The following is a 54273-nucleotide window of genomic DNA, read 5'->3' on the forward strand; positions in this document are numbered from 1 at the left end:
AGTGCGGCGGCGATGTCGGCCGCGCCCTGGCGCAGGGCCGTCTCGCGCGCCTGCGGCCCCATGGCCACGCCCTCGGCGCGCACGAAGCGCACGTCGGTGATGCCGAAGAAGCCAAACACCGTCTGCAGGTAGCTTTCCTGGTGCTCCAGCGCGCGGCCCTGCTCGCTGGTGGAATACACGCCGCCGCGGCCCGACACCACGATCACCGTCTTGCCCGCGGCCAGGCCCTCGGGGCCGTTGGCGGTGTAGCGGAACGCGCGGCCCGGCACGGCCAGGCGGTCGATCCAGGCCTTGAGCTGGCTGGGGATGGAGAAGTTGTACAGCGGCGCGCCGACCACGATCACGTCGCTGGCCAGGAACTGCTCCAGGTAGCGCTCGGTCACGGCGTTCTCACGCTGTTGTGCCTCGGTCAGCGCAGCATCGGCCAGGCCGAGCTTGAAGCCCAGCGCGTCTGCGCCGAAGTGCGCCGGTGCTTCGGCGGCCAGGTCCAGGTACTGCACCTGGGTACCGGGATGGGCGGCGCGCCAGGCCTGGACCGTGCTGGCCGTCAATTGGCGCGTGATGGAGGCGTCGCCCAGGACGCTGGAATCGATGTGGAGCAGTTGCATGGCAGGCCTTTGAGAGGGTGAAAAACGATGGATTGATTGTGGCAGCCATCACATTGACCGATAAGACGGCAAAATTGCGCCGCATCGTCCTGCCAGCGAGACAATCCAACCATGCAAGACCTCAACGACATGCTGTATTTCGCCGAAGTGGCCGAGCGCGGCAGCTTTGCCGAGGCCGGCCGTGTGCTGGGCCTGCCCAAGTCGCGGCTGTCGCGCCGCGTGGCCGAGCTGGAGGAGCGCCTGGGCGTGCGCCTGCTGCACCGCAGCACGCGCAAGCTGTCGCTCACCGAGGTCGGCACGCTGTACCTGCGCCACTGCATGGCCATGCGCAGCGAGGCCGTGGCCGCTGGCGAGGTGGTGCAGCGCCTGTCGGCCGCGCCCCGCGGCACGGTGCGCGTGACCTGCCCGGTCACGCTGGCGCAGTCGGTGGTGGGCGAGCTGGTGCCGCGCTTTTTGCTGGCGCACCCGCAGGTGCGCGTGGAGATGGAGGTCAGCAACCGCGTGGTCGACCCGGTGGAGGAGGGCGTGGACGTGGCGCTGCGCGTGCGCATGACGCTGCAGGACAGCGCCAGCCTGGTCGTCAAGCGCCTGGGCATGTCGCAGACGCTGCTGGTGGCCAGCCCCGCGCAGCTCGCGCGCCAGGGCACGCCCACGCAGCCGGCCGACCTGGCGCTGCTGGACACGGTCGCCATGTCGGCCAACGACGGCCGCGCGCCGGTCACGCTGTACGGCCCGGGCGGCGCCGAGTTCATCTGGCAGCGCCAGCCGCGCTATGTGGCAGACGACATGGAAACGCTGCTGCGCGCCACGCTGCTGGGCGTGGGCGCGGCCATGCTGCCCGACTACATGTGCCGCGACGCGCTGGCAGCCGGCACGCTGGTGCCGCTGGTGCACGGCTGGGCGCCGCCGACCGGCATCGTGCATGCGGTGTTCCCCTCGCGCCGCGGGCTGGTGCCGGCGGTGCGGGCGTTCCTGGACCACCTGGGCAGCGCGCAGTTCTACTGAGCGCCGTCAGATGCGGATGTTGTTGAGCTCGATGAGGCGCCGCCAGTACTGGTCCAGCGCCTTGACGGACGCCAGGAAGGTCGCGCCGCGCTCGCGGCCGGGCGCCATCATGTTGGCCTCCAGGAATTGCTGGTAGCCCGCGCCCTGCATGGCGGTGGTGAGCTCGCTGCCCAGCAGCTCGGCCACGTCCGCCGGCACGCTGGCCGGCGCGAAGAAGCCGAACCAGCCGATCACGTCGAATCCCTCCATGCCGGCCTGCTGCAAGGTCGGCACTTCGGCCATGCCCGGCACGCGCCGCACGCCGTTCACGGCCAGCAGCCGGATCTTGCCCTGGCTGGCCAGCTTGGCCAGCAGCACCGGCGTGCCCAGCGTCCATTGCACGCGGTTGGCCATGAGGTCGATCACCATGCCGGCGTCGCCCTGGTAGGGCACGTGCACCGAGTCCAGGCCGTAGCGGCGCTTGAGTTCCTCGCCGATCACATGGGCCGAGCTGCCCAGGCCCGAACTGGCATAGCTGGTGCTGCCGGGGTGGGCGCGCAGGTAGCGGATGAATTCGTCGACCGTGCGCACCTCGAGCGCCGCCGGCACGGCCAGCGCCACCGGCACTTCGCAGGCGGCGGCCAGCGGCGTGAAGTCGCGCAGCGCGCTGTAGCCGGCGTCGGTGCGCAGCAGTGGCTGCTGCACGAGCGAGGTGTTGGTCAGCAGGATCGTGTAGCCGTCGTGTGGCGCCGCCAGCACGGCACGCGTGGCCAGCAGGGTGCTGCCACCGGGCTTGTTGTCCACGATGACCGGCTGGCCCAGCCGCGCGCCCAGGTCGCGCGCCACGGCCCTGGCGATCGCGTCGCCCGTGCCGCCGGCCGGAAAGGGCACGACGATGCGCACCACGCGGTCGGGGTATCGGGCGGCGCGGGCCCATGGGCCGGTCAGCAGGGCACCGCTGGCGGCGGCGAGTTGCACCATCGCGTGGCGACGTTTCATGGGTCAAGTCTCCTCACAATAAATCGGTGGCAGCCCGGCGAGCGAGATGCCCAGCACCTCGCGCGCCCGGCCAGCGGCCCAGGTGCCGCGGTCGTGCACGGTGGCGCGGTTGTCCCAGACGTAGACATCGCCAGGGCGAAAGCGGCTCTCGAACCGCGGCGCGTGGTGCAGCACGTGCTGCCATAGCGCCTGCAGCAGTGACCGGCTCTGGTCATCGTCCAGGCCGTCGATCGGGCAGTCGTCGCGCACGGGCAGGAACAGGTGCAGCCGGCCGCTGGCCGGGTGGCGCTGCACCAGCGGATGCGGCTGGCCTTGCGCGCGCAGCGCGCGTGGCGTGGGCGCACGCAGGGCGGCCGACGTGGCCAGCACCTGGGTGCGGTCGTGCTGGTGCACCGCGCGCAGGCCGCGCAACCTGGCTTGCAGCGCGGGCGGCAGGCTGGCCAGCGCCGCCGCGGTGTCGAACCAGACGCCGGCCGGCGCCGGCGATGGAACGTCGACCATCTGGAGCAGGATGTGCGCAGGCGGCACGGCGCTGTCGGCCTGGTCGTGGTGGAAGATCTGGGCCACGTCCAGCGCCGGTGGATGGTCGGCGGGCGCGCCGAAGATGCTGATGCCGGCAAAGCCGTCCAGGGCCAGCCCCGGCTCGGCCGGCAGCGGCGTGCCCAGGCCCAGCGCACATTGCCAGAGCTGCGCCGGCGTCCAGTACGCGCTGCGCAGCACGACCACGCCGTGCCGCGCCAGCAGGCCGGCCATGGCGCTGGCCCCGGGGACTTGCGGGCCGCCGACGGTGCCGGCCGCCACTTCGATTCCGAACATCGGCTCCGCTCCGTGGTGGTGAGGCCGCGGATTGTGGGCGCCCCCATGCACGCAGCGGCGTAGCATGCGGATATGCGAACAAGATGTGTGACGGTGCGCTCGCGGGCCCTGCTGCCGCGGCGCGGAAACCTGGGGCCCATGTCGGTCGCGCGCGTGCTGGGCATCGTGCAGGCGGTGTCGGGCGGCCTGGCGCCACTGTCGCTCTCGGCGCTGAGCCGCTTGCTGCAGATCCCCAAGTCCAGCCTGCTCACGCTGCTGACCGAGATGGAGCAACTCGGCCTGGTGCGCCGCGACGAGGACGGGCAATACCACCAGGGTGGGCAGGCGAGCCGGCTCGGCCTGCAACTGGTGTCGCCGCATTCGCTGGCGGCCCTGGTGCGCCGTGCACTCGCCGGCCTGGGCCAGCAGCTGGGCATGACGGCCACCTTCGCCCGCCTGGACAGCAGCACGCATGCGCTGATCTACAGCGACCGCTGGGAGATCCCCGACCCGGTGCGCTTCGCCGTGACGCTGGGCCAGCCGCTGGACCTGCACTGCCGCTCGGCCGGCAAGCTGCTGCTGGCCCACGAGCCGCTGGCCAGCCTGCCGCAGTGGCTGGGGCCGGAGCCCTACCGTGCCATGACGGCGGGTACCAAGACCCGCCTGCGCCAGCTGGTGCCCGAGCTGCAGGCCATCGCGGCCGCGGGCATCGCCTGGTCGCACGGCGAGAGCTTTCCCGGCGTGGGCAGCTGCAACGTGGCGGTGCATGGGGCCGACCAGCAGGTGCTGGCGGCGCTTGGCATCGAGGCGCCGTTGGGCCGTCTCGGCGAAACGGCCGCCGCCGACGTGGCGGACGTGCTGCGCGCTGCAGCGCAGGCGCTGTCGCGCGACATGCGCGCCTTCGGCATCACGCGCCTCACGCTGGCCCAGCACCTCTGAGCCGCGCGGGGACAGCGCGACAGCAGCCGTTACCAACGGTTGCTTATACGGATTTCAATGGAAGTAAACAAGAAAACAGTTGTTTGTGCATAACGACGGTTTCCTGACAATGCGCCCTCTGCTCAGGGACCTGTCATGACTTCTTTCTTCTCCGGCCGCACGGCCCGCTCCGCTCTGGCCGCCGCTTTGCTGGCCGCCGCCACCGCCGCGTCGGCCCAGACCACGCTGCTCAACGCGTCCTACGACGTGGCGCGCGAGTTCTACAAGGACATCAACGCCGCCTTCGTGCCGGCCTACAAGAAAGCCACCGGCAAGGACATCAAGATCGACCAGGCCCACGGCGGCTCCAGCGCCCAGGCGCGCGCCGTCAACGACGGGCTGGACGCCGACGTGGTGACCTTCAACACCACCACCGACATCGACTTTTTGGCCTCCACCGGGGTCGTGGCCAAGGACTGGGCCAAGCGCTTCCCCAATGACGCATCGCCCACCAGCTCGACGATGCTGTTCCTGGTGCGCAACGGCAACCCCAAGGGCATCAAGGACTGGGACGACCTGGTCAAGCCCGGCGTGCAGGTCATCGTGGTCAACCCCAAGACCGGCGGCAACGGCCGCTACGCCTACCTGGCGGCCTGGGGCTATGTGCGCGCCAACGGTGGCACCGACGCGCAGGCGGCCGAGTTCGTGAGCAAGCTCTACAAGAACGTGCCCGTGCTGGGCAAGGGCGGCCGCGACGCGACCAGCATCTTCCTGCAGCGCAACACCGGTGACGTGCTGATCACGTTCGAGTCCGAAGTCATCTCGGTGGACCGCGAATTCGGCAAGGGCAAGGTCGATGCCGTGCACCCGTCCGTCAGCATCGTGGCCGAGAACCCGGTCGCCATCGTCGAGCGCACGGTGGCCAAGAAGGGCTCGGGCGAAGCCGCCAAGGCCTACCTGGACTTCCTGTACAGCGAGCCCGCGCAGGAGATCGCGGCCCAGCATGCGCTGCGCCCGCGTTCGCAGGCCGTGCTCAAGAAGCACGCAGACCTGTTCAAGCCGATCAAGCTGTTCACGGTGAACCAGTACTTCGGCTCGCTGGCTGAAGCGCAGAAGGTGCACTTCAACGACGGCGGCCAGTTCGACAAGCTCTACACCGTCAAGTAACCCATGAGTGCGGCAAGCATCGCCGCCCCGGTGCCAGGCCTGGCACCCGGGCGGCGCCGTGGCAGCAAACGCGTGCTGCCCGGCTTCAACATCACGCTGGGCTACACGGTCCTCTACCTGAGCCTGATCGTGCTGATCCCGCTGTCGGCACTGGTGTTCAAGACCTTCACGCTGAGCTGGGACCAGTTCTGGGCCGCCATCAGCTCGCCACGTGTGATGGCGTCCTACCGGCTCACCTTCGGCGCCTCGTTCATCGCGGCCGTCGTCAACACCGTGTTCGGCCTGCTCGTGGCCTGGGTGCTGGTGCGCTACGAATTCCCGGGCAAGAAGATCGTGGACGCGCTGGTCGATTTGCCGTTCGCACTGCCCACCGCCGTGGCCGGCATCTCGCTCACCGCGCTCCTGGCCGGCAACGGCTGGGTCGGCCAGTACCTGGAGCCCCTGGGCATCAAGCTCGCATTCACGCCCAACGGCGTGGTCATCGCGCTGATCTTCATCGGCCTGCCCTTCGTGGTGCGCACCGTGCAGCCTGTGCTGGAAGACAACGAGAAGGAACTCGAGGAAGCCGCGATGTGCCTGGGCGCCACGCGCCTGCAGACCTTCACCAAGGTGATCTTCCCCGCCATCGCGCCGGCCCTGCTCACGGGCTTTGCCATGGCCTTCGCGCGGGCCGTGGGCGAGTACGGCTCGGTCATCTTCATCGCCGGCAACATGCCCATGGTCTCCGAAATCACGCCGCTCATCATCATCGGCAAGCTGGAGCAGTACGACTACGCCGGTGCCACCGCCGTGGCCGTGGTCATGCTGGTCATCTCCTTCGTCCTGCTGCTGGTCATCAACGGCCTGCAATCGTGGCAGCGCAAGCGCTCCGGGGGAACGTGATGGCTGGCAGCAACCTCACGCACAAGCGCATCCGCACCACCGAGGCACCCTGGGTGCGCTACACGCTGCTGGGCATCGCGCTGGTGTTTCTGTTCCTGTTCCTGGTGCTGCCGCTGGCGGCGGTGTTCACCGAGGCGCTGCGCAAGGGCCTGGGCGCCTACCTGGAAGCCTTGCAGGAGCCCGACGCCTGGTCCGCCATCCGCCTCACGCTGATCACGGCTGCGATCACGGTGCCGCTGAACCTGGTGTTCGGCATCTGCGCAGCCTGGTGCATTGCCAAGTACGAGTTCCGCGGCAAGGCCTTTCTGACGACGCTGGTCGACCTGCCGTTCTCGGTGTCGCCCGTCGTGGCCGGCCTGATCTACGTGCTGATGTTCGGTGCCCACGGCTGGTTCGGCCCCTGGCTGGCCGCGCACGACATCAAGATCATCTTCGCCATCCCCGGCATCGTGCTGGCCACCGTGTTCGTGACCTTCCCGTTCATCGCGCGCGAGCTGATCCCGCTGATGCAGGCGCAGGGCAACGAAGAAGAGCAGGCCGCCATCGTGCTGGGCGCCAGCGGCTGGCAGACCTTCTGGTACGTGACGCTGCCCAACATCAAGTGGGGCCTGATCTACGGCGTGATCCTGTGCAATGCGCGGGCCATGGGCGAGTTCGGCGCGGTGTCGGTGGTCTCGGGCCACATCCGCGGCCAGACCAACACCATGCCGCTGCACGTGGAGATCCTCTACAACGAATACCAGTCCGTGGCCGCCTTCGCCGTGGCCTCGCTGCTGGCGCTGCTGGCCCTGGTCACGCTGGTGATCAAGAGCTGGGTCGAATGGCGCCACGAGCGCGAGATGAAGGCCGCGGCCGACACGCCGCCCGAACGCCCGCCGGCCCTGGCCAAGGCCGCCTGAAAGAACACTTATGAGCATCGAAATCCGCAACGTCAGCAAGCAGTTCGGCGACTTCCGCGCGCTCGACAACGTCAGCCTGGACATCGAGTCCGGCGAGCTCGTCGCGCTGCTGGGCCCCTCGGGCTGTGGCAAGACCACGCTCTTGCGCATCATCGCGGGGCTGGAGAGCGGCGACGCCGGCAACATCCTGTTCGCGGGCGAGGACACGACCGACGTGCACGTGCGCGAGCGCCAGGTCGGCTTCGTGTTCCAGCACTACGCGCTGTTCCGCCACATGACCGTGTTCGAGAACGTGGCCTTCGGCCTGCGCATGAAGCCGCGCGCCACGCGGCCGAGCGACGCGCAGATCAAGCAGAAGGTGCACGACCTGCTGGGCCTGGTGCAGCTGGACTGGCTGGCCGACCGCTTCCCCTCGCAGCTCTCGGGTGGCCAGCGCCAGCGCATCGCGCTGGCCCGCGCGCTGGCGGTGGAGCCCAAGGTGCTGTTGCTCGACGAGCCTTTCGGCGCGCTGGACGCCAAGGTGCGCAAGGAGCTGCGCCGCTGGCTGCGCCGCCTGCACGACGACCTGCACGTGACCAGCATCTTCGTGACGCACGACCAGGAGGAGGCACTCGAAGTGGCCGACCGCGTGGTGGTCATGAACAAGGGCCGGATCGAGCAGATCGGCACGCCGCAGCAGGTCTGGGACCACCCGGCCAGCCCCTTCGTCTACGGCTTCCTGGGCGACGTGAACCTGTTCCATGGCCGCGCGCACGAGGGCGCGCTGCACGGCGAGGGCTTCAGCATCGCCGCGCCCGAGCACCATGGCGCGCAGGACGCCAAGGGCTTCGCCTACGTGCGCCCGCACGACCTGGAGGTGGAGCGCTACTCGCCCGGCGCCACGGGCATCGTGGCGCAGCTGTCGCGCGCCATCGTGGTCGGGCCGGTCGCGCGGCTGGAGCTCACGCCGCAGCAGGGCGCGGCCTCCGACCAGATCATCGAGGCGCAGATGAGCTCGGCCGAGTTCGCCGCGCGTGGCTACCGCGAAGGCGAGACGCTGGTCGTCACGCCGCGGCGGGCCAAGGTGTTCGTGGACCACGGCGCGGGCGTGTGAGGCCGCGCCCGGCAGCGTAGGGCGTCAGAACTTCTTGGTGACGTAGACGAAGGGCACGAGCGGGTCCAGCCGCAAGCTGGTGCGCGACTCGGCGACCTTCTGGCCGCCGGCCGTCGTGGTCAGCACGGCCTGGGTCTTCATGCGCACATACGACAGCGAGGCCGTGAGCCCCAGCGTCTCGCTGAACGCATAGGTGAAGCCCGCCGCGAACACCGGGCCGAAGCGGCTGTCGATCTTGGCCGAGGTGCTCGATGCCCCTGGCGGCACGCCGATCGCAGCGCCCAGCGCGTTCTGCAGGCCATCGGTCAGGTGCACGCTGCCAAAGCGTGCGTAGGTGATGCCCAGGCCCACGCCCACACGCCACTTGTCGTTGGGCTGGCCGAAGAAATACTTGCCCAGCAGCGAGGGGCCGTACGGCCGCGCCGAGCCCAGCTGGCCGATGCCCTGCAGGCTGCCTTCGCCGCTGAGCTTCAGGCGCGGCGGATAGCCGAACACGCCCTCGACGGCCCAGTGGTCGGTCAGGAAGTAGTGCGCGTTGAGCCCCAGCGTGGTGGCGCTGTGCACGTCCGAGCCCGAACCCGGGATCTCGCGCTGCACCGGCTGCGTGAAGCGCAGCGGCGTGCTCTTGTCGTTCGGCGCATAGGTCAGGACTCCCGCGCCGAGCACGATGTCGCCGGCTTTCTGCGCCCAGGCCTGCCCGCAGGCCGCCGCGGCCAGGGCGGTGGCGATGCACAGCCGGGAACATCTGGTGGGAGCTTGCATGCGGGGCCTCCTCGCAGTCGATCGGGTCGCCAGCATAAGCACGCGGGGCGCGGGTGTCGACCGGGCGGTGCATGGCGCAACGAAAAAGGGGCCCGTGGCGCCCCTTGCCTTGCACGCTGGCTGGCTTACTTCTGGTAGATCTGGTCGAAGCTGCCACCGTCCGCGAAATGGTCCTTGTCGGCCTTGGCCCAGCCGCCGAAGGACTGGTCGATGGTGAACAGGTTCAGCTTGGGGAACTGCGCGGCGTACTTGGCCTTGGCCTTGTCCGACACCGCCGGACGGTAGAAGTGCTTGCCGGCGATGTCCTGGCCTTCCTCGGAGTACAGGAACTTGAGGTATTCCTCGGCCACGGCGCGCGTGCCCTTCTTGTCGACGTTCTTGTCGACCACGGCCACGGCGGGCTCGGCCAGGATGCTCAGCGAGGGGGCGACGATGTCGAACTTGGCGCCGAATTCCTTGTCGAGCAGATAGGCCTCGTTCTCCCAGGCGATCAGCACGTCGCCCTGGGCGCGCTGCGCGAAGGTGATGGTGGAGCCGCGCGCGCCCGTGTCCAGCACCGGCACGTTGGCGTACAGCTTGGCCACGAACTCCTTGGCCTTGGCATCGCTGCCGCCGTTCTTGCGCTTGGCGAATTCCCAGGCCGCCAGGTAGTTCCAGCGGGCGCCGCCCGAGGTCTTGGGGTTGGGCGTGATCACGCTGACGCCGGGCTTGACGAGGTCGTCCCAGTCCTTGATGCCCTTGGGGTTGCCCTTGCGCACGGCGAACACGATGGTCGAGGTGTAGGGCGAGGCGTTGTGCGGCAGGCGCTTTTGCCAGTCGGCGGCGAGCCAGCCGCCGTTCTTGAACAGCGCGTCCGTGTCGCCGGCCAGGGCCAGCGTGGCCACGTCGGCTTCCAGTCCGTCGATGATGGAGCGGGCCTGCTTGCCCGAGCCGCCGTGCGATTGCTTGATCGTCACGTCCTGCTTCGTCTTGGCCTTCCAGTAGGCGGCGAAGGCCTTGTTGAACTCCACGTAGAACTCGCGCGTGGGGTCGTACGAGACGTTGAGCAGCGTGACCGGGGCCGGCTGGGCCTGGGCCAGGGGCGCGACGCCGGCGGCCAGCGCCAGGACGGCGCCGCTGAGGGTGGTGATGACGTGGCGGCGGGTACGCATGGGGAAGCTTTCGGAAAGTGATCGAGACCCGGCGATTCTGAAAGCCGCACGCCCAAACGCGAACGATTGATTCCGATGGAACTTATGCCCGGCGCGTCTAAGGCGCTCGCCGCGCGCGCCTGGCGCGGCTCAGGCCTGGGCCTTGCGCGCCGCGGCGGCCTCGCGCAATTCCTGGCCGACCTGCTCCAGCATGGCTTGCGGCAGGTTGCGTCGCAGCGCGCGCAGGTCCTCGCCTTCGTCGTGCAGGGGCTCGTAGCGCGACAGGTCGGGCAGCTGCCCGCGCACCAGGCGTTCGGCCAGGCTGGCGCCCAGCGCGCACAACGCGGCGCGCGCGGCCGCAGCGCGCGCCGCGGCGGGCTCGGCCGCGAACAGGATGCGCGCGATGCCGCGGCTCTCGCCGACCATGCTGTCGGGCAGGCCCCAATCCTGCATCAGCAGAAGGCCGATCTCGCCGCTGGCCAGGCCAAGGCGCGCCTGCTCGGCCAGCGCGCGCGGCACCAGGCCGGCGGCCGATTCCACCGGGGCCGCGCCCTCGGCCTGGCGCTTGTGCAGCAGCAAGGCCGCGGCGAATCGGCCCAGGTAGGACAGCACCAGCTGCGTGGACAGTGCCGCCGCATCGGGCAATTGCAGGCGCTTGGCCATCTGCAGCACGAGCTCGCTGGCCACCATGCTGGTCTGGCCCAGGGTGTCGAACTCGGCGCGCAAGGCCTGGCCGTGCTGCTGGGCGAGCGTCTCGACCATCAGGTACTGCAGGCACAGGTTGCGCACGCTGTTCAGGCCCAGGAAGGTGATGGCCTGGCCCAGGCTGGTCACCGGCTTGCGCAGGCCGTACAGCGGCGAATTGACGGCGCCCATCACGCGCGCGGCGACCACGGGCTCGGTCATCACCAGCTCGGCCAGCTCGGTGGACGAGGCGCGCGTGCGGAACTCGGGCGACAGCAGCTGGTGCAGCGCGCGCGGCGGGCGCGGGATGTCGCGCAGCTGCGCGAGCAGAGCCTGCCGGGCCGGTGCGTCCAGGGTTTCGAGCAGGGTCAGGCGCGAGACGTCGAAGCGCAGGGCCTGCACCGGCTCGGCCACGGGGCCGGCCACCTGGGCCGTAGGCGGCGCGGCCCGCGGATGGGGCCGGGTGTTCTCGAACACGGGGCGCCGGGCACGCGCGGCCGGGCGGCTGCGGCGCATCCACCAGAACACAAGAACACCCAACAACACGACCAGCCCGATCAGCGCCGCCAACATGATTTCTTGTCTTTCTTGGTTCCGGCGCGTCTTGTCGACCCCCGCAAGACGACTGCCTTCGATAGATCACTGTAACCAATGAATGCAAAAATTGGCACATAGGCCGGCCAAATGCCGGAGGCTGCCCGGCCGTGGCCTTTGCGTTATCGTGTCCCGATGAAGACCGTACCACCCAAGACGCCGAGTGACCGGCAAGTGCAGGCGTTCCAGCACGCCAGCCCCAAGTCCAGGTTCAAGCTGGCCGGCATCGACCCGGCGGCCAAGCCGTTTTCCAGCGGCGACAAGGCCAGCGACAAGGCCGCGGTCGAGGCGCTGGCGGTCGAGCTGGACGGCCTGCAGAACCTGTTCTATGCCGATAAGCGCTTCAAGCTGCTGGTGGTGCTGCAGGGCATCGACACCAGCGGCAAGGACGGCACGCTGCGTGGCGTGTTCGGCCGCATGAGCCCGCTGGGCGTGCGCACGGTGGGCTGGAAGGCGCCCACCGAAGAGGAGAAGGCGCACGACGTGCTGTGGCGCATCCACCGCGAGGTGCCGCGCGCCGGCGACATCGTGGTGTTCAACCGCAGCCACTACGAAGACGTGCTGGTGCCCGTGGTGCACGGCTGGATCACACCGGAACAGCGCGCGCAGCGCTATGCCCACATCAACGACTTCGAGCGCATGCTGGCGGAGAGCGGCACCGTGGTCTGCAAGTTCATGCTGCACATCGGCAAGGACGAGCAGCGCGAGCGCCTGCAGGCGCGGCTGGACGACCCGGCCAAGCGCTGGAAATTCCAGCCCGAAGACCTGACCGTGCGCGCGCAGTGGGACGCCTACCAGGCCGCCTACCAGGACGCCATCGCCGCCACCGGCACGCCCTGGGCGCCGTGGACCATCGTGCCGGCCGATTCCAAGACGCACCGCAACCTGATGATCGCCACGCTGCTGCGCCGGACCCTGCAGGGCCTGAAGCTGGCCTACCCGGCGGGCGACCCGGCGCTGGTCGGCCAGAAGATCTCCTGAGCGGCACGCCCAGCCGCATGGACTGGACCCGCCTGCGCGCGCAGCTGGTGCCCGTGGTGGTCGCCTGCCCGCTGTTCCTGCAGAATCTGGACACGTCCGTCATGACCACGGCGCTGCCCAGCATGGCGCGCGCGCTGGCGGTGGAGCCGCTGCGGCTGAACCTGGCCATCACGGCCTACCTGCTGAGCCTGGCCGTCTTCCTGCCGCTGTCAGGCTGGTGCGCCGAGCGCTTCGGCGCGCGCCGCGTGTTCTGCTGCGCCATCGCGTTCTTCACCATGGGCTCGGCGCTGTGCGGGCTGGCCGACTCGCTCTACGAGCTGGTGCTCTACCGCATCGTGCAGGGCCTGGGCGGCGCCATGATGGTGCCGGTGGGCCGCTTGATCCTGCTGCGCAGCGTGCCGGCGGCGCTCATGGTGAGCGCCATGGTCTGGTTCACGGTGCCGCCCACCATCGGCCGCATGCTGGGGCCGGTGGTCGGCGGGGCCATCGTGAGCTTCACGTCCTGGCGCTGGATCTTCCTGATCAACGTGCCGTTCGGGCTGCTCGCCATTGCGCTGGCGCTGGTGTTCCTGGACAAGGAGAGCGGCCAGCGCGAGCCGCAGCCCTTCGATGCCGGCGGCTTCGTGCTGCTGGCCGTCGGCCTCACGGCGCTGCTGGGCGCGGTGGAGACGGCCGGCAAGGCGCTGGTGGCCGAGGGGATCGGCTGGCTGGCCGGCGCCGTCGGCGTGGCCGCGCTGGCGCTGTACGTGTGGCGCAGCCGGCGCATCGCGCATCCGCTGATCGACCTCACCATCCTGCGGCACCGCAGCTACCGCGCGTCCATCGTCGGCGGCACGCCTCTGCGCATCGCCATCGGCGCCTCGCCGTTCTTGCTGCCGCTGATGCTGCAGCTGGGCTTCGGGCTGTCGCCTCTGGAGTCGGGCCTGCTGACCGTGGCCACCGCCATCGGCTCGCTGGCCACGCGCGTGGTGATGACGCGCGTGATCCGCAACTTCGGCTTTCGCCAGCTGCTCACGGGCACGACGGTGCTGACCAGCCTGTGCTACGCCAGCTACAGCCTGTTCACGCCGGCCACGCCGCACCCGCTGATCTTCGCCACGCTGATGCTGGGCGGGCTCGTTAACTCCATGGGCATGGTGGCGCTGCAGACGCTGGGCTTTTCCGAGATCCCCAAGCCGCGCATGAGCCATGCGACGACGCTCAACAGCACGGCGCAGCAGCTGTCGCTGTCCATGGGCGTGCTGCTGGGCGCCAGCCTGGTGAGCCTGGCGGCCTGGTGGCATGGCGGCGATGCCGCGCACCTGGCGGCACGCGACTTCTCGCCGGCCTTTCTGTGCGTGGGCGCCGTCACCATGCTGTCGCTGCTGTGGTTCACGCGGCTGGACGCGGACGCCGGGGCCGAGCTGCGCGCGCCCGCGCCGCGCTGACGCCCGGGCTACGGGTAGCGCGCCAGCCCCTGCCGGTCCATCACCACCAGGTAGCCGTAGCCGCGCCGGATCAGGCCTGCGGCCTCGAGCTCGGTCAGCGCCGTGTTGACACGCTGGCGCGAGACGCCGACCAGCCAGCCCAGTTCCTCCTGGTTGATGCGCAGCGTGGCATCGGTGTTCGGATACAGCACGGGATGGAACAAGCCAGAGATGCCGCGTGCCACGCGCGCGGTGGGCTCCAGCATCCGGTCGAACTTCACCATCGCGATGAACTGCCCGAGCCGCTCGTTCAGGTGCGACAGCATGAAGTGGTTGAACGCGATGCTGCGCTCCAGCAGCCAGCCGAAGGTCTTGCGCGGCAGGTGCACGGTCACCGTGGGGCGCGTGGCCGCGATCTCGTACTTGCGATGCTCCGGCTTGAGCAGCGAGCCCTCGCCGACCCAGCCGCCGGGGGCCACGCCGGTGTACATGATCAGCTTGCCTTCGGGCGTCGTGTCCTGCACGCTCAGGAAGCCCTCCATCACGCCGATCCAGCTGTCCGCGATCTCGTCGCGCTGGCAGACATAGGAATGGGCGTCGTGGCAGCGCACGGTCAAGGCCTCGAAGGCCGTGTGGCGCTCGGCCTGCGTCAGCGCGCGCGGCCAGCTGCAGCGCTCGAAGAAGGCGGCGAGCTCTGCGGGCGTGGGCATTTGCCGCGGATGCTGGCGTGCCGGTGCCTCTGGCCCCGCAGGGCCGGGCATGGCACCGGCCGTGCCCGTCAAGGTGCCGTGCAGGTGTAGTTGCTGGCCAGCGCCGCCGCGGCGGCGTTGTTGGCCGGACCGGTGTAGCGCGGGTACTGCGGGTATTGGCACAGCGGGCGCGTGAACTGCGTCGCGCCGCCTGCGACCTTCGTGGCCGTGAGCGTGCCCGGCGCGGTGCCCTGGCTGGCCCAGGCGTCCAATGCACTGAGCAGGTCAGTGTCGTCGGCACCCGGCCCCCCGGAGCAATGGTTCACGCCCGGCGCGATGTAGTAGCGCGCAAAGCCGTCCATCGCGGCCTGGCCGCCCACCGCCGCGGTGGCGGCCTGGTAGTAGGCAGTGGTGGCCTTGTAGCTCAGCGCCGAATCATTCCCGCCGTGCCACAGGATGAGCTTGGCGCTGCTGTTCATGAGGGGCCGCAGGTCGGAGTTGGTGGCGTCGTTGAGGGCAGCCAGCGCGTACATGGCGTTGAGGTTGGAATCCCAGGTGTAGGCCAGCGAGTCCTGTGCCCGGTTGCGCGCCAGGTAGTTCTTGACCGTCGTGTCCTGGAACAGGTATTGCAGCGCGCCCTGCACGTTGCCCCCGGGGCCGCTGACCCAGGTCGCCCAGGCGCCGGGATCGTCCTCGTTGCCGGTGAGAGCCCAGCCGGTGTTGGTGTAGGCGCCGCCGGCCCAGGAGGCCGTGCCGGTCCACGACGCGACGGCCGCCAGCTGCGGGTCGGACAGGCAGGCGTTGCCCGTGTCGGCGCCGCCCGCGCAGCGCAGCACGGCCGGGTCGAAGGTGCAGGCCTGCGGGTTGGCCACCACGCCGTCGACGATGCCGTCGCCCGCGTCGCAGGCTGCGCGCACGGCCGCGGCCAGCGTGGCCACCTTGGCGGCGCTGAAGCTGCCGCCCGGCGCGGCCAGCGCCTTGGCCGTGCGGTTGAACTGGCCCATGAAGCCCACCCAGTTGTAGGCCGGTGCGCGCGCGATGATGCCGTCGAACAGATTCGGGTTGCGTTGCGCGGCCATGAGGCCTTCGCGGCCACCGTTGGAGCAGCCTTCGAAGTACGCCTTGTCGGGCAGCTTGCCGTAGGCGGCCTGCACCATCTCGCGGGCGGACGACAGCACGGTCGGCACCGACAGCGAGCCGAACAGGTTGGCCGCGTAGGTGTCGTTCAGCGCGAAGTCGGCCGACAGCACGTTGCCGGTGTGGCCGGAGTCGCTGGTGACCGTGGCATAGCCCATCTTGAGCGCGCTCAGGGGGGCGCCGGCCAGCGGGTTGATGGCGCCGTTGTAGCCGCCACCACCGGCGTAGTGCAGCTTGCCATTCCAGGCCTGTGGCAACCGCAGTTCCAGGTTCAGCTGCGGTGCGATGGTGGCGTTGACCTTGCAGTACAGCGGTACGGCACCGCTGGCCGCCACGGTGGCGGCCGTGGCCACCGTGGCGCCTGCCACGGTCTTGCCCGCCAGGGCGCCGCAGGCCTGCTCGGCCGTGGCCGATGCGCCGGCTGCGCCACCGTTGTCGTTGTCGTCGCTGCCGCCGCAGCCGATCAGGGCCGCTGCAGACAGCGCCGTGACCGTGAACCGAAAGACATGAAATCCCGCATGACGTCGCATGGTGTCTCCTCTCGTTGGTGTGGACTGGCCCGGCCAGTGTGGCACGCAGCGCGGTTTGACAATGTCTGCAGGCGAACAATTCGCACGCGAAAAAGCAGCGGGTTTTCCCGCGATCGCCTCACCGCGGCGCGAGCCCCTCGCGCACGCGCAGCGACAAGGCGGGCTCCACGCCCGCTGAGAAGGCACGCGGGCCTGCGGTGCCCGCGGGCGTCCAGCGCAGGCTGCGGCTGCCCAGCTCCAGCCGGCCCAGCGGCAGGCCGTTGCCTTGCAGCAGCACGATCTGCAGCAGCACGGGGTCGTCCGCCGGCACGCCCGTGGGGCCGGTGTCCAGCATCGCGGCGATGGCCTGCGTGATCTCGGCGGGCAGGCCGCTGCGGGGGCGCGCCGGCCCGGTGGCAGGCAGCACCTGCAGGGCCGCCCAGCCGTCCGTGGGCGCGGCGGCGGGGGCCATGCGCGAAGACCGCAGCTCGCGGCTCGGCGCGGGGCCGGTCGCGCGCGGCGCCGTGGCGGCACTGGGGGGCGCGGCGTCCGCGGTCATCTGGTCCTGCGCGACGGACGCGCTTTCCTCTTTGCGGCTGCGTTCCTGCGGCGCGGCCGGTGGCGGCTGCGGCGGCATGGCCTGCGGCAGCGCCAGTTCGGATGGCGCGCGGCGCGCGGGCGCAGGCGATGGAGGGCGGGGAACGGGCCGCGAAGGTTCCCGCGCCTCGGGCGGCACCGGCGCAGGACTGGCCGCGGGCACGGCCACGGAGGAGGGGGCGGGCGCGGGCGGCGTCAGCGGTGGGGCGGGTGCCTCGGCGGCCGGCGGCGGCGCAGCCATGGGCAGGTCGCGCGTGTGCGCGTCGGGCCGCGGGCCCGGCACTTCGCGGTCCCACCACAGGCCCACGACCACACCGGCCAGCAGCACGGAGGCCAAGGCAGCATTCCATGGCCGGCGCGTGCCCAGGAGCGACGCAGGCAGGCGTTTCCACCACGGCGCTGGCGGCGCCGCGGCAGGCGCTGCCGCGGTCGGCGCGGTGGCCTGGCGGGCCTGGCGCAGGATGGCCGCGCGCACGGCCGCGGGCGCGGCGGCCTGCGCATCGGGCGCATGCTCCAGCGCCTTGCGCAGCCGGGCATCGCGCAGGTGGGTCGGGTCGTTCGTGCGCGTCGTCACCATGGGGCTCCCGGTGGCGCCAGGTAGTGCTGCATGCAGCCGCGCAGCTTGGCCAGGGCGTAGCGCAAGCGGCTCTTGGCGGTCTCGAAGCCCAGGCCCAGGCGCTCGGCCAGGTCTTCGACGCTGCTGCCGTCTTCGTGGTGCAGCAGGAACACGGCGCGCTGGGCTGCGGGCAGCGCGTCCAGGCATTGCAGCAGCTGCCGGCCGGCGGCGCGCCAGTGGGCCAGGTCGTGCGTGGCAGGGTGGGCCAGGTCCAGCGCCCCCTGCAGCCATTCCAGAGGGTCGCTGTCCGTCTCGCCGGGCGGCGCCATGTCGTCCATGCTGTGTTCGCGCCCGCTCGTGCGCAGCCGGTCCATGGCCAGGTTGTGCGCGATGGTGAAGGCCCAGCTGCGCCAGGGCGCGCGCGTGGCGTCGAACGAGGCACGGGCCGCAATGATGCGCACCCAGGTGTCCTGGAACACCTCGTCCGCCTGCGCGGCCAGCTGTGTGCCGAGCAGCCGCCGCACGAAGCGCAGCAGCCCTGCCTCATGGCGCGCGTACAGCCGTTCGAACGCGGCGCCGTCGCCGCCGGCGTAGGCCTGCATCAAGGCCTCGTCGGGCATGTCGTCATGCATGTCGTCGGGGGTGCGCTGCGGCATCGATGGATTCTCACACCACGTTCTACGGCGACCGGGCGCGCCTGGGGTTAACGCCGGCCGACTTTTTCAACCCTGCCGGCGGGGGCGGGCCGTACAGCCATTTACCTGTCACCAACGGAGCCCTCGATGCCCATGCCTTTCCCCCTCGTCCTGCAACGCCGCGTGGCGGCCATGTTGTGCGCGCAGCTTGCGCTGTCGGCCTGCGCCGCGCAACCTGGCGCCGGCCTGTGGCCCGAGCCGGCGCCGCAGCCCGTGGCAACCGCGGCGCCACAGGAATTCGCACCGCCCGGGCACTTCGCGCCGCTGCGGCAGCGGCCGGACTTCCAGGCGCCAAGCGCCGCGCATTGCGCCCGGCCCCCGCACACGCGCGAGGTGCCGGGCCGTGCGGCCGGGCAGCAGGACGCGCTGCGCAGGGACCTGCGTGGAGCCCTGTCGCATGGGGCGTCGCCACGCGCGGCCGCGGTGGCCGAGGCGGCACCGGCAGCGCCAGCGCCCTTGACGGCCGACCGCGCGCTGTCTGCACGCGAGGCGGCCTCTGCCGACAAGCAGGCACCTGCCATGGCCAGCGCAGCGCCACCACGCCAGGGCGCGCCTGCGCCCGTGCCCGGGCCGGTGACGGCCGGCGTGGTCGACGACAACGCCGGCTTCGCCGAATACATGGCCTTTCGGGAGCGCACGCAGGTGCCGCACCGTGCGCGCGACATCCGCGAGCGCGCGCTGCTGCAGGTGCGCGACGCGCAGGGCCGCGGCGTGGCCGATGCCGAGGTGCTGGTGCGCTCGCCGCAGGGGCAGGCGGCCTGGGCGCGCACCGATGCCGCCGGCCAGGTGTGGCTGCATCCGGATGCGTTCGACACCCAGCACGCGCGCGTCTACGAGGTGACGGTGCGCCAGCACGGGCAGCAGGCCCGCGGCTACCTGCAGCGGGGACAAAAGAGCGCTCTGGAGCTGCGGCTGGACGGCGCTGCGCGATCGGCCCGTGCCCGGCTGGACCTGGTCTTCCTGGTCGACGCCACCGGCTCGATGGCGGACGAGATCGACAAGCTCAAGTCCAGCCTGCGCAGCATCGCCGACGAGGTGGCCGGCCTGCCCGGCCAGCCCGACCTGTGCTTGGCGCTGGTGGCCTACCGCGACCACGGCGACGCCTTCGTGCTGCGCAGCCATGACTTCACGAACGACCTGGCCGCCTTCCAGGGCGTGCTGAACCGGCTGCAGGCGGCCGGCGGCGGCGACTACCCCGAGGCCATGAACGAGGCCCTGCACGAGACCGTCCACCAACTCAGCTGGCGCGGCGATGGTGCCACCCGCATGGTGCTGCTGCTGGCCGATGCGCCGCCGCACCTGGACCGCGGCGGCCCGCAGTACGACGAGGACATGCAGGCCGCGCTGGGCAAGGGCATCAAGGTGTTCGGCGTGGGCGCCAGCGGCCTGGACCAGCAGGGCGAGTACATCCAGCGCCAGATCGCCCAGTACACCGGCGGTCGCTTCGTGTTCCTGACCTATGCCGATGCGCGGCGCCCGTCCAGCGGCCCGGGCCGCGAGACGGTGCACGACGTGCGCAACTACTCGGTGGACACGCTGGACCGCCTCATCGTGCGCCTGGTGCGCGAGGAACTGGCGCGCTAGGAGCGTGCCTTGCGCAGCCGGTAGCTGAACTGCCGCACCGTGAGCCCCAGCGCCTGTGCGGCGCGCGACTGGACGCCATCGTGCAGGGCCAGCACGCGCTCCAGATCCTGCGCGCTGTGCAGGCGCGCGGGCAGGTAGGCGCGCACCAGGGGCGGGCCCAGGGTGCGCGTGAGCTGCTGCAGCAGCAACTCGTGGCGCTGCAGGGCCTGGCCGGCCAGCGTCGCCAGGATCTGCAGCAGGCCCAGGTCGTGCTCCAGCAGGCGTTCGCAGGGCGCGCCGCGGTGGCAGGCCAGCACACCGACGATGCGCAGGCCGCACTCGATCGGCACGGCCAGGAAGGCCAGCGGCCCGGCCGGCAACTGTGCGCGGGCGACGGCGCGGGCCAGGAACTGCGGCTCGGCGTCGATGTCCTGCACCACCATGGCGCGACCGGTCGCCAGCACGCGGCCCGTGACGCCTTCACCCCAGGCGTAGATGCCGCGGGCCACCTCCTCGCGCGTCAGGCCATACGCCAGGCGGATGCGCGCCGTGGGCATGTGCGGGTCAAGCGCGCCGCCGTCGGCCAGCACCACACGGCCATGGTGCAGGCCCAGCAGCTCACTCATCAGGTGCAGCATCTCGCGCATCAGCAGCTCGGGCGCGCCACCCCGGGCGACATGGCGCATCACCTCGTGCATCAGCAGCAGCGTGAGCGTGCAGCGCGGCGGGACGGGGGTGCTGGCGGGCGGGGGCAGGGAGGCCATTCCCGCCGCCTGCAAGGACTGTGCCCCCTATGGCCTGGCCCTGGCAGTGTTGCCAGGGGTGGCAGCCTCGCGCATGCGCAAGGTCAGGCGAACGTGACCCAGCCTGCGTGGTCCGGATGGTCCAGGTGCGGCAATGTGTTGTAGGTCAGCAGCACATGGCGGCTCGGGGTGTAGACGAACTCCGTGACCGCGCTGTTGCGGATGCGCATGTTCAGGTCGATGGTGGTCTCGGGCGCCGTGCCCAGCACCTGGCCCACGGCCGTGGAGATCGGCCCGCCGCTGGAGACCAGCAGCACGTTGCCCGTGTGGCGTGTGCGCACATGCTCCAGCGCAGCCGCGATGCCGGCGCTGAACTCGGCATAGCTGGGCATGCCCACCGGCTGCGCATCGCCGGCCATCCAGCGCGCCAGGCCCTGGCGCAGCAGCCGGAAGTGGTGCTTGTACAGCTCGGGCGTGCTGGGCTTTTGCAGCGCCTCGGGGTGCACGGCGGCGATCACGGCCACGCTGTCGTACTCGTTCAGGCCAGGCCAGGCCGAGGGCTCGGGCAGCGCGGGCGCGCCGGCCGCCTCCATGCCGCTCCTGATGCCGGCGAAGGTCTGCGCATGGCGCTTGAGCGTGCCGGTCAGCACGGCCTCGAAGGCGAGACCCTTGAACGCGAAGTACTCGCCCAGGCGCTGGCTCTGGCGCTGGCCCTGCTCGCTGAGCTGGTCGTAGTCGTCGGCGCCAAACGAGGCCTGGCCGTGGCGCACGAGGTAGAGGGTTCCCATGGCGGCGCACTGTACGGCAGCAGGCCCGGCCGGCGCGTCACGCCAGCGACGGCGCCGGTCAGCGCCGGGCCGCGCGGTGCCGGTGCGACAGCGGGTGGACCTTGTGGATCGGTGCCTTGGCGATGTCCACGCGCGCCACCTCGCGCACCTCGTCCATCAGCGCGCGCGCGTCCCAGTCCACCGGCCAGCCCCGCCACAGCCGTAGCTGGCCGGCCACCAGCACGGCCTCGATCTGGTCGCGCGCGGCCAGGCGCACGAGTTCCCAGCCCAGGTCCCAGGACGGGCAGAGCTCGGGCACGTCCAGGTCCAGCAGCAGCAGGTCGGCGGCCTGGCCGGGCGCGATGCGGCCCGTGACGGCTTGCAGGCCCGCGGCATCGGCACCGCCCCAGGTCGCGTGCTCGGGCCACAGCCAGCCGGCGCCGCAGGACGAGTCGCCGTTGGCCAGGCCCTGCGTGAGGCGCTGGGCGGTCTCGGCCGCGTCCATGAGACGGAAGCCGTCGCTGCGCGTGCCGTCGGTGCCCAGGCCGAAGCGGATGCCCAGCGCGGCCATCAGCGGCGCGTTGGCGACGGCGTTGCCCTTCCAGCTGCTGGCCACGGGGTTGTAGGCCACGGCGGTGTCGGAGTCGCGCATCAGCACCAGCTCGTGCGGCGTGACCAGCGTGGCGTGGGCCACCAGCGTCTGCGGGCCCAGCGCGCCGACCGATGCCAGGTGCTCCATCGGCCGCAGGCCGCGCGCGACCAGCGAGCGTTCGACCGAGGCCAGGTGCTCGTTCACATGGATCTGGAACACCACGCCGGCCTCGGCCGATAGCCTGGCGATGGCGTGCAGCTGCGCGTCGCTGGCGGCCTCGGGCGTGGAGATGGCCAGCGATGGATGCACCAGCGGGTAAGGCGCGAACGCGCCCAGGTGGCGTTCGGCCGCGGCCACGCGCGCCAGGCGGGCGGCTTCGTCCTCGCCGGCGTCGTTGCAGGTCAGCGCCAGCACGCAGCGGATGCCGGCGTCGCGCGTGGCGTCGGCGATCGCGTCCAGGCCCTCCCTGGCGCGCGTGCCGGCGTCGCAGACGGTGGTGAAGCCGCCGCGCAGCGCCTCCAGCGACGCGAGCTTGGCTGCCAGGTACAGGCTGCGCGCGTCCAGGCTGCCTTCCAGCGGCACCCAGATGCGGCGGAAGATCTCCGAGGGCTCGCCGAACGCCAGCGCCTTGCCGAAGGACTGCGTCAGGTGGTGGTGCGCGTCGACGAAGCCGGGCATCACGAGCCGGCGCGGCAAGTCCACGGGCGCCAGGTGCGGATGGCGCTGGCGCAGCGGCTCCAGCGGCGCCACGTCGGTGATGCGGCCGGCCGCGATGTGCAGCGCCAGGCCCTGCACGGGGCCCTCTTCCATCAGCAGCCAGTCGGGGGCCAGCAGCAGTTCGTCGGCGCTGAGCGCTTCGCGCAATGGCTCGGGATGCATGGTGTGCTCCTATGTCGTCAGAGTGTGGAATCCGTACCAGAGGCCCAGCACCACCAGCACGCCGCCCAGCAGCCGGCGCAGCCGCGCCGTGGGCGTGCGCGCGGCGAGCCGGTCGCCCAGCGCCCAGCCCAGCACCAGCACGGCGCCCAGCGCCAGGCCCAGCGCCCAGTCGAGCTGGCCGGCCCACCAGTTCACGGCCGTGGCCGCCAGCGCGATCGGCAGCTGGATCGCCTGCGCCATGGCGATCGCCGCGCGGGTCGGCTGGGCCAGCGCCATCAGCACTGGCAGCAGCAGGATGGGCCCGCCCGTGCCCGACCAGGCCGAGCCCAGGCCCACGGCCAGCCCGATGGCGGCCAGCGTGGCGCGGCGCGGCATGGCGGCGGCGTGCTCGGGCGCGGCGCGCGCCAGCAGCGTCTGCAGGCCGCTGCCAAGCGCCAGCAACGCCAGCGCCAGGTGCATGCCGGTGGCGGGCAGCCAGCGCAGGCTGAACGCGCCCAACGCGGCGCCCAGCAGAGCAGCCAGCTGCAGGGCCAGCAGTGCATGGCGGCCGGCCGGCGGCGCGGCCGCCGGGGCCGTGCGCCGCTGCCACTGCAGCTTGAGCGTGGCCACGATGCCGGTGAACAGGAAGGCCAGCGTCGAGGCCGGCACCGCGCGCGTCAGCGGCATGCCCTCCAGTGCGCTGAGGCCGGGCACGACCAGCACGCCACCGATGCCGGTCATGCCGATGCCCAGGCCGGCGCACAGGACGAGTGCGAGGACCGCTGCGCTCATGCCATCAATCGAGCTTGATGCCGGCGGCGGAGATCACCGGGCTCAGTGCCTGCTTCTCTTTGGCCAGGTAGTCGGCGAACTGCGCGGGCGTCATGGCCAGGGGCTTCAGGCCCGCGTCGGCCAGCTTGCGCTGGATCTCGGGCTCGGCCAGCACGGCCGCCATCTCGGTGGCCAGGCGCGCGACGATGGCCGGGTCGGTCCTGGCGGGCGCCAGCAGGCCGTACCAGGACTCGATCTCCACGCTCTTGAGGTCCGGCGTCTCGGCCAGGGCCGGCGTGTCCGGCAGCGAAGGCCAGCGCTGGCGCGAGCTCACGCCATAGGCCTTGATCTTGCCGTCCTTGATGAACGGCTGGGCCAGCGTCACGGGCAGCACGGCCAGCTCGATCTGGTTGCCGGCCAGCTCGGTCAGCACCTGCGGGCCGGCCTTGTACGGCACGTGCACCAGGTCCAGCTTCGCCGCCTGCTTGATCAGCTCGGCCGTCACGTGCATGGAGGTGCCCACGCCGTCGGTGCCGTAGTTCAGCTTGCCGGGCTGAGCGCGGACCAGCGCCAGCAGCTCGGCCGTGGTCCTGGGCGCCAGGCCCGGCTGGCCGACCAGCACGAACGGCGCCACCGCCACCGGCGTGATGGGCACCAGGTCCTTCAGCGCGTCGTATTTGATGGTGTTCGGCGAGACCAGCGGTGCCACGCTGATCGGGCTGGCCACGGCGAACAGCAGCGTCTGGCCGTCGGGTTTGGCGCGCACGGCGCGCTGCGTGCCGATGGTGCCGGCCGCGCCGGCGGTGTTCTCGATGACCACCGGCTGCTTGAGCTTTTCGGCCAGGCGCGGCAGCACCACGCGGGCCGCCACGTCCACGCTGCCGCCGGCCGGGAACGGCACGACCACGGTGACGGGGCCGGACGGCCAGGGGGCCTGCGCGATACTCGCCGACGCCGCCGTGGCGGCCAGCAGGGCGGCGGTGGCCGCCTTCATCCAGTAAGCAGTTTGTTTCATGATCGACTCCAGCAACGTTGAACCAGGAACGCACCAGCACGATGCGTATTTAACTTGTTATGACAAGTTAGAACAAGTGATGCAAACACCATGCCTGCGCTGAAAGCCGGTTCCACCCCCCGTTCATCCCCCCGATCGGCCGTTTTGCGCGCCGGACTGGTGCATTCCGCACAGTCCTTGTACGCGCAGCTGCGCGACCAGCTGAAGGCCGAGATCCTGCAGGGCCGCCGCGCGCCGGGCGAGCGCCTGCCGTCCGAGGCCGAGCTGACGGCGCACTACGGCGTGAGCCGCATCACGGTGCGCCAGGCGCTGAACGACCTGCAGAAGGAGGGCCTGCTGGTCAAGGCGCACGGCAAGGGCAGCTTCGTGGCGCAGCCCGCCGTGGCGCAGGACCTCACGCGACTGAAGGGCCTGGCGGAATCGCTGGGTGGCGCCGGCCGCAGCGTGCACGGCCGCGTGCTGGGCTTCAAGCCGGTCAAGGCCAGCGCCGAGGCAGCGGCACGCCTGGGCCTGGCCAAGGGCGCGCCGGTCATGCAGCTGCAGACGCTGCGCTACCTGAACCGCGAGGCGCTGTCGCTGAACCACTCGTGGATGCCGCTGGCCATCGGCGAGCGCCTGGGCCGCATCGACCTGGCGAACCGCGACATCCTGTCGGTCTACGAGAACGAGCTGGGCCTGGCCGTGCACCATGCCGAGCTCTCGATCAGCGCCGCGCTGGCCACGCCGGCCCAGGCCAGGGCCCTGGCCGTGGCACCGGGCAGCGCCGTGCTGCAGGTCGAGCGCGTGGTGCATGCGGCCGACGGCGCGCCGCTGCACTACGAGCACACGGTGTACCGCAGCGACCTGTTCAGCTACCAGCTGACGACGGCGCGCAGCGCGGCGTAGTGACTACAGGCGCCAGCCAGGGCCGTACGTCGACCTCCTTGCGCGTGAAGCGCTCGCTGCCGCCATGGACCAGGCCGGGGTACACGGCTGAGAACGGACCGCGTTCGGCGGCGTAGGCGCGCCGCTTGCGCAGCTTGGTGCGCAGATGGCGTAGTGCAGCGCCTTCAGCTTCCTGCGTAAGCGACCTGGAGGCCCAGGTGTTGCGTGAATGGCTGGAAATCGCGGTCCGCGTGCAGCAGCGTCAAACCGTCCTCAATGCAGCGGGTGGCGATCAAGGTATCGATGGTCTTGCGCACGGTGATGCCGAGTGCGCGCAGCGCGCGGTAGTTGCCGGCGGCTTTGATGGCCAGCGCACAACCAACCAGATCGATGGACTCGAAGGATTCGAAGATCTTCCGGACGCGCTCGAACTGGCGTTGATCCTGCACGCCTTGCAGGACTTCCGTGGCGATCAGGTCGCCCACGGCGATGGGCGTGCGTCCGAGAAGGGAGTCGAGCAGGGCGACCTGCGGCGTGTCGGCCGCGCGAAAGTAGTCGACCCATACGCTGGAGTCGACCAGGATCATCGCGCGGTCCGCATGGCCTGCAGATCGCCTTCCCAGGTGATCTGGCCCTTCAGCGCACGCGCCTTCTCCTGTGCGCGCACCTGCACCAGCGTTTTCAGCCCAAGTCGACCGCCTCGCGCTTGGTTTTGGCGCCGGTGGCGCGCAGGGCGTCCTGCATGAGCTTTTCATCGATCTCGATGTTCGTTTGCATGATGTGTACCCAGTCGAAAAACGATACACATCGTCGCAGCGGGCGTCGACATGTGCGTGCCAGATGGTTCGGCAACATCTCTGCACAGCGTTGGCAAATGACGCGTGGGCCTGCACTCCAGTGACGTCTTGGCCGCCTGCGTCCTTTGCAGATTCGGAGTCGGACTCCGAATCTGCAAAGGTGGATGACGAGGGGCGCTACTTCCGCTCGATCAACGCCACCCGCAGCGCCAGAAACGCCAGCACCGAGCCCATCACATAGCGCTGCGCCCGCATCCAGCCCGCGCTGCGCGACAAGAGCCCGGTGATGCTGGCAGCGCCGAAGATCACCGCCGTGTTCACGGCTGCGCTGGCCGCCATCTGCACCGCGCCGAGCTGCAGCGCCTGCAGCAGCACGCTGCCGTTTTCGGGGTGCAGGAACTGCGGGAAGAACGACAGCGTGAACAGCGCGACCTTGGGGTTCAGCAGGTTGGTCAGAAAGCCAATGCGCAGTAGCGTGCCGTTCGAATGCGCGGGCAGGCTGCGCGCCTGGAAAGGGCCGCTGCCGCCCGGCTTCAGCGCCTGCCAGGCCAGCCACAGCAGGTAGGCCGCGCCGACGGCCTTGACCACGCCGAACGCGAACGGCACGGCCAGCAGCAGCGCGGTGAGGCCGAAGGCGGCCGCCAGCAGGTGCACGACGAAGGCCAGTTGCACGCCCGCCAGCGACACCATGCCGGCCGCGCGGCCCTGGCTCAGCGTGCGCGACACGCAATAGAGCATGTTGGGCCCCGGCGTCAGCGCCATGGCCAGCGTGGCAAGGGCGAACCAGGCAAGGTCGTGCAGGGGGACCATGTCGTCGCAACTCAGAGGTTCACCGTGCCCGCGATGCAGGTCACGCAGTCGCCGCCGACCCAGACCTGGCCGCTGTCGTCGCGTGCGATGCGCACCAGGCCGTCGCGGCCCAGGCATGCGCCCTGCGAGGCGGTGTAGGGCGCGGGCAGCAGTGCGTCGGCCAGCAGCCATTGCGCCAGGCTGGCGTTCAGGCTGCCGGTCACTGGGTCTTCGGGCACGCCGGCGCAGGCGGCGAAGGCGCGCACGACCAGGGCCGGGGCCGCCGCCGGGCGCGTGGCGCTGGCGGCGAAGGCGCGCGCCTCGCGGCTGCTGCGCGCGATCAGGGCGGGCGCCTCGTCCTGTGTGAGTGCGGCCACCCCGATCTTGTGGCCCAGGGCCTTCACCATGAGGTGGTCGGGGTCCAGCCGCAGCACGGTCTGCGCATCATCCAGCAGCAGCGTGAACCAGACGGGGCCGTTGTCCAACACCTGGGCGCGCACGATCTGCTGCGCCTTCAGGCCCAGCGCGCTGGCCACCTGGGCCAGCGTCGAGGGGCTGGGCGCGCTGCGGCGCAAAGGCGGTGCCGCGAACGCGAGTTGCGCGCCGTCGCGCCGGATGCGTACCAGGCCCACGGCCGACTGCTGCACGACGGTGGACGCGTCGCGCGGCTTGCCGCCTGCTTCGAGCCACGCGTGGCAGGTGCCCAGCGTGGGATGGCCGGCGAACGGCAGCTCGCCGCCCGGCGTGAAGATGCGCACGCGGTAGTCGGCGCCGGGCTCGGTGGCCGGCAGCACGAAGGTGGTTTCCGACAGGTTGGTCCACTGCGCGAAGCGCTGCATCTGCGCGTCGGACAGGCCCTCGGCGTCCAGCACGACGGCGAGCGGGTTGCCGAAGTAGGGCTGGTCGGTGAAGACGTCGACCTGGCGGAACGGGCGGGTGGTCATGGTGGTCAGGACAGGGGTTGGTCGAGCACGCCGACGGCGCCGGGGCGTTCGGCGACGGCCTGGTACCAGCGGTCCAGGTGCGGGCGCGGCGTGCGGTCGAAGGGCAGGCCGTTCCAGCGGTGGACTTCGCAGGCCACGGGGATGTCGGCCATGGTGAAGCTGTCGCCCGCCAGGAATGGGCGGCGCGCGAGTTCGGCGTCCAGCAGGTCCAGCAGCGGCTCGGTCTCGTTGAACGAGCGCGCGATGGCCGCGTCCACGCGCTGCTCGGCCGGCGTGCGGATGAGCTGCACGAAGGCATCGCGGCCGGCGGGGTTCAGGGTGGTCTGCTGCCAGTCCATCCACATCTCGGCGGCGAAGCGCTGGGCCAGCGGCTCGGGGTACAGCGTGCCGGCGGCGTGGCGCGCGCAGAGGTAGCGCACGATCACGTTGGATTCCCACAGCGTGACTTCGCCGTCCTCCAGCAGCGGCACCATGCCGTTGGGGTTCTTGCCTCGGTACTCGGGCTCGGTCACCAGGCCGAAATGGCCGCCCGCGTCGGTGCGCTGGGCCGACAGGCCCAGCTCCTGCACCGTCCAGACGACCTTGCGCACGTTGATGGAGCTCATGCGGCCCCAGATGCGCAGCGGCGTGTCGGTGCTCATGGCTGCGCGCTCACAGTTGCACCGGCGCGGCCTGGCGCTGCGTGTCCAGCGCGGCGATGGCTTCGCGGATGGTCTGCGCCAGCGCGGCGATGCCGGTGTCGATCTGGCTGTGGCTGGCCGTCACGAAGGACAGGCGCATGGTGTGGGTCTCCGGCGTGTCGGCATAGAAGGCCGCGCCAGGCACGAAGGCCACGTTGCGCTCCACCGCGCGCGGCAGCAGGGCCACCGCGTCCACGCCCTGCGGCAGGCGCACCCACAGGAACATGCCGCCCACCGGCTTGTTCCACTGCACGCCCTCGGGCATCTCGCGTTCGAGCGCGGCCAGCATGTGGTCGCGCTGGCTCTTGTACAGCGCGCGGATGGTGGGCACGTGGCGGCCGAGGAAGCCGTCCTGCATGACCTGCGCCACCATGCGCTGGTTGAAGCTGGGGCTGTGCAGGTCGGCCGCCTGCTTGGCCTGCAGCAGCTTGGGGTACAGGCCGGGCGGGGCCACCATGAAGCCCAGGCGCAGGCCGGGCGCCAGCACCTTGGAGAACGAGCCCAGGTACACGCCACCCTCGCGGTTGCGCGCGGTCAGCGGCGCGGGCGGCGGCTGGTCGAACCACAGGTCGCCATAAGGGTTGTCTTCGACCAGCGGCACGCCCGTCTCCTGCGCCACGGCCACCACGGCGGCGCGGCGCGCCTCGCTCATGGTGCGGCCCGTGGGGTTCTGGAAGTTGGGCAGCAGGTAGGCGAAGCGCGCGCGCTCGGCGCCCTGGCCGGCCTTGGCCTGGAAGTCGTCGGCACGCAGGCCTTCGTCGTCGCTGGCCACGGCCACGGCGCGCGGCTCCATGGGCGTGAAGGCCTGCAGCGCGCCCAGGTAGGTGGGCGTCTCCACGAGGATGCGGCTGCCCTGGTCGATCAGGATCTTGGCGATGAGATCGAGGCCCTGCTGCGAGCCGGTGGTGATCAGCACCTGCGAGGGCGACACCTTCCACGGCAGGCCGGCGGCGACCATCTCGCGCAGCGGGCCATAGCCTTCGCTGGCGGCGTACTGCAGGGAGGCGGGGCCGTCCTCGGTCAGCACCTTCTCGCAGGCGGCGCGGAACTCGGCGACCGGAAAGGTCTTGGGCGAGGGCAGGCCGCCGGCGAAGCTGATGATGCCGGGCTTCTCCGTGACCTTGAGGATCTCGCGGATCACGGAGGGGTTCATTTTTTCGGCGCGTGCGGCCAGGGTCCAGTTCATGCGTTGCTCCTTGTGCGTGTCGTCCAACATTCTCTCAGCGCGCTACCCGGTGTGCCGGCATGCGGCGGCCCACGAACACCACCGCGATCACCGCCAGGCCGAAGCCCAGCGTCACCGCGTCCAGCGATTCGCCCAGCAGCGGCACGGCGGCCAGCATCGACAAAAAGGGCTGCAGCAGTTGCACCTGGCTCACGCGCACCGTGCCGCCCAGGGCCAGGCCGCGGTACCAGGCGAAAAAGCCCAGCCACATCGAGAACACGGCCACATAGGCAAAACCGCCCCATGCCTGCAGCGCGATCGGCGCCTGCGGCCGGCTCCACCAGGCCAGCGGCAGCGTGACGGGCAGCGCCAGCACCAGCGCCCAGCAGATCACCTGCTCGGCCGGCATGCGCTGCGCGAGTTGGCCGCCATAGCCGTAGCCCAGGGCGCCCAGCAGCATGGCGGCCAGCAGCAGGAGATCGGCCGGCTGCACGGCCAGGCCCTGCGTGCCCGAGCGCAGCAGCGCGAACGCCACCACCAGCGCGCTGCCCAGCACCGCGGCGGCCCAGAACCCGAGCGAGGGCCGCTGCCGGTGCAGCCAGGCGCCCACCGCGGCCGTGGCCAGCGGCAGCACGCCCACGATGACGGCGGCATGCACGGCCTCCACATGGCGCATCGCGACCGAGGTCAGCAGTGGAAAGCCCAGCACCACGCCCAGCGCCGTGGCTGCCAGCGGCAGCAGCACCGCGCGGCGCGGCAGCGCGGCCCGCGTGGCGACCAGGTAGGCAATGGACAGCAAGGCCGCCAGCACGGCCCGCCCCATGCCGACGAACACGCCGGAGAGCTGTGGCACATCGGGGGTTCCCACGGCGATGCGCGTCATCGGCAGCGTGAGGGCGAAGATCGCCACGCCGAGCACGCCCAGCCACAGGCCCAGGCTCTCACCCGAAGCGTTGTTGTGCGCGATGGTGGTCGTCATGTCTTGGCCTGCAGCATCCACACCGCCGTGAGCACGAGCACGGCCGCCATCGCGCGGTTGAACCACAGCAGCCGCCGGCCCTGGGCCAGCCAGCCGCGCAGCAGCGCGCCGAGCAGTGCATAGGTGAGATTGCTGAAAAAGGCGAAGCACAGCATCAGCGGCAGCACCTGGGCCAGCCGCAGGCCCATGTCCTCGCGGCCCGCGATCCAGCCGGCCACGATGGCCAGGGCCAGCATCCAGGCCTTGATGTTGACGAACTGCAGCGCGATGCCCTGCACGAAGCCCACGTCCAGCTTGCGTGCATCGGCCTCGCCCAGCTGCGCGCTGCGCGCCAGCTTGAACGCCAGCCACAGCAGGTAGGCCACGCCGAGCCCCTTGATCGCCAGCGCCAGCGCCGGCTGGGCCACCACCAGCGCGCCGAGGCCGGCCGTGCACAGCAGCAGCACCAGGCCCCAGCCGGCCGGCACGGCCCAGATGAACGGCATGGCGTGGCGCAGGCCGTGGTTGGCCGCCAGCGCCGAGGACAAGGTGGTGTTCGGGCCCGGCGAGAAGCTCATGGCCGTGGCCAGCAGCAGCAGGGCGCTCAGTTCGCTTGCGGTCATGGTGTACAGGTGGGGGCTTGTCGATCGGGGATACAGACTCTATAGTTTTAACCAACACAGATGCAATACAGTTTTTAGTAGCAGTTGCAAAACTGTATTGCTCGATCTGCCGACACACCGCACACCACGAGGGCGCCGCCATGCTCATGCGCACCGCTTCGCAATCCCTGACCGAACAACTCGCCGCGCATTTCGCCGAGCGCATCGGCGACCGCCTGCTGGCCGCCGGCACCCGGCTGCCGTCGGTGCGCCAGTGCGCCGAACAGCACCAGGTCAGCCCGGCCACCGTCGTCGCGGCCTACGACCGGCTGCTGGCCCAGGGCCTGGTCGAGGCGCGGCGCAACCGGGGCTTCTTCGTGCGCGAGACGCGGGCTGCTGCGCGCGCCGATGCCGCGCCGGCCCGCGGCGGCCCGGCCCAGGTGCGCCCGCCGGTCGATGCCGCGGCGTTGATGCGCGGGATGTTCCATGGCGTGGGCGACTTGCCGCAGCCCGGCATCGGCGTGTTCCCCGCCGACTGGCTGGCCGCCGACATCGTGGCCGCCGCCGTGCGCAAGGTGACGGCCGGGCCGGCGCTGTCGGCGCTGTCGCTGCAGTACGGCGAGCCGGCCGGCGACATGGCCCTGCGCCGCGCGCTGTCGCACAAGCTGGCCAGCCTGAACGTGCCGGCCGCGCCCGAGCAAATCGTGACCACGCTCGGCGCCACGCACGCACTGGATATCGTGAGCCGCACGCTGCTGCGGCCCGGCGACCACGTGATGGTCGAGGAGCCCGGCTGGGCCATCGAGTTCGCGCGGCTGCAGGCCCTGGGCGCCATCATCCTGCCCGTGCCGCGCCGCGCCGACGGGCCCGATCTGGAGGTCATGGCGCGCTACTGCCAGGCCCATGCCCCCAAGCTGTTCGTCAGCGTCAGCGTGCTGCACAACCCCACCGGTTACTGCCTCTCCCCGGGCAGTGCGCACCGCGTGCTGACGCTGGCCAACGCGCACGGTTTCCACATCGTCGAGGACGACACCTACTCGCACCTCGCGCCCGACCACGCGACGCGCCTGTCCGCGCTCGATGGCCTGCAGCGCACCATCTACGTCAGCGGCTTCGCCAAGATCCTCGCGCCCGGCTGGCGCGTGGGCTACCTGGCGGCGCCGCCGGCCCTGCTCGAGCGCTTCCTGGACACCAAGCTGCTGTCCACGCTGACCACGCCGCCGCTGCTGGAGCGCGCCATGGCCTGGTGCATCGACCAGGGCCAGCTGCGCCGCCACGCGCAGCGCGTGCGCACCCGGCTGGACCAGGCCCGCGCCCGCAGCGCCAAGCTGGCGCAGGCGGCCGGCTGCCGCTTCGTCAGCGAGCCGGCCGGCCTGTTCGGCTGGGTCGATACCGGCGTGGACACCGAGGTCCTGGCCCAGCGCATGCTGGACGAGGGCTACCTGCTCGCCCCCGGCGCGCTGTTCCACGCCGGCCGCAAGCCCGGCACGCTGATGCGCATCAACTTCGCGACGACGCAGGCGCAGCCGTTCTGGAAGGTGTTCGAGCGGGTGCGCTCGGAGCAACAGACATCGCGGGCGCGCCCGGCAGCAGCCCCTTGAAGGCCGTGGCCGACGGCGCGCAGCGGGGGCGCGCACATGGCCTTATTCTTGCTGGGCGTTTGGTGATTCGCGCCGCACCCGACCCCCGCTGGAGAACCTGCCCATGCGTACCGCTTCCACCCCGACGGTCCACCCGGTGGACCAGGTCTTGCCCACCGGCAAGCTCACCGCCCTCGGCCTGCAACACGTGCTGGTGATGTATGCCGGCGCGGTTGCCGTGCCGCTCATCGTGGGCCGCGCGCTCAAGCTCAGCCCCGACGAAGTGGCGCTGCTGATCTCGGCCGACCTGTTCTGCTGCGGCATCGTCACGCTGATCCAGGCGCTCGGCGCCACGCAGTGGTTCGGCATCAAGCTGCCCGTGATGATGGGCGTCACCTTCGCGTCCGTCGCGCCCATGGTGGCGATCGCCAATGCCAACCCGGGGCCGACCGGCGCGCCGCTGCTGTTCGGCTCCATCATCGGCGCGGGCGTGGTGTCCATCCTGATCGCGCCGCTGATCAGCCGCATGCTGCGCTTCTTCCCGCCGGTGGTGACCGGCACCATCATCGCGGTCATCGGCATCAGCCTGATGCGCGTGGGCATCAACTGGATCTTCGGCAACCCGTTCGGCCCGACCGCGCCCAGCGTGGTCGACCCGGCGCACCTGAAGTGGCTGGCCGAGGTGACCTCGCCCGGCTCGGCCATCCCCGCCGTGCCCAAGGGCCTGGCGCTCGCGCCGACCATGCCCAACCCCAAGTACGCCGAGCTGACCGGCGTGGGCATTGCGGCGCTAGTGCTGGTCTCCATCCTGCTGATCGTGAAGTTCGCCAAGGGCTTCGTGGCCAACATCTCGGTGCTGCTGGGCATCGTCATCGGCGGTGTCGCGGCCACGGCCATGGGCATCATGACCTTCGAGAAGGTGGGCAAGGCCGATTGGTTCGACATCGTGATGCCCTTCCATTTCGGCCTGCCGCAGTTCGACCCTCTGCTCATCTTCACGATGACGCTGGTCATGGTCGTCGTGATGATCGAGTCCACGGGCATGTTCCTCGCGCTGGGCGAGATGACGGACCGCAAGGTCGGCCAGCCGGAACTGGCGCGCGGCCTGCGCACCGACGGCCTGGGCACGCTGATCGGCGGCATCTTCAACACCTTTCCCTACACCAGCTTCTCGCAGAACGTGGGCCTGGTCGCGGTCACGGGTGTGAAGAGCCGCTTCGTGTGCGTGGCCGGCGGCGTGATCCTGATCGTGCTGGGCCTGCTGCCCAAGATGGCGGCGCTGGTCGAGTCGCTGCCCACTGTGGTGCTGGGCGGCGCGGGCCTGGTGATGTTCGGCATGGTGGCCGCCACCGGCATCCGCATCCTGGGCGGCGTGGACTTCAAGACCAACCGCCACAACGCGATGATCGTCGCCGTGGCCATCGGCATGGGCATGATTCCGCTGATCGCCCCGAACTTCAAACAGTGGATGCCGCACGGCCTGCACTCGCTGATCGAGTCCGGCATCCTGTTGACCTCGATCACGGCGGTGCTGCTGAACCTGTTCCTCAACGGTGCGCACCACGATGAGGCTGCGACCATCGCGGCGGCGCGGCAGGCTGAGGCGCACTAGAGAACAACCCCCCAAGCGGCTTCGCCGCTCCCCCCTTCTGCTGCGCGAAGGGGGGCACCGCCAGCGGCCTGGCAGAGCCAGTTCCGCGGCGGTTCACGAACGGGCTTCGCTGCGCTCGCCGCGGGGGATGCCGTTCGGGTTGATGGGCCGCGTCAGCGGCCTTGCCGGCTTTTTTTGTTCCAGTACCCGAACTCGTCGGCGTGGACTTCGATGTCCAGCTCGGACACGCGAAGCTGCATGCGCTCCTGCGCGTCGGCCACGGCCTGGTTGTAGAGGCTGGGGCCGATCTCCTCGATGAAGAAGTTCAGCAGCTGCGCGGCGGCGATGTTGCCGATGGGCTCGTCCATGTGCTCGCGCAAGTAGCGCTCGAGCGAGGCGAGCGCCTGTTGCTGCTTGTCCCTGGGCAGCGCGATCGGCATGCGATCAGGCGGCGGAGCCGGCGACCGCGCGGCGCGCACCGGCGCGCGCATGCGTGAGCGCCCAGAAGAAGATGCCCATGCCGGCCAGCGCCAGCAGCGCGCCGACCCAGCCGGTGGACGTCCAGCCCAGGCCGGCGCTGATGGCCACGCCGCCGAGCCAGGCGCCCAGTGCGTTGGCCACGTTGAAGGCCGAGTGGTTCAGCGCGGCGGCCAGCGTCTGCGCGTCGCCGGCCACGTCCATGAGCCGCACCTGCAGCGCCGGGCCGATGGCCACCGTGGTGCCGATCAGGAATACGTTGATCGCAGCCAGCACCGGGTGGTGCGCCGTGAACACGAACAGGGCCAGCACCAGTGCGGCCCAGGCCAGCATGCCGCAGATGGTGCGCATCAGCGAGCGGTCGGCCATGCGTGCGCCGACCAGGTTGCCCACGACCATGCCCAGGCCGAACAGTGCCAGCACCACGGGCACCCAGGCCAGCGGCATGCCCGAGACTTCGAGCAGCGTGGGCTTGATGTAGCTGAACACGGCGAACATGCCGCCGAAACCGATGGCCGCGATGCCCAGCGTGAGCCAGACCTGCGGGCGCGCCAGCGCGCTCAGTTCGCGCAAGGGGCTGGCGCCGGCCTGGGCCGGCAGGTTGGGCACGTTGCGGTGCACCAGCACCACGGCCGCCAGCGCGATCACGCCGACCAGCACGAAGGCCGCGCGCCAGCCGAAGACCTGGCCCAGCGCGGCCGCGATCGGCACGCCCAGCAGCGTGGCGCCGGTCAACCCCAGCATCACCAGGCCCACGGCCTGCGCGCGCCGGCCGGGCGGGGCCAGTGCGGCGGCCACCAGCGCGGCCACGCCGAAGTAGGTGCCGTGCGGCAGGCCGGCCACGAAGCGCAGCAGGTTCAGCGACCAGTAGCCCGGTGCGGCGGCGCTGGCGAAATTGCCCAGCGCGAACACGGCCATCAGCGCGACCAGCAGCGCGCGCCGGCCCATGCCGGCGGCCAGCACGGCCAGCACCGGCGCACCGATGACCACGCCCAGCGCATAGGCGCTGATCACATGGCCGGCCTGCGGGATGCTGACGCCGATGTCGGCCGCCACTTCGGGCAGCAGGCCCATGATCACGAATTCGCCCGTGCCGATGGCGAAGCCGCCCACGCCCAGCGACCAGATGGCGCGGGCGAATCCAGGGGCGGCGGCGGGCGCGGACGGGGTGTCCGCGGCGGGAAGAGCGGTGTGCAAAACGAAAACTCCTGCGGGACGCGAGGCCGGTCGGGATGGCGGCCTGGAGGGGGTTCTACGGGAAAACCCTGGGCTGCGACCTTATCACGGGCACGGTTTTTTTGCTGCGTGTCAGGGACGGGCGGTCGCCGTCCAGCGCAGCACGCTCCAGCGCCAGGGGTTCCAGCCCGGGTCGCGCGCGATGCGCAGCGCGCCCTGTTCGAAGGCCCAGACGATGCCGGGCGCAATGCCTGGCGCAGGCGCGTCGGTGTCGTAGGCCGAGGGCGCGCCCAGCGTCGCCGCCAGGGTGCGCGCGGCCTGGTGGTGGCGCCACCAGGGCAGGAAAACCTCGGTCTGCTGCAGCCGCCCGCCCTGCAGCGTGGCGCGCAGCCGGGCCGCCGGCAGGCCGTCGGCGCGGGCCAGGTCGGCCTCGCAGATGCGTGCCTCGGCGGTGTTGGTACAGCGCAACGGCGCACCGGCCAAGCGCTGTTGCAGTGCGGCCTCGTCCAGGCCTGCGGACAGCGTGGCGTAGTCGAGCGCGATGCGGGCCTGGGCGCCGCCGAACAGGTGGGCGCGGTGGCTGGCGAACTCGCCGCGGCCGGCCCACAGCCCGGCGCCCAGCGCGCAGGCCAGCGCCAGCAGTACCACGGCCAGGCCGCGCCAGGCCTCAGGGCGCGCCGGTGTGGCCACGGGGACCTCCTGTAGGGTGGCCGCGGCGCGACAGCTCGCCCAGCTGCCGCATCCAGACCGCCATGTCGGCCGACAGGCGGTTGAGCTGGGCGTCGGCATCGGCCGGCAGGTCGGGGTCGCGGTTGAGCATGGCCAGCTCCAGGCGCAGCGCGCGGGTGGCCGTGTCGCAGACGTTCTGGTACAGCGCGACCACGCGGCCCGTGTGGTCCCAGCGCGGCACGCGCAACGGCGCGAGCTCGGCGGCGATGGCATTGCAGGCCGGCACCACGCTGCGTTCGGCAAGGGCCAGGAAGGCCGGACGCCGGATCTCGCCGCGCACCATCCGCTGGTTCTCCTGCGCCAGGCCGCGAAAGGCCTGGTCGAAGCGCCGCCCAATGTCGGGCAGGGCCTGCTGCGCCGCATACACCTGCGAATGCCAGGCCAGCGGCAGCGGCGTGGCCAGTACCGCGTAGACGACGGCGATGCCGCTGGCCACCGTGCCCAGCAGCGCACGCACGCGCCGGCGCCCGTGCGAAGCCAGCGGGTCGAACGGCGCCAGCAGCACCAGGCCCAGCGCCACGCCACTGGCCAGGCCGCCCAGGTGCGCGGCGTTGTCCACGTTCTGCTGGCTGAAGCCATGCAGCAGCGAGTAGCCGATGAAAAAGCCCAGCCCGGTCCACAGCCGGCGCAAATTGGTGGGCGGCACGGCATGGCGGTAGTGCCAGCTCGCGGCCAAGAGCGCGCCCAGCACGCCGAACACCGCGCCCGAGGCGCCCACCGACACCGAGGACTGGGCCGCGTAATGCAGGCTGGCCGCGCTGCCGCTCAAGCCCGCGGCGAAGTAGACCAGCAGGAACTGGCCATTGCCCAGCAGCCGGCACAGCTGCTTGCCGGCCTCCCACAGGCCCAGCATGTTGAAGGCCAGGTGCGCCAGGCCGCCGTGCAGGAAGGTGGCGCTCAGCAGGCGCCACCACTGGTCGTCCAGCACCACGGCCGAGGCTGCGTTCGCTCCCCAGGCGAACAGCTCGGGCGACAGCGGCCTGGTCGGGCTCAGGCCGGCCGCCAGGTTCATGGCCCAGACCAGCACGTTGGCGCTGACCACGGCATACAGGGCCCAGGGGTTGGGCGTCAGCGCGTCCAGGCTGTCCTCGAACGCGGCCTCGGCGCGGGCCGCGCGCCGGCTGGCCGACTCGCCGGCGCCGGCCTGGATGCGCAGCAGATCGAGCCGCGCATGGATGGCGTCGTAGGCGATGTCCTGTTGCGCGGTGCTGAGCAGGTGCAGGCCGACGCGCGGGCGCGCCGGGTTGTGCCCGTCCCACCAGCGCGTGCGGTCGGGGTGCTCGGCGTCGGGGCGGCGGTGCAGGCGCATGAAGCCGCCGCGCTCCAGCGTCACGTCCTCCAGCGCCGACCAGGGCACGGGCGGCTGCAGCCCCACGCCGGAGATGCCGCGCGCGTCCAGCCGCAGCACCGGCTGGCCGCTGACGGCATGGCGCAGCAGCGTGCGCAGCAGCCAGGCCACGGGCGCGGCCACCAGCGCCGCGGCCAGCAGCCGCCAGGGCAGGGCGAAATGCTCCAGCAGGTCGTCCACCGAGGCCATGATGGCCAGTCCGAACACCACCAGCGCGGCCGCCACCAGCAGGCTGCGGCGTCGGCGCGTGGGCGCAAAGCTCAGTGGCGTGTACAGGCCGGTGTCCGGCGCATCGGGGGCCGGCGGCGTCGTCGCTGCCATCAGCTGAACAGATCGGGCCTGGCTTGCGGCGGTGCCACGCCCAGGTGCCGGTAGGCGGCCTGCGTGGCGATGCGCCCGCGCGGCGTGCGCTGCAGGAAGCCCTGCTGGATCAGGTAGGGCTCGATCACATCCTCGATGGTGCCCGACTCCTCGCCGATGCTCGCGGCGATGTTGTCCAGCCCGACGGGGCCGCCGTCGAAGCGGTGGATCACGGCCTCCAGCAGCTTGCGGTCCATCACGTCGAAACCCTGCGGGTCCACGTCCAGCATGGCCAGCGCGCGATTGGCGATGTCCTGCGTGACCGTGCCATTGCCCTTCACGTCGGCGTAGTCGCGCACGCGGCGCAGCAGCCGGTTGGCGATGCGCGGCGTGCCGCGCGAGCGCGTGGCGATCTCGCGCGCGCCGGCCGGGTCGATCGGCACGTGCAGCAGGCCGGCGCTGCGCGTGACGATCAGCGTCAGCTCCTCGACGGTGTAGAACTCCAGCCGCGCGACGATGCCGAAGCGGTCGCGTAGCGGGTTGGTCAGCATGCCGGCGCGCGTGGTGGCGCCCACCAGCGTAAAGGGCTGCAGGTCCAGCTTGATGCTGCGCGCCGCCGGGCCCTCGCCGATCATGATGTCGATCTGGTAGTCCTCCAGCGCCGGGTAGAGGATCTCCTCGACGACCGGGCTCAGCCGGTGGATCTCGTCGATGAACAGCACGTCATTGCGTTCCAGGTTGGTCAGCAGCGCGGCCAGGTCCTTGGGCTTCTCCAGCACCGGGCCGCTGGTCTGGCGCATGTTCACACCCAGCTCGTGCGCAATGATGTGCGACAGCGTGGTCTTGCCCAGGCCCGGCGGGCCGAACAGCAGCACATGGTCCAGCGCTTCGCCGCGCTTTTTCGCCGCGCCGATGAAGATCTCCAGCTGCTCGCGTGCCTTGACCTGGCCCACGTACTGGTCCAGCAGCTTGGGGCGCAGCGCGCGCTCGATGGCTTCTTCGTTCGGCGAGGCCGGCGCGGCCGACACCACGCGGCTGGTCGGCGGCATGGCGAAATCGTCAGTCTGGATGGTCATATGGGAGTGCGTGCAGCGGGCAGTTTAGTGCCTGCCGCACTGGCAGAATGCAGCGGGCCACAAAAGACAAAACAACTGCAGGGGGGCCGGAAAACGTGTCGATCTACGCGCTGAAACCACGCTTCCAAGCCCTGCTGCGGCCCCTGGTCACGCAGCTGCACGCCATGGGCTGCACGGCCAACCAGGTCACGCTGGCGGCCTGCGCGGTGTCGGTGGCGCTCGGGCTGTGGCTGTTCTTCGCGGCGCCCGGGCCTGCGGCCTTCGGGCTGGTCCCGCTGTGGATGTTCCTGCGCATGGCGTTCAACGCGGTCGACGGCATGCTGGCGCGCGAGCACGGGCAGCAGAGCAAGTTGGGCGCCCTGTTGAATGAGTTGACCGACGTGGTCTCCGACGCCGCGCTGTATGCGCCCTTCGCCCTCGTGGCGCCGTTCAGCCCGTTCTGGGTCGGCACCGTGGTCGTGCTGGCCGGGCTCAGCGAATTCGCCGGTGCCCTGGGGCCCACCATCGGCGCGTCGCGGCGCTACGACGGCCCCATGGGCAAGAGCGACCGGGCCTTCGTCTTCGGCGCGCTCGGGCTGTACGTGGCGCTGGGCTGGCCGCTGGCGCCCTGGGCGGCCTGGCTCATGCCGCTGGTGGCCCTGCTCGTCGCCTGGACCACCCTGAACCGCATGCGCGGCGCGCTGGCCGAAGCCAGCGCCGCGCCCGCGGCCGACCGCTAGCGATCCACGAAGGCCACCGTGACCACCACCCCGATGCGTGTTCCACAGGAGCACCACTTCCAGACCCACGACGGCGACTCGCTGTTCTTCCGGCGCTGGCCTGCGACCGGCGCCACGCGGCGCGGCGCCGTGCTGCTGTTCCACCGCGGCCACGAGCACGGCGCGCGCATGGCGCACCTAGTCGACGAGCTGGACCTGCCCGATTTCGACTTCTTCGCCTGGGACGCGCGCGGGCACGGCAAGTCGCCCGGCCAGCGCGGCTACAGCCCCAGCTTCGGCACCTCGGTGCGCGACGTGCAGACCTTCGTGCAGCACATCACCGCCAGCTTCGGCGTGCCCGAGCAGGACATGCACGTCGTTGCGCAAAGCGTGGGCGCGGTGCTGATCGCCACCTGGGCGCACGACTACGCACCCCAGGTGCGCGGCCTCACGCTGGCCTCGCCGGCCTTCAAGGTCAAGCTCTACGTGCCGTTCGCACGCGCCGGGCTGGGCCTGCTGCACAAGCTGCGCGGCCTGTTCTTCGTGGACAGCTATGTGAAGGCGAAATTCCTCACGCACGACCCGGCGCGCATCGCCAGCTACGAGAGCGACCCGCTGATCTCCAAGCCCATCGCGGTCAACATCCTGCTCGGCCTGTACGAGGCGGCCGACCGCGTGGTGGCCGATGCGAATGCGATCACGCTGCCGGTGCAGCTGCTGATCTCGGGCGCCGACTGGGTGGTGCACCACGCGCCCCAGCACCGCTTCTTCGAGCGGCTGGGCAGCGCGGTGAAGACCAAGCTGGAGCTGCCGGGCTTCTACCACGACACCCTGGGCGAGAAGAACCGCGGCCCGGCCGTGCAGGCCATCCGCGCGTTCATCCTGCAGCGCTTCGACGCGCCCGCCGCGCCGGTCGACCGGCGCGATGCGCACCTGCACGGCGAGACGGCCGAGGAGTCGCGCGCGCTGGCCGCGCCGCTCTCGCCGCTGTCGCCACGCGGCGCCTACTGGGCCGTGACGCGCGGCGGCCTGCGCGTGGGCGGTGCGCTGTCCGACGGCATCGCGCTGGGCCACGCCACCGGCTTCGACTCGGGCAGCACGCTGGACTACGTGTACCGCAACCAGCCGCAGGGCCGCTCCATGGTGGGCCGCGCCATCGACAAGACCTACCTCACCTCCATCGGCTGGCGCGGCATCCGCCAGCGCAAGATCCATGTCGAGGAGCTGCTGCGCATCGCCATGGCCCGCCTGGCCCAGGCGCAGCGCCCGGTGCGCGTGATGGACATCGCGGCCGGCCATGGCCGCTACGTGCTGGACGCGGTGCTCGCCAGCCCCGTGCGGCCCGACGCCATCGTGCTGCGCGACTACAGCGACATCAACGTGCGCGACGGCCGCGCGCTGATCGCCGAGAAGGGCCTGCAGGACATCGCGCAGTTCGTGCAGGCCGACGCCTTCGACCGCGCCAGCCTGGCGGCCGTGGCGCCGCGGCCCACGCTGGCCGTGGTGTCGGGCCTGTACGAGCTGTTCCCCGACAACGCCATGGTCGGCCGTTCGCTGGCCGGCGTGGGCGATGCCGTCGAGCCCGGCGGCTACCTGGTCTACACCGGCCAGCCCTGGCACCCGCAGCTGGAGATGATCGCGCGCGCACTGACCAGCCACCGCCAGGGCGAGGCCTGGGTCATGCGCCGGCGCACGCAGGTCGAGATGGACCAGCTGGTGCAGGCCGCGGGCTTTCGCAAGCTCGAGCAGCGCGTGGACGAGTGGGGCATCTTCACGGTCTCGCTGGCGCAGAGGGTGGCATGAAGACGCAGCGGCTGTGGAAGCGCGCGGCCACGTGGCTGGTGTTGCTCGGGCCGCTGTTCTACGCTACCTATGGCCTGGCCAACTGGTGGGCCGGCACGCGCAGCGGCGTGCCCACCATGGCGTTCGCGTGGGAGCGGCAGGTGCCGTTCTGGCCCTGGACCATCTTCCCGTACTGGACCATCAACGTGTTCTACGCGGTGTCGCTGTTCCTCGCGCGCAACCGGCACACGATGGACCGCCACGCCTTGCGCCTGGTCAGCGCGACGCTGATCGCCTGCACCTGCTTCATGGTCTGGCCGCTGCAGTTCAGCTTCGGCCAGCCGGCCGTGCAGGGCGCGCCGGCCTTCCTGTTCGCCGCGCTGCGCGGCTTCGACCAATCGTTCAACCAGGCCCCGTCGCTGCACATCGCGCTGGCCGTGATCCTGTGGGACTGGTACCGGCAGTTCCTGCGACCGCTGTGGGCGCGGTGGGTGCTGCACGTGTGGACGTTCGCCATCTGCGCCTCGGTGCTCACGACCTGGCAACACCACTTCTTCGACATCCCGACCGGCGCGCTGCTGGGCCTGTTCTGCGTCTGGCTCTGGCCGCTGGAGCGCCGCGTGTCCATGCTGGGCGCCTGGCGGTGCACGCGCGATGCACAGCGCCACAAGCTGGCCGCGTACTACGGCCTGGGCGCGGCGCTGCTGCTGGCCCTGGCCATCCATGGCGGCGGCATGCTCCTGTGGCTGGGCTGGGCGGTGGCGGCGCTGGCGCTGGTGGCGCTCAACTACCTGGGCCTGGGCGCGCGCGGCTTCCAGATGGACGGCCGGGGCCGCATGGGCTGGGCCGCGCGCTGGCTGTTCGCACCGTACCGGCTGGGCGCGGCCGTGAACGCCTGGCTCTGGACGCGCCGGCTGCCGGCGTCGGTCGAGGTGCAGCCCGGCCTGCGCCTGGGCCGCCTGCCCGGCCGTGCCGAATGGCTGGCCGCGGGCCAGCCGCGCCTGGTGAGCCTGTGCGCCGAGCTGCAGGTGCCCGCAGGATCCCACGCGCGCTGCGTGCCCTTGCTGGACCTGGCCGTGCCGCCCGCGGTGCGGCTGCAGCGCGCGGCGCTCGTGATCGAGGCCCAGCGCCGCCAAGCCGGTGGCGCGCCGGTCTGGGTCTGCTGCGCGCTCGGCTTTTCGCGCAGCGCGGCGGCGGTGATCGCCTGGCTGGGCCGCGATGCGCCTGCCGGCGGCCTGGCTGCGGCCGAGGCCGCCGTGCGGCGCGCGCGGCCGCAGATCGTGCTGGGCGACGCCTGGCGGGTGTCGCTGGCGCGCGTGCTGGAGGGCCGGCCGCATGAATGACCAGGACCGCGCCACCTGCGCCGCGCTGGCCGGCCTGCTGCGCGCCGCCGGTCTGCTGGCGTGGTGGGGCTTCGCGCTCATGTGCATCGCGGCGCTGGTGCTCGCGCTGACCCTGCGCTCGCTGTCCACGCTGCCCACCATGGGCTTTGGCGCGGTCGTGGTGCTGGGCCTGCTGGAGCGCTACTTCGCCTTCCGCCTGCGCCTGGACGAGGCGCTGTTCGACGGCCTGGCGCGCAACACCGTGGCGTCGCTGCAGGCGCTGGACCAGGCGCTGTCGGCGCTCGGCCTGCGCGATGCGCCGGCAACGCCGCACGCGGTGCGCCCGCTGGACGAGCGCCTGCTCGGCACACGCCAGCTCATGCAGCGCCACTCGCTCGTGGTCGCCTGCCAGAGCGCCTTCTTCCTGCTCGCCTTGTTGACACAGGACATGTCTTGAACAACGACACCTTGGCTGCGGACCATCCGCCCCGCTCGGCGCTGCGGCGCGCGCTGGCGCTCCTCACCGGCAAGCTCATCATCGGCGCGGCCGGCCTGCTGACCGGCGTGCGTGCGATCTGGTCGGGCTGCACGCCCGAGTCGGTGCAGACGCTGTATTTCGCCAACCACACCAGCCACGGCGACTTCGTGCTGCTGTGGGCCACGCTGCCGCCCGACCTGCGCACGCGCACACGCCCGGTGGCGGGGCAGGACTACTGGCTCGCGTCCCCGCTGCGCCGCTTCATCGGCGTGGAGGTCTTCAACGCACTCATGATCCGGCGCGACGGCGCGGGCCGGGACGCCGACCCGGTCGGGCAGATGACGCGCGCACTCGAAAGCGGCGACTCGCTGATCATGTTCCCCGAAGGCACGCGCAACACGGGCGACGACCTCCTGCTGCCGCTCAAGAGCGGGCTGTACCACCTGGCGCGGGCCTGCCCCGACGTGCGCCTGGTGCCGGTGTGGATCGAGAACCTCAAGCGCGTGCTGCCCAAGGGCAAGACCATTCCGATCCCGCTGGCCTGCACGGTGCGCTACGGCGCGCCGATCCGCCTGGCCGAGGGTGAGGACAAGGCCGCCTTCATCGCACGCGCGCGCGCCGCCATGCTGGACCTGCGGCCCGAATACGAACGCAACGAAGACCCCGCACCATGAGCGAGCTGTCCCCCTTCGCCTGGACCACGATCCGGCTGTTTGGCGGCGTGGCCGGCGTGCTGGTCCTGGCCTCGACCATCGGCGCGCTGCTGAAGTGGCGCGTCGCGCACGGCCAGCCGCATGCGGTCATCGACAACCTCAACGCCCGCGTGAAGGCCTGGTGGGTCATGGTCGCCGTGATCGGCCTAGCCTTCGCGTTCGGCAAGGGCGGCGTGATCGTGCTGTTCTACCTGATCTCGTTCTATGCGCTGCGCGAGTTCATGAGCCTGGCCTACACGCGGCGCGGCGACCACGGCGCGATCGCGCTGGCCTTCTTCGTGGCGCTGCCCGGTCAGTACCTGTTGATCTGGGTCGACTGGTACGGCCTGTATTCCATCTTCATCCCGGTCTACGCCTTCCTGATGCTGCCCATCCTGGCCACGGCTGGCGGCGACACGCAGCGCTTTCTGGAACGGACGTCCAAGATCCAGTGGGGGCTGATGGTCTGCGTGTTCTGCATCAGCCATGTGCCGGCGCTGCTGATGCTGCAGATCCCCGGCTTCGAGGGGCGCAACTTGCTGTTGATCGCCTTCCTCGTCATCGTGGTGCAGGGCAGCGACGTGCTGCAGTACGTCTGGGGCAAGCTGATGGGCCGGCGCAAGGTCGCGCCCGAGCTGTCGCCGTCCAAGACCTGGGAAGGCCTGGTCGGCGGCGTGGCCAGCGCCACGCTGCTGGGCGCCGCGTTGTATTGGGCCACGCCGTTCAACCCCTGGCAGGCCGGGCTCATGGCGCTCGTCATCTGCCTCATGGGCTTCCTGGGCGGGCTGGTGATGTCGGCCATCAAGCGCGACCGCGGCGTGAAGGACTGGGGCGCGATGATCGAGGGCCACGGCGGCATGCTGGACCGGCTGGACTCGGTGGTCTTCGCCGCGCCGATCTACTTCCACGCACTGCGCTACTGGTGGGTGCCATGAGCTGACCAGCCCGGCCCTGGCTCAAGTCCGGGGCGCGCGCGCCGATATGCAGGGCAGAGTCGGCTGCCTGCAGGGCGCCGAGCCCTGTTCCGGCCCCTGCGCGCCGCTTTGCTCCAGCCCATGCCCCACCAACGACCTTCGCTGCTGCCCTTTCCCATTGCGCTGCTGGCCGTGGCGCAGCTGCTGGCCAGCCCGGCACAGGCCCAGCAGCCCGCATCGAACGAGCGCGTGACGCAGCAGCTGCGCGAGGCCATCGAGCGCAGCAACGCGCAGCGCGCCGTGCCGGCCGGCAGGAAGGGCGACGCGCCGGCGCCGGTGCCCTCGGTCACGCTGAGCATCGGTGGTGCGGACGGGAGCCGCGTCATGCCCACGCCACCGACCGCGCCCACCGCAGCCGCACCGCGCGCCGCGCAGGCCGCCGCCAAGGCCGGCGCCGCACCCGCCGCCACGCCGGCCTCGGCCCCGGCCCAGGCGCTGCGGCCGGCGCGCATCGTGCTGCCCGAGCGCCCCGCCGCCGCCGCGCCTGCCTCGGCCGAAGCGCCGGCCGACGAGGTGCCGGCCACTGCCGTGCGCCCGTTGCCCGCGCGCGCGGCCGAGCGCTACTCCGATGAGCAGGTCCGGCGCCAGTACGAGCGCGCCCGCGCCATCGCCAACGGCCTGCCGATCCCGGCCTCGGCCCGGCTGCCGCGCGAGGCCGCGGTGCCCGAGCCCAGGGACAAGCCCGACGCGCCGCGCCCGCCCGTGGCCTGGTCCTATGCCGGCGAGGGTGGCCCCGCGGCCTGGGCCAGGTTGCGGCCCGAATACCAGCTGTGCGGCAGTGGCCAGCGCCAGTCGCCCATCCACATCGAGGCCTCGGCCGTGTTGCAGGGCCCCAACGAAGCCCTGGGCCTGGACTACGGCACCGGCGGCGGCACCGTGCTGCACGACGGCCGCACCATCCGCGTCGAGGTCGACGGCAACCACCTGCTGCAGGTGCGGGGCAGCAGCTACCGGCTCGTGCACTTCGACTTCCACCACCCGGCCGAGCCTGTGGTGAACCACGAGGCCTTCGCAATGAGCGTGCACCTCGTGCACCGCGATGCGCAGGGCCGCACGGCCATCGTCGCCGTGCTGCTGCAGCCCGGCGCGGCCAGCCCCTTCATCGACAAGGTCTGGACCTACATCCCGCTGGACGTGGGCGACCGCGTCGCCATGCCGGCCGGCTGGCTCGACATCGCCGCGCTGCTGCCGCAGGACCAGCGCTACTACCAGTACTTCGGCTCCATGAGCACGCCACCGTGCGAAGAGGGCGTGCTGTGGATGGTGCTCAAGCAACCCGTCACGCTCAGCGCCGAGCAACTGCAACTCTTCGCGCGGCTGTTCCCGAGCAACGCACGGCCGGTGCAGGCGCTGAACGGGCGCATCGTGCGGGACGCGCAGTAGGGCCGCCCGCGGCAACCCTCACTGGCCTGCCGCGATCCGTTCGTGGGCGGTCGCGCCGGGCGGCAGCACCACGCCATGCGCCTGCCCGCCCGCCAACAGCACCACCCGGTCCGCCGACGCGATCGTCTCGGGCCGGTGCGCCACGATGATGCGCGTGAGCCGCAGCCCGCGCACGGCCTCGTTCACGCTGCGTTCGCGTGCGATGTCCAGGTGGCTGGTGGCCTCGTCCAGCACCAGCACGCGCGGGCGGCGGTACAGCGCACGGGCCAGCAGGATGCGCTGCTTCTGCCCGCCCGACAGCACCGTGCCCATGTCGCCCACCAGCGTGTTGTATTGCATGGGCATGGCGGCGATGTCCTCGTGCACGGCGGCCAGGCGCGCGCAGGCCTCCAGGTGGGCGTGGTCGGGTGCGGGCTCGAAGAAGGCGATGTTCTCGGCGATGGAGCCAGCGAAGAGCTGGTCGTCCTGCATCACGCTGGCCACGGCGTCGCGCCAGGTGGCCAGGCCGACGCGCGTGAGCGGCCGGCCGCCGATCTCGATGCTGCCGGCCGTGGGCTGCAGCAGCCCCAGCAGCAGCTTGACCAGCGTGGTCTTGCCGCAGCCCGAGGGGCCGACGATGGCCACCGACTCGCCCTCGGCCACGCGCAGGCTGAAGTCCTGCAGCACCCAGGGCTCGCTCTCGCCGTGGCGGAACGACACGTCCTTGAACTCGATGCCCACGTCGGCCAGCGCGGCCAGGCCGGGCTCGGCGCCGGCCGCGTCTTCCACGCCTGCCATGGCGATGTCGCCCACGCGTTCGGTGTGCAGGTTCAGCATGCGCAGCTGCAGTGCGTTTTCCACCAGCGCCGCGGTGCGCTGCATGAACTGCGACTTGTACGAGATGAAGGCATACAGCATGCCGACCGAGAAGGCTGACCCTTGGGCCACGTCCAGCACCAGCAGCGCGCCCAGCCACAGCGTGACGGCGTTCTCGATGCCGAAGATCGCGCCCTGGCCGCTCTGGTAGGCCAGCGCCAGGCGCTTGGCGCGGATGCCGGCGTTGAACTCGTCCACCACCAGGTTCTGCCAGGTCGCGCCGCGCTGCTCTTCGCGGCCCAGCAGCTTGATGCTCTGCATGCCGCGCACGCTTTCCAGCAGGTGGCTGTGCTGGCGCGCGCTGCGCACGATCTGCTCCTCGGTCGCCAGCCGTACCGGCGCGTACAGCGCCAGCCGCAGCACGGTGTACAGCACCGCCGCGGCCACGGCGATGGCCGCCAGCCGGGGGCTGTAGACCAGCATCATGGCCAGCGTGGCCAGCGCCATCACGCCGTCGATCATGGCTTCCAGGAAGCTGGTGGTCAGCGTGCGCTGCAGCGCGCCCAGCGATTCGAAGCGCGACATGACGTCGCCCACGTGGCGCTTTTCGAACCAGGCCATCGGCAGGCGCAGCAGGTGCCGCAGCAGCCGGGTCATGAGCTGCAGGTTCAGCTGCGTGCCCAGCACGATCAGCAGCCAGGCGCGCAACGCCGTCACGCCCGTCTGCACCAGCGCCAGCAGCAGGAAGCCGATGCCCAGCACGGCGATCAGGTCGCGGTCGTGTGCGACCAGCGCCTGGTCCACCACCCACTGCATGTGGAAGGGGCCGGCGATGGCGAAGACCTGCAACACGACTGCCAGCAGCAGCACCTGGCCCAGCGCGCCGCCCAGGCCCGGCACGCGGCCGACCAGGGCCATCAGGCGCACGCGCTGGCGCTCGGTGCGCGGCTGGAAGGCGGGCGTGGGCCGCAGCTCCAGCGCCACACCGGTGAAGTGCTTGGAGAACTCGGCCAGCGCCAGCGCGCGCCGGCCCACGGCCGGGTCGTGCACCACGAGCTGGTCGCCGTCGATGCGCACCAGCACCACGAAATGGTTGAAGTCCCAATGCAGCACGCAGGGCAGCTGCAGCTGCGACAGGTGCCCCAGGTCCAGCCGCAGCGGGCGCGGGGCCAGGTCCATGGCACCGGCCACGCGCATCAGGTCGGTCAGCGTCGAGCCCTTGAGCGAGACGGCATGGCGGCTGCGCAGCGTGGGCAGGTCGACGCAGTGGCCGTGGTGCGCCGCCACCATGGCCAGGCAGGCCAGGCCGCACTCGGCCGCCTCGGTCTGCACCATCACCGGCGTCTGGCGCCGCAAGGAGAAATCGAGCATCGTCAGACCCTCCCGGTGACCGAGTACAGCGGGTCGAACAGCCACTCGACGATGCGGCGCCGGTCGATCCACACATCCGCGTCGAACACCATGCCTGCGCGCAGCGCCACGCCTTGGCCGTAGGCCTTCACCTGCTGCGCGGGCAGGCGCACGGTCACGCGGTACATGGGCTCGGTCATGGCCAGCGGCGGGTTGCCCTCGCCGGGCTGGATCACCGAGCGGCCGACCTGCAGCACCTCGCCCAGGTGGTGGCCGAAGCGTTGGTAGGGGAAGGCCTGGTAGCGCAGCGCCACGGCCTGGCCGGCGCGGATGAAGCCGGCCGCGCGCGTGGGCACCAGCAGCTCGGCCTGCAGCTCGGCCCCCACCGGCAGGATGGACAGCAGCGGCGCGGCGGGCTCGGCCTGCTGGCCGGGGTGCACCAGCAGCGCGGCGACGGTGCCGTCGACCGGCGCGGTCAGCACCACGCTGCGGCGCACGTCGGCCTCGGTCAGCTGCTGGTCCAGCTCGGAGATCTGGCGCGCGATGGCGGCCGTGGTGTTGGCCTGGCGCAGCGCGCTGGCGGCCAGTTCGCCACGCGCCGTCTGCAGCTCGCTGCCGAGCGCGGCGGCGCTGCGGCGCAGGCTGGCCAGCTGCGCACGCAGGTCGATCAGCGCCTCCTGCTTGGTCTGCAGCGAGGCTTCGGACAGGAATTTCTCGGCCACCAGCGTTTCGTCGCGGCGCAGGCTGCGCTCGGCGCTGGCAATGCGGCTGGCCTGCAGGTCGATCTGGTCCTGCGCCTGCGCCTGCTGCATCTCCAGCGCGCGCACGCGCTGCGCCAACGTGGTGGCGCCCAGGCTGTCGATCTGGTCCTGCTTGGCCTGCTCGCGGCGCAGGCTGTCGCGGCGCTGCGCGACCTCGTGCCGCACGGCCGCGTGGGTGCCGCGCTGCTCCATGGAAGCGCGCTCGCTGGAGACGGTGAGCAGCACATCGCCCTGCTTGACGGCCTGCCCCTCGGCCACGCGCAGGTCGACGACCTGGCCGGCCTGCGGCGTGAAGACCTTCACCAGGCCGGCCGTGGGCGCGAGGTAGCCGACCACGTGCTCCTTGCGCGTGTATTGGCCCCACAAGCCGAAGCCCACCAGCGCCAGCGCGAAGCCCGCCACGCAGGCCACCAGCAGGCGTGCGCCGGGCAGGGGCGCCAGCAGCACCTCGCCGGCGACGGGGCTGTTCTGGTGGCGCAGGGCTTCGATGCGGAACATGGGGTCTCTCCTGGGCGGATCGGGCGCTGGAGCCCCGGGCGGGGCTCCAGGCGCAGGGCGTCACGGGTTCAGGTAGCCCCAGAACACGCCGTCCACATACAGCGCAGGGCCTGTGAAGCTGGTGGGGTAGAGGGTGCCCGGCAGCTTGCGCATGCCGCCGCTGACCTCCAGCACTTGCAGTTCATCGAGTTCGACCATGGTCGTCTCCCTTGCAGGCGGTCACGGATGAGGAAGCTGCCGCGCGGCGTGACCGCCGGGGGCCGCGCGGCAGCCGGTGGCTAGAGCGAGACGGCCGGGTCGGCCGCCGCGCGCATCGCCTCGTGGGGCACGAAATTCAGCGTGGCCACTTGCGGGCAGCGCCGGCAGGCGGAGACGCCCTCCTGCTTCCACCAGCGGCAGGTCGGCCGGATCGCGCAGCGCGGCAGGCGCTCCACGACGATGGGGGCCAGCGCCGCCGTCTTCTTCGCCAGCCGGCAGCTGTGCTCGCCGTCGTCGAAGTGGTGGCAGGCGCTGCCCACGCAGGGCGAGGCCATGCGGAAGACCTCGGCCGGGTCCACCGGCCCGGCCAGTGCGCGCACCGCGTCGGTGAGGGGCACGGGGTGCTCCAGGTAGTCGGCGCGCGGCGCGTCCGCGCTGCCGCCGACGACGGCGAACACCCGCGCGCCGGCCATGTCCGGATGGGCGCTCGGACACAGAACCGTGGGGTCGGCGGGCATGGCGCTGGCCTCAGAACTGGCGCTGGACGGCGCCGTTCAGCACCGGCGTCTGGAACTGGTTGATGCCCTGCACGAGCAGCGGGCCGGCCCAGTCGCCGGGCTTGATGGTCAGCACCGGCTGCTGCAGCACGGGGCCGAGCGAGAGACGTGCGCCGCCGACCAGGTCGGCTTGCTCGGCACTCAGCTCGGTGATGGCCTGGCGGGCCGCCAGCGCGCGCTCGACGGCGGCGCCGGCCAGTTGCGGCAGATCCTGTTCGTTCAGCTTGGGCGATGTGGTCATGACGTACTCCTTTGAACCATGGTTGCGGGAAGGTGGCCATCCGGCGGCCGGTCGTTCGCGGGATGCGCACGGGGCCTGCCATCGATCACCTGGACCAAGGCTAGTGGCCGGGCCGGGCCGCTACATCGTTAAAACACGGTAGTGCGGCGCCATCGCGGGTGAACGTCATCAGTTCTGCCAACGCGATTGAAAGGGCAGTCTTGCAGTCGGGGGCCGCAGCGTCCAAGCTGTAGCGGTGGCCGGCGCGGCGCTGGCTGTTTCGTGGAGAAACCGCATGCACGATGCCCCCGTCACCGTGGCCCTCGTCGAGGACGACCCCGAGGTGCGCGAGCGTCTCGTGCAGGCCATCGGCGCGAATGCGCAACTGCGGCTGCTGCAGGCCTGCGGCACGGCCTGCGCCATGCAGCGCTGGCTGGACGCGAACCCGGTCGATGTGCTGCTGGTCGACCTGGGACTGCCCGACCGGCCGGGGCTGGACGTGATCCGCCACGCGCGCGGCGTGCAGCCGCAGTGCAGCGTGATGGTCGTCTCCACCTTCGCCGACGCGGCCCACATGGTGCAGGCCTTCGAGGCCGGTGCCTGCGGCTACCTTGTGAAGGACGGCACGCAGGACGAGCTGGCCCGCCACGTGATGGACCTGCACGCCGGCGGCTCGCCGATGTCCCCCATCATCGCGCGCCAACTCCTGGCGCGCTGGCAGGCGCATGCGCCCAAACCGGCCCGCCCGCGCGCGAACGTGGCGGCCGACACCGTCTCGCCGCGCGAGATGGACGTGCTGCGCCTGGTCGCCCGCGGCTGCAACTACCAGGAGACCGGCGCCTGCCTGGGCATCGCCACGGCCACGGTGCAGGCCCATGTGCGCAACCTGTACGGCAAGCTGGATGTGCACAGCAAGACCGAGGCCGTCTACGAGGCCCGCCAGCTCGGCCTGCTGGACTGGGCATGACCGGGCGGAGTGCCGCATGCGCGCCCGCTTCGCCGCCTGCTGCCTGCTGCTGCTGGCGCTGTGGCTGCCGGGCGCCGTGGCGCAGCCGGCGCAGGCCATAGACGCTGCGCGCTTCGTGCTGCGGGACGACGCGACACCGCCGCCCGACAGCGCCGGCTGGGCCGAGGTGCGCCTGCCCGACAACTGGTCGTCCGCGCGGCGCGAGGCCCAGGGCATCGGCTGGTACCGCATGGTGTTCACGCGGCCGGCGGACGCGGCCGACGGCGTGGGCATCCTGGTGCGCCGCCTGTCCATGAACGGCGAGTTCTTCGTCAACGGCGTGCGCGTGCTGTCGGGCGGGCGGATGGCCGAACCCGTCACGCGCAACTGGAACCACCCGTTCTTCGTCGAGGTGCCGGCCCCGTTGCTGCGGCCCGGGCCCAACGTGCTGGACGTGCGCATCTACGCCTTGCGCAACGCCAACAGCGGCCTGGGCACGGTGCAGGTCGGCGACGCCCAGGCGCTGCGCGCGCGCCATGCCGACCTGTACGCGCTGCACGTCAAGGGCGCGCTGGTGTCGTGCGCCGTGGCGCTGGTGGCGGCCTTCATCGGCATCGTCTGCTGGTGGCGCATGGGGCGCGAGGCGCTCTATGGCCTGTTCGGCCTGGCCATGCTGGCCTGGGCCGTGCGCTACGCCAACTACTTCGTGCAGGACGTGCCGCTGCCCGTCGTGGCCTACGACGTGGTGGTCTATTCGGCCCAGGGCTGGTTCTTCATCTGCTTCACGCCGTTCTTGCTGCGGCTCACGCAGCTGCACTGGCCGCGCGTGGAGCAGTTCCTGGTGGCCATGGGCGTGCTGGGCACGCTGGGCATCTTCGCGGCGTTCCAGGGCTGGGCGCCACTGCCCTGGGTCATCGCGGTCTGGCTGGCGATCTGGCTGCCGGGCTCGGCGGTGCTGCTGCTGGTGTCCACGCGCCATGCGCTGCGCGCGCGCTCGGTGCCGGCGGTGCTGGCTGCGCTCGTGGCCTGGCTGTACGTGCCGCTCACGGTGCGCGAGCTGCTGATCACGGCCAACGTCGTGCCGTTCGATGCCAGCTACATCGCGCACTACGTCGGCATCCCGCTGGTGCTGCTGATCACCTGGATGCTGGTCGACCGCGTGGTGGCCGCGGCCGGCGCGGCAGCCCAGGCCGAGCTGGCCAGCGCGCGCGCTGCCTTCGACGAGCGCCAGCGCATCACGCAGGACATGCACGACGGCCTGGGCCTGCAGCTGGGCGCGGCGCTGCGCATGGCCGAGCGCGGCGTGGTCGACGGCCCGGCCTTCGCCGATGCGCTGCGCGCCTGCGCCGACGAGCTGCGGCTGATCGTGGACGCATCGGCCTCGGGCACGGGCGAGTTCGTGTCGCTGCTGGGCAACCTGCGCCAGCGCCTGCAGCCGCGGCTGCACGCCATCGGCCTGGCACTGCACTGGCGCATGGACGCGTTCCCCGACGCGCTGGTGCTGCCGCCGGCCCTGGCGCTGCAGGTGCTGCGCATCGTGCAGGAGGCCATCCACAACGCCGTGCGCCATGCCCATGCGCACGCCATCCACATCGAGGCCGCGCGCGACGCGCCGCCCGGCCATGTCGGCCTGGTCGTGCGCGACGACGGCCGCGGCTACCAGGCCGACAGCGTGGCGCCCGGGCGCGGCCTGCCCGGCATGCACCGGCGCGCGGCCGAGATGGGGCTGCAGCTGCAGATCCGCAGTGGCAGCGGCGGCACGGCCGTGCAGATCGACATCCCGCGCGCGCTCGCCGTCGAGGGAGCGGCGGACGGGCTCGCCATGGGGGCGCCGGCATGACGGCCTGGGCCCGCGCGCTGCTCTGGCTGTGCCTGGCGCTGCCGGCGGGCGGGCTGGCCCAGGCGGACGGCGCGCCGCTGGAGCGCTTCACGCAGATCCGCCTGCTCACCGACAACGACGAGGCCTGGCAGGCCAAGCGCGCGCTGATCGCCAGCGCCACGCGCAGCCTGGACCTGGCCTACTTCATCGTCGAGGACGACGCCAGCACGCGCGTGCTGCTGCAGGACCTGGTCGCGGCCACGCAGCGCCAGCGCGGCCTGCGCGTGCGCCTGCTGGTCGATTACTTCATGACCTACCGGCAAACGGCGA

General features: G+C 71.4%; 55 protein-coding genes (2 of these 55 running past the window's edge). 22 read left to right on the plus strand and 33 right to left on the minus strand.

Features of this window, described 5'->3' with window-relative positions; translation table 11 throughout:
- Positions 1-608, minus strand: the 5' portion of a protein-coding gene (locus tag ASF43_RS08655) for an FMN-dependent NADH-azoreductase (protein WP_056179084.1). It extends 37 nt beyond the left edge of the window; 608 of the gene's 645 nt are visible here — the first part of the coding sequence; the start codon lies at positions 606-608; the stop codon falls past the left edge of the window.
- A gap of 111 nt (positions 609-719) precedes the next feature.
- Here ASF43_RS08655 and ASF43_RS08660 point away from each other — a divergent pair, with 111 nt between their 5' ends.
- The gene (locus tag ASF43_RS08660; protein WP_056179087.1) at positions 720-1613 is read left to right on the plus strand and encodes a LysR family transcriptional regulator; all 894 of its coding nucleotides are present in this window, start codon (positions 720-722) and stop codon (positions 1611-1613) included.
- Between the two features lie 6 nt (positions 1614-1619).
- On the opposite strand, the gene ASF43_RS08665 is transcribed toward ASF43_RS08660, so the two are convergent.
- Positions 1620-2591, minus strand: coding sequence for a tripartite tricarboxylate transporter substrate binding protein (locus ASF43_RS08665; RefSeq protein ID WP_082497720.1), 972 nt, complete (start codon positions 2589-2591; stop codon positions 1620-1622).
- Positions 2592-2594: 3 nt separating this feature from the next.
- Complete coding sequence (locus ASF43_RS08670; protein ID WP_056179095.1) at positions 2595-3407, minus strand: TauD/TfdA family dioxygenase; 813 nt, start codon at positions 3405-3407, stop codon at positions 2595-2597.
- Between the two features lie 138 nt (positions 3408-3545).
- On the opposite strand from ASF43_RS08670, the gene ASF43_RS08675 reads away from it, so the two are divergent.
- The 5 genes from ASF43_RS08675 to ASF43_RS08695 all read left to right on the plus strand — a co-directional run bounded on the left by ASF43_RS08675 (position 3546) and on the right by ASF43_RS08695 (position 8345).
- The gene (locus ASF43_RS08675; protein WP_162241789.1) at positions 3546-4325 is read left to right on the plus strand and encodes an IclR family transcriptional regulator; all 780 of its coding nucleotides are present in this window, start codon (positions 3546-3548) and stop codon (positions 4323-4325) included.
- A 135-nt stretch (positions 4326-4460) separates the two neighbouring features.
- Positions 4461-5471 carry a sulfate ABC transporter substrate-binding protein gene (locus ASF43_RS08680; protein ID WP_056179101.1) on the plus strand — a complete coding sequence of 337 codons (1011 nt, stop codon included), beginning with the start codon at positions 4461-4463 and terminating at the stop codon, positions 5469-5471.
- A 3-nt stretch (positions 5472-5474) separates the two neighbouring features.
- Positions 5475-6353 carry a sulfate ABC transporter permease subunit CysT gene (gene cysT / locus ASF43_RS08685; protein WP_056179104.1) on the plus strand — a complete coding sequence of 293 codons (879 nt, stop codon included), beginning with the start codon at positions 5475-5477 and terminating at the stop codon, positions 6351-6353.
- The gene (cysW, locus tag ASF43_RS08690) at positions 6353-7252 is read left to right on the plus strand and encodes a sulfate ABC transporter permease subunit CysW (protein ID WP_056179106.1); all 900 of its coding nucleotides are present in this window, start codon (positions 6353-6355) and stop codon (positions 7250-7252) included. The genes cysT and cysW overlap by 1 nt, the downstream gene beginning before the upstream one ends.
- A gap of 10 nt (positions 7253-7262) precedes the next feature.
- Complete coding sequence (locus ASF43_RS08695) at positions 7263-8345, plus strand: sulfate/molybdate ABC transporter ATP-binding protein (RefSeq protein WP_056179109.1); 1083 nt, start codon at positions 7263-7265, stop codon at positions 8343-8345.
- A 24-nt stretch (positions 8346-8369) separates the two neighbouring features.
- Here the strand turns inward: ASF43_RS08695 and ASF43_RS08700 are convergent, their stop codons facing one another.
- The 3 genes from ASF43_RS08700 to ASF43_RS08710 form a co-directional block, all read right to left on the minus strand.
- The gene (locus ASF43_RS08700; RefSeq protein WP_056179112.1) at positions 8370-9107 is read right to left on the minus strand and encodes an OmpW family protein; all 738 of its coding nucleotides are present in this window, start codon (positions 9105-9107) and stop codon (positions 8370-8372) included.
- A 125-nt stretch (positions 9108-9232) separates the two neighbouring features.
- Complete coding sequence (locus ASF43_RS08705) at positions 9233-10258, minus strand: sulfate ABC transporter substrate-binding protein (RefSeq protein WP_082497724.1); 1026 nt, start codon at positions 10256-10258, stop codon at positions 9233-9235.
- Between the two features lie 129 nt (positions 10259-10387).
- Entirely contained in the window at positions 10388-11494 is a 1107-nt protein-coding gene (locus ASF43_RS08710) for an HDOD domain-containing protein (protein ID WP_056179115.1), read from the minus strand.
- A gap of 111 nt (positions 11495-11605) precedes the next feature.
- On the opposite strand from ASF43_RS08710, the gene ASF43_RS08715 reads away from it, so the two are divergent.
- Entirely contained in the window at positions 11606-12496 is an 891-nt protein-coding gene (locus tag ASF43_RS08715; RefSeq protein ID WP_082497725.1) for a PPK2 family polyphosphate kinase, read from the plus strand.
- Between the two features lie 17 nt (positions 12497-12513).
- Positions 12514-13923: an MFS transporter gene (locus ASF43_RS08720; RefSeq protein WP_056179121.1), complete on the plus strand. Its 1410-nt coding sequence runs from the start codon at positions 12514-12516 to the stop codon at positions 13921-13923.
- An 8-nt stretch (positions 13924-13931) separates the two neighbouring features.
- On the opposite strand, the gene ASF43_RS08725 is transcribed toward ASF43_RS08720, so the two are convergent.
- From ASF43_RS08725 to ASF43_RS08740, 4 genes are all read right to left on the minus strand, one after another.
- On the minus strand, positions 13932-14612 hold the full coding sequence (locus tag ASF43_RS08725) for a Crp/Fnr family transcriptional regulator (protein ID WP_056179124.1): 681 nt from the start codon (positions 14610-14612) through the stop codon (positions 13932-13934).
- Positions 14613-14680: 68 nt separating this feature from the next.
- On the minus strand, positions 14681-16258 hold the full coding sequence (locus tag ASF43_RS08730; RefSeq protein ID WP_056179127.1) for a tannase/feruloyl esterase family alpha/beta hydrolase: 1578 nt from the start codon (positions 16256-16258) through the stop codon (positions 14681-14683).
- Between the two features lie 118 nt (positions 16259-16376).
- Complete coding sequence (locus ASF43_RS08735) at positions 16377-17408, minus strand: hypothetical protein (RefSeq protein ID WP_156373227.1); 1032 nt, start codon at positions 17406-17408, stop codon at positions 16377-16379.
- A complete protein-coding gene (locus ASF43_RS08740) occupies positions 17405-18046 on the minus strand; it encodes a sigma-70 family RNA polymerase sigma factor (protein ID WP_056179133.1) in 642 nt (213 codons plus the stop codon). Before ASF43_RS08740 ends, ASF43_RS08735 begins: the two co-directional genes overlap by 4 nt.
- Before the next feature lie 126 nt (positions 18047-18172).
- Here ASF43_RS08740 and ASF43_RS08745 point away from each other — a divergent pair, with 126 nt between their 5' ends.
- Positions 18173-19669: a VWA domain-containing protein gene (locus tag ASF43_RS08745; RefSeq protein ID WP_082497726.1), complete on the plus strand. Its 1497-nt coding sequence runs from the start codon at positions 18173-18175 to the stop codon at positions 19667-19669.
- Here ASF43_RS08745 and ASF43_RS08750 read toward each other — a convergent pair.
- The 5 genes from ASF43_RS08750 to ASF43_RS08770 all read right to left on the minus strand — a co-directional run bounded on the left by ASF43_RS08750 (position 19666) and on the right by ASF43_RS08770 (position 24394).
- Positions 19666-20412 carry a GAF domain-containing protein gene (locus ASF43_RS08750; protein ID WP_056179138.1) on the minus strand — a complete coding sequence of 249 codons (747 nt, stop codon included), beginning with the start codon at positions 20410-20412 and terminating at the stop codon, positions 19666-19668. The two genes, ASF43_RS08745 and ASF43_RS08750, sit on opposite strands and share 4 nt — an antisense overlap.
- An 83-nt stretch (positions 20413-20495) precedes the next feature.
- On the minus strand, positions 20496-21179 hold the full coding sequence (locus tag ASF43_RS08755) for a histidine phosphatase family protein (RefSeq protein WP_056179141.1): 684 nt from the start codon (positions 21177-21179) through the stop codon (positions 20496-20498).
- 58 nt (positions 21180-21237) lie between these two features.
- On the minus strand, positions 21238-22629 hold the full coding sequence (locus ASF43_RS08760; RefSeq protein WP_056179143.1) for an amidohydrolase family protein: 1392 nt from the start codon (positions 22627-22629) through the stop codon (positions 21238-21240).
- Between the two features lie 9 nt (positions 22630-22638).
- Positions 22639-23400: a TSUP family transporter gene (locus ASF43_RS08765; RefSeq protein ID WP_056179146.1), complete on the minus strand. Its 762-nt coding sequence runs from the start codon at positions 23398-23400 to the stop codon at positions 22639-22641.
- Between the two features lie 4 nt (positions 23401-23404).
- On the minus strand, positions 23405-24394 hold the full coding sequence (locus tag ASF43_RS08770) for a tripartite tricarboxylate transporter substrate binding protein (RefSeq protein WP_056179293.1): 990 nt from the start codon (positions 24392-24394) through the stop codon (positions 23405-23407).
- 177 nt (positions 24395-24571) lie between these two features.
- Here ASF43_RS08770 and ASF43_RS08775 point away from each other — a divergent pair, with 177 nt between their 5' ends.
- Positions 24572-25279 carry a GntR family transcriptional regulator gene (locus ASF43_RS08775; protein ID WP_235578186.1) on the plus strand — a complete coding sequence of 236 codons (708 nt, stop codon included), beginning with the start codon at positions 24572-24574 and terminating at the stop codon, positions 25277-25279.
- A gap of 164 nt (positions 25280-25443) precedes the next feature.
- Here the strand turns inward: ASF43_RS08775 and ASF43_RS08780 are convergent, their stop codons facing one another.
- The 8 genes from ASF43_RS08780 to ASF43_RS08815 all read right to left on the minus strand — a co-directional run bounded on the left by ASF43_RS08780 (position 25444) and on the right by ASF43_RS08815 (position 31214).
- Positions 25444-25845, minus strand: a complete 402-nt coding sequence (locus tag ASF43_RS08780; RefSeq protein ID WP_056179152.1) for a PIN domain nuclease — start codon at positions 25843-25845, stop codon at positions 25444-25446.
- 94 nt (positions 25846-25939) lie between these two features.
- Complete coding sequence (locus ASF43_RS31620) at positions 25940-26035, minus strand: type II toxin-antitoxin system VapB family antitoxin (RefSeq protein WP_235578187.1); 96 nt, start codon at positions 26033-26035, stop codon at positions 25940-25942.
- Positions 26036-26232: 197 nt separating this feature from the next.
- A complete protein-coding gene (locus ASF43_RS08790; RefSeq protein WP_056179154.1) occupies positions 26233-26865 on the minus strand; it encodes a LysE family translocator in 633 nt (210 codons plus the stop codon).
- Positions 26866-26876: 11 nt separating this feature from the next.
- Positions 26877-27788, minus strand: coding sequence for a PhzF family phenazine biosynthesis protein (locus ASF43_RS08795; RefSeq protein ID WP_056179157.1), 912 nt, complete (start codon positions 27786-27788; stop codon positions 26877-26879).
- 5 nt (positions 27789-27793) lie between these two features.
- Complete coding sequence (locus tag ASF43_RS08800) at positions 27794-28429, minus strand: glutathione S-transferase family protein (RefSeq protein WP_056179160.1); 636 nt, start codon at positions 28427-28429, stop codon at positions 27794-27796.
- Positions 28430-28439: 10 nt separating this feature from the next.
- Positions 28440-29654: a PLP-dependent aminotransferase family protein gene (locus ASF43_RS08805; protein WP_056179296.1), complete on the minus strand. Its 1215-nt coding sequence runs from the start codon at positions 29652-29654 to the stop codon at positions 28440-28442.
- 34 nt (positions 29655-29688) lie between these two features.
- On the minus strand, positions 29689-30612 hold the full coding sequence (locus ASF43_RS08810; protein WP_082497728.1) for a DMT family transporter: 924 nt from the start codon (positions 30610-30612) through the stop codon (positions 29689-29691).
- On the minus strand, positions 30609-31214 hold the full coding sequence (locus ASF43_RS08815) for a LysE family translocator (RefSeq protein ID WP_056179163.1): 606 nt from the start codon (positions 31212-31214) through the stop codon (positions 30609-30611). The genes ASF43_RS08810 and ASF43_RS08815 overlap by 4 nt, the downstream gene beginning before the upstream one ends.
- 140 nt (positions 31215-31354) lie before the next feature.
- On the opposite strand from ASF43_RS08815, the gene ASF43_RS08820 reads away from it, so the two are divergent.
- Both ASF43_RS08820 and ASF43_RS08825 read left to right on the plus strand, forming a co-directional pair.
- Complete coding sequence (locus ASF43_RS08820) at positions 31355-32794, plus strand: PLP-dependent aminotransferase family protein (protein ID WP_056179166.1); 1440 nt, start codon at positions 31355-31357, stop codon at positions 32792-32794.
- 103 nt (positions 32795-32897) lie between these two features.
- Entirely contained in the window at positions 32898-34385 is a 1488-nt protein-coding gene (locus tag ASF43_RS08825; protein ID WP_056179169.1) for a nucleobase:cation symporter-2 family protein, read from the plus strand.
- Positions 34386-34537: 152 nt separating this feature from the next.
- Here ASF43_RS08825 and ASF43_RS08830 read toward each other — a convergent pair whose 3' ends face one another.
- From ASF43_RS08830 to ruvB, 5 genes are all read right to left on the minus strand, one after another.
- Positions 34538-34804, minus strand: coding sequence for a DUF2164 domain-containing protein (locus ASF43_RS08830; RefSeq protein WP_056179302.1), 267 nt, complete (start codon positions 34802-34804; stop codon positions 34538-34540).
- Positions 34805-34808: 4 nt separating this feature from the next.
- On the minus strand, positions 34809-36038 hold the full coding sequence (locus ASF43_RS08835) for an MFS transporter (RefSeq protein WP_056179172.1): 1230 nt from the start codon (positions 36036-36038) through the stop codon (positions 34809-34811).
- Between the two features lie 111 nt (positions 36039-36149).
- Entirely contained in the window at positions 36150-36707 is a 558-nt protein-coding gene (locus ASF43_RS08840) for a hypothetical protein (RefSeq protein WP_056179176.1), read from the minus strand.
- Positions 36685-38415 carry a rhomboid family intramembrane serine protease gene (locus tag ASF43_RS08845; RefSeq protein WP_056179179.1) on the minus strand — a complete coding sequence of 577 codons (1731 nt, stop codon included), beginning with the start codon at positions 38413-38415 and terminating at the stop codon, positions 36685-36687. Before ASF43_RS08845 ends, ASF43_RS08840 begins: the two co-directional genes overlap by 23 nt.
- Positions 38415-39470 (minus strand): Holliday junction branch migration DNA helicase RuvB, encoded by a 1056-nt coding sequence (gene ruvB, locus ASF43_RS08850; RefSeq protein ID WP_056179182.1) that lies wholly within the window; start codon positions 39468-39470, stop codon positions 38415-38417. Before ruvB ends, ASF43_RS08845 begins: the two co-directional genes overlap by 1 nt.
- Positions 39471-39565: 95 nt before the next feature.
- On the opposite strand from ruvB, the gene ASF43_RS08855 reads away from it, so the two are divergent.
- The 7 genes from ASF43_RS08855 (at position 39566) to ASF43_RS08885 (ending at position 46799) form a co-directional block, all read left to right on the plus strand.
- Positions 39566-40189: a CDP-alcohol phosphatidyltransferase family protein gene (locus tag ASF43_RS08855; protein ID WP_056179185.1), complete on the plus strand. Its 624-nt coding sequence runs from the start codon at positions 39566-39568 to the stop codon at positions 40187-40189.
- 33 nt (positions 40190-40222) lie between these two features.
- Complete coding sequence (locus ASF43_RS08860) at positions 40223-41971, plus strand: bifunctional alpha/beta hydrolase/class I SAM-dependent methyltransferase (RefSeq protein ID WP_056179187.1); 1749 nt, start codon at positions 40223-40225, stop codon at positions 41969-41971.
- The gene (locus ASF43_RS08865) at positions 41968-43293 is read left to right on the plus strand and encodes a phosphatase PAP2/dual specificity phosphatase family protein (protein ID WP_056179190.1); all 1326 of its coding nucleotides are present in this window, start codon (positions 41968-41970) and stop codon (positions 43291-43293) included. The genes ASF43_RS08860 and ASF43_RS08865 overlap by 4 nt, the downstream gene beginning before the upstream one ends.
- The gene (locus ASF43_RS08870) at positions 43286-43729 is read left to right on the plus strand and encodes a hypothetical protein (protein ID WP_056179194.1); all 444 of its coding nucleotides are present in this window, start codon (positions 43286-43288) and stop codon (positions 43727-43729) included. The genes ASF43_RS08865 and ASF43_RS08870 overlap by 8 nt, the downstream gene beginning before the upstream one ends.
- Positions 43726-44424, plus strand: coding sequence for a lysophospholipid acyltransferase family protein (locus tag ASF43_RS08875; RefSeq protein ID WP_056179197.1), 699 nt, complete (start codon positions 43726-43728; stop codon positions 44422-44424). The genes ASF43_RS08870 and ASF43_RS08875 overlap by 4 nt, the downstream gene beginning before the upstream one ends.
- Entirely contained in the window at positions 44421-45377 is a 957-nt protein-coding gene (locus tag ASF43_RS08880; protein WP_056179199.1) for a phosphatidate cytidylyltransferase, read from the plus strand. The genes ASF43_RS08875 and ASF43_RS08880 overlap by 4 nt, the downstream gene beginning before the upstream one ends.
- Before the next feature lie 120 nt (positions 45378-45497).
- The gene (locus ASF43_RS08885) at positions 45498-46799 is read left to right on the plus strand and encodes a carbonic anhydrase (RefSeq protein WP_056179201.1); all 1302 of its coding nucleotides are present in this window, start codon (positions 45498-45500) and stop codon (positions 46797-46799) included.
- 18 nt (positions 46800-46817) lie between these two features.
- Here the strand turns inward: ASF43_RS08885 and ASF43_RS08890 are convergent, their stop codons facing one another.
- From ASF43_RS08890 to ASF43_RS08905, 5 genes are all read right to left on the minus strand, one after another.
- The gene (locus ASF43_RS08890) at positions 46818-48965 is read right to left on the minus strand and encodes a peptidase domain-containing ABC transporter (RefSeq protein ID WP_056179204.1); all 2148 of its coding nucleotides are present in this window, start codon (positions 48963-48965) and stop codon (positions 46818-46820) included.
- 2 nt (positions 48966-48967) lie between these two features.
- Complete coding sequence (locus ASF43_RS08895) at positions 48968-50203, minus strand: HlyD family secretion protein (protein ID WP_056179205.1); 1236 nt, start codon at positions 50201-50203, stop codon at positions 48968-48970.
- Positions 50204-50263: 60 nt separating this feature from the next.
- The gene (locus tag ASF43_RS30555) at positions 50264-50401 is read right to left on the minus strand and encodes a hypothetical protein (protein ID WP_156373228.1); all 138 of its coding nucleotides are present in this window, start codon (positions 50399-50401) and stop codon (positions 50264-50266) included.
- Positions 50402-50481: 80 nt separating this feature from the next.
- Positions 50482-50919 carry a hypothetical protein gene (locus tag ASF43_RS08900; protein WP_056179208.1) on the minus strand — a complete coding sequence of 146 codons (438 nt, stop codon included), beginning with the start codon at positions 50917-50919 and terminating at the stop codon, positions 50482-50484.
- A gap of 10 nt (positions 50920-50929) precedes the next feature.
- Positions 50930-51199, minus strand: coding sequence for a hypothetical protein (locus tag ASF43_RS08905; protein WP_056179210.1), 270 nt, complete (start codon positions 51197-51199; stop codon positions 50930-50932).
- Between the two features lie 274 nt (positions 51200-51473).
- On the opposite strand from ASF43_RS08905, the gene ASF43_RS08910 reads away from it, so the two are divergent.
- The 3 genes in view from ASF43_RS08910 to ASF43_RS08920 are tightly spaced (at most 16 nt apart) and all read left to right on the plus strand, a layout consistent with a single transcriptional unit that may run on beyond the window.
- The gene (locus ASF43_RS08910) at positions 51474-52145 is read left to right on the plus strand and encodes a response regulator transcription factor (protein ID WP_056179213.1); all 672 of its coding nucleotides are present in this window, start codon (positions 51474-51476) and stop codon (positions 52143-52145) included.
- 16 nt (positions 52146-52161) lie between these two features.
- Entirely contained in the window at positions 52162-53964 is a 1803-nt protein-coding gene (locus ASF43_RS08915) for an ATP-binding protein (RefSeq protein ID WP_056179219.1), read from the plus strand.
- On the plus strand, positions 53961-54273 hold the start of the coding sequence (locus ASF43_RS08920; RefSeq protein ID WP_056179221.1) for a phosphatidylserine/phosphatidylglycerophosphate/cardiolipin synthase family protein. 1250 nt of this gene lie beyond the right edge of the window; 313 of the gene's 1563 nt are visible here — the first part of the coding sequence; its start codon is at positions 53961-53963; the stop codon falls past the right edge of the window. Before ASF43_RS08915 ends, ASF43_RS08920 begins: the two co-directional genes overlap by 4 nt.

The sequence above is a fragment of the Pseudorhodoferax sp. Leaf267 genome (assembly GCF_001422405.1).
In the GTDB taxonomy this organism is placed as follows: Bacteria; Pseudomonadota; Gammaproteobacteria; order Burkholderiales; family Burkholderiaceae_C; genus Pseudorhodoferax.

What these genes read in the sequence shown, in the direction of transcription:
- ASF43_RS08660 (WP_056179087.1), top strand. Translation starts at nt 720, where the DNA reads ATGCAAGACCTCAACGACATGCTGTATTTCGCCGAAGTGGCCGAGCGC.
- ASF43_RS08665 (WP_082497720.1), bottom strand. Translation starts at nt 2,591, where the DNA reads ATGAAACGTCGCCACGCGATGGTGCAACTCGCCGCCGCCAGCGGTGCC.
- ASF43_RS08670 (WP_056179095.1), bottom strand. Translation starts at nt 3,407, where the DNA reads ATGTTCGGAATCGAAGTGGCGGCCGGCACCGTCGGCGGCCCGCAAGTC.
- ASF43_RS08675 (WP_162241789.1), top strand. Translation starts at nt 3,546, where the DNA reads ATGTCGGTCGCGCGCGTGCTGGGCATCGTGCAGGCGGTGTCGGGCGGC.
- ASF43_RS08680 (WP_056179101.1), top strand. Translation starts at nt 4,461, where the DNA reads ATGACTTCTTTCTTCTCCGGCCGCACGGCCCGCTCCGCTCTGGCCGCC.
- cysT (WP_056179104.1), top strand. Translation starts at nt 5,475, where the DNA reads ATGAGTGCGGCAAGCATCGCCGCCCCGGTGCCAGGCCTGGCACCCGGG.
- cysW (WP_056179106.1), top strand. Translation starts at nt 6,353, where the DNA reads ATGGCTGGCAGCAACCTCACGCACAAGCGCATCCGCACCACCGAGGCA.
- ASF43_RS08695 (WP_056179109.1), top strand. Translation starts at nt 7,263, where the DNA reads ATGAGCATCGAAATCCGCAACGTCAGCAAGCAGTTCGGCGACTTCCGC.
- ASF43_RS08700 (WP_056179112.1), bottom strand. Translation starts at nt 9,107, where the DNA reads ATGCAAGCTCCCACCAGATGTTCCCGGCTGTGCATCGCCACCGCCCTG.
- ASF43_RS08705 (WP_082497724.1), bottom strand. Translation starts at nt 10,258, where the DNA reads ATGCGTACCCGCCGCCACGTCATCACCACCCTCAGCGGCGCCGTCCTG.
- ASF43_RS08710 (WP_056179115.1), bottom strand. Translation starts at nt 11,494, where the DNA reads ATGTTGGCGGCGCTGATCGGGCTGGTCGTGTTGTTGGGTGTTCTTGTG.
- ASF43_RS08715 (WP_082497725.1), top strand. Translation starts at nt 11,606, where the DNA reads ATGCCGGAGGCTGCCCGGCCGTGGCCTTTGCGTTATCGTGTCCCGATG.
- ASF43_RS08720 (WP_056179121.1), top strand. Translation starts at nt 12,514, where the DNA reads ATGGACTGGACCCGCCTGCGCGCGCAGCTGGTGCCCGTGGTGGTCGCC.
- ASF43_RS08725 (WP_056179124.1), bottom strand. Translation starts at nt 14,612, where the DNA reads ATGCCCACGCCCGCAGAGCTCGCCGCCTTCTTCGAGCGCTGCAGCTGG.
- ASF43_RS08730 (WP_056179127.1), bottom strand. Translation starts at nt 16,258, where the DNA reads ATGCGACGTCATGCGGGATTTCATGTCTTTCGGTTCACGGTCACGGCG.
- ASF43_RS08740 (WP_056179133.1), bottom strand. Translation starts at nt 18,046, where the DNA reads ATGCCGCAGCGCACCCCCGACGACATGCATGACGACATGCCCGACGAG.
- ASF43_RS08745 (WP_082497726.1), top strand. Translation starts at nt 18,173, where the DNA reads ATGCCCATGCCTTTCCCCCTCGTCCTGCAACGCCGCGTGGCGGCCATG.
- ASF43_RS08750 (WP_056179138.1), bottom strand. Translation starts at nt 20,412, where the DNA reads ATGGCCTCCCTGCCCCCGCCCGCCAGCACCCCCGTCCCGCCGCGCTGC.
- ASF43_RS08755 (WP_056179141.1), bottom strand. Translation starts at nt 21,179, where the DNA reads ATGGGAACCCTCTACCTCGTGCGCCACGGCCAGGCCTCGTTTGGCGCC.
- ASF43_RS08760 (WP_056179143.1), bottom strand. Translation starts at nt 22,629, where the DNA reads ATGCATCCCGAGCCATTGCGCGAAGCGCTCAGCGCCGACGAACTGCTG.
- ASF43_RS08765 (WP_056179146.1), bottom strand. Translation starts at nt 23,400, where the DNA reads ATGAGCGCAGCGGTCCTCGCACTCGTCCTGTGCGCCGGCCTGGGCATC.
- ASF43_RS08770 (WP_056179293.1), bottom strand. Translation starts at nt 24,394, where the DNA reads ATGAAACAAACTGCTTACTGGATGAAGGCGGCCACCGCCGCCCTGCTG.
- ASF43_RS08780 (WP_056179152.1), bottom strand. Translation starts at nt 25,845, where the DNA reads ATGATCCTGGTCGACTCCAGCGTATGGGTCGACTACTTTCGCGCGGCC.
- ASF43_RS31620 (WP_235578187.1), bottom strand. Translation starts at nt 26,035, where the DNA reads ATGCAAACGAACATCGAGATCGATGAAAAGCTCATGCAGGACGCCCTG.
- ASF43_RS08790 (WP_056179154.1), bottom strand. Translation starts at nt 26,865, where the DNA reads ATGGTCCCCCTGCACGACCTTGCCTGGTTCGCCCTTGCCACGCTGGCC.
- ASF43_RS08795 (WP_056179157.1), bottom strand. Translation starts at nt 27,788, where the DNA reads ATGACCACCCGCCCGTTCCGCCAGGTCGACGTCTTCACCGACCAGCCC.
- ASF43_RS08800 (WP_056179160.1), bottom strand. Translation starts at nt 28,429, where the DNA reads ATGAGCACCGACACGCCGCTGCGCATCTGGGGCCGCATGAGCTCCATC.
- ASF43_RS08805 (WP_056179296.1), bottom strand. Translation starts at nt 29,654, where the DNA reads ATGAACTGGACCCTGGCCGCACGCGCCGAAAAAATGAACCCCTCCGTG.
- ASF43_RS08810 (WP_082497728.1), bottom strand. Translation starts at nt 30,612, where the DNA reads ATGACGACCACCATCGCGCACAACAACGCTTCGGGTGAGAGCCTGGGC.
- ASF43_RS08815 (WP_056179163.1), bottom strand. Translation starts at nt 31,214, where the DNA reads ATGACCGCAAGCGAACTGAGCGCCCTGCTGCTGCTGGCCACGGCCATG.
- ASF43_RS08820 (WP_056179166.1), top strand. Translation starts at nt 31,355, where the DNA reads ATGCTCATGCGCACCGCTTCGCAATCCCTGACCGAACAACTCGCCGCG.
- ASF43_RS08825 (WP_056179169.1), top strand. Translation starts at nt 32,898, where the DNA reads ATGCGTACCGCTTCCACCCCGACGGTCCACCCGGTGGACCAGGTCTTG.
- ASF43_RS08830 (WP_056179302.1), bottom strand. Translation starts at nt 34,804, where the DNA reads ATGCCGATCGCGCTGCCCAGGGACAAGCAGCAACAGGCGCTCGCCTCG.
- ASF43_RS08845 (WP_056179179.1), bottom strand. Translation starts at nt 38,415, where the DNA reads ATGGCAGCGACGACGCCGCCGGCCCCCGATGCGCCGGACACCGGCCTG.
- ruvB (WP_056179182.1), bottom strand. Translation starts at nt 39,470, where the DNA reads ATGACCATCCAGACTGACGATTTCGCCATGCCGCCGACCAGCCGCGTG.
- ASF43_RS08860 (WP_056179187.1), top strand. Translation starts at nt 40,223, where the DNA reads ATGCGTGTTCCACAGGAGCACCACTTCCAGACCCACGACGGCGACTCG.
- ASF43_RS08865 (WP_056179190.1), top strand. Translation starts at nt 41,968, where the DNA reads ATGAAGACGCAGCGGCTGTGGAAGCGCGCGGCCACGTGGCTGGTGTTG.
- ASF43_RS08870 (WP_056179194.1), top strand. Translation starts at nt 43,286, where the DNA reads ATGAATGACCAGGACCGCGCCACCTGCGCCGCGCTGGCCGGCCTGCTG.
- ASF43_RS08880 (WP_056179199.1), top strand. Translation starts at nt 44,421, where the DNA reads ATGAGCGAGCTGTCCCCCTTCGCCTGGACCACGATCCGGCTGTTTGGC.
- ASF43_RS08885 (WP_056179201.1), top strand. Translation starts at nt 45,498, where the DNA reads ATGCCCCACCAACGACCTTCGCTGCTGCCCTTTCCCATTGCGCTGCTG.
- ASF43_RS08890 (WP_056179204.1), bottom strand. Translation starts at nt 48,965, where the DNA reads ATGCTCGATTTCTCCTTGCGGCGCCAGACGCCGGTGATGGTGCAGACC.
- ASF43_RS08895 (WP_056179205.1), bottom strand. Translation starts at nt 50,203, where the DNA reads ATGTTCCGCATCGAAGCCCTGCGCCACCAGAACAGCCCCGTCGCCGGC.
- ASF43_RS30555 (WP_156373228.1), bottom strand. Translation starts at nt 50,401, where the DNA reads ATGGTCGAACTCGATGAACTGCAAGTGCTGGAGGTCAGCGGCGGCATG.
- ASF43_RS08900 (WP_056179208.1), bottom strand. Translation starts at nt 50,919, where the DNA reads ATGCCCGCCGACCCCACGGTTCTGTGTCCGAGCGCCCATCCGGACATG.
- ASF43_RS08905 (WP_056179210.1), bottom strand. Translation starts at nt 51,199, where the DNA reads ATGACCACATCGCCCAAGCTGAACGAACAGGATCTGCCGCAACTGGCC.
- ASF43_RS08910 (WP_056179213.1), top strand. Translation starts at nt 51,474, where the DNA reads ATGCACGATGCCCCCGTCACCGTGGCCCTCGTCGAGGACGACCCCGAG.
- ASF43_RS08915 (WP_056179219.1), top strand. Translation starts at nt 52,162, where the DNA reads ATGCGCGCCCGCTTCGCCGCCTGCTGCCTGCTGCTGCTGGCGCTGTGG.